The following is a 41,957-nucleotide window of genomic DNA, read 5'->3' as shown; positions in this document are numbered from 1 at the left end:
AGGCTATCCGAAAAGTATGAACTTCCTCTTATTATGTTATTGTTTTAAATTTTTACTTTAGTTCGACGCGGATAAAACAGATTTACTTCGTAAAAACGCGAATAAAAACAGATTTTTTAATGTATAGAATCCGTTTTGATCAGCGTCTTCGCAATAGCGAATCCGTAAAATCAGCGTTGAATTAAGACGTATAATTTTTGCCAACCCAATAAACTTCTTTTAGATTATAATTCAATCTAAATTATTATAAAAACAAGGCTGTCCTTACTTTTTGGACAGCCTCTTTTTTTTATCTTTATGAGCATGCCAAAGAATTTGTGTGCTATCGTTGTCTGTATCCTGGTCATCAGGTTGCAATTGAAAATATAGGTGACATTCTTAAAAAGCCTGCTTTACCGAAGCTTTAAAACATTCATAGACCTCGCAAACCGCGAGGTCTATTCTTTTTATGCTTTGTCGATTTACTTTATTGGTAGAAGTCGGAGACATTTGGGCAGCTTTACATAAGGAACTCTTTGCGGAGGAGAGGTATTTATAATCTCTCCTTATTTTAGTATTTCTGTGTTTTTGGAGAAACAACAATCCCAATTTTAAGAAAAAAAGTGATGTGATTGTACCAGTTCTTACACAGAAAAACCAATTATTACATCATACCTACCACTTCTTACAAACCAAAAATGTTGCGTTTTCTACATTATACCTTTGCACTTATAGTAATGAATAAAAATAAGTTAGTAATCGTGTACAGGTATTTTTTTAAACAAAAACAATGAAAAATAAATTGGGATTATAGAAAACATACCAAAATAGTAACCATAAAAACATATAACAAAATTTTTATGAAAAAAGAACCCAACAACAAAACGCCCAAAACAAAACAGAACCAAGGAATAGCGAAGGCCAAGCGAAAAACTCCGGTGACCTTCCTCAACGGCTTCTCATCACGTCGAGGTGCACTCGCCCTGTTGGCCGTGCCGCATGGTCTGAAACCCAGAACGGAATTCTGTCGGGCCTATACCTGCGTCGACGGCAACTGGGGCCGTGCCGATCTCTACTATGTAGGCAAATCGCTTACCAGTCTAATCGATCCCTTGCGCAACTACCGCGCCCTCTGGACGCTCGGGCGCAATGGCGAGGTTACAGAGCTCATAGGCGCCAACCGCCGCGACGAGCGCATTCCCAACGCCGGCCTGGGCATTGTCGGGGGACGTGGCTATGTCAACACGTTAAAGAATATCGCTGGGCAACTGTACGTTTGTGGCTATCAACGCCAGGTTTACGTGCGCCGCAATGAGCAGTGGCTGTCGCTGGCCGATGAAATCCTCAGCAACGAGAATGGCATCGGTTTTCTTGACATCGACGGCCTTGCCTATGACCAGATATACGCGGTGGGCTGGAAGGGGGAAATCTACTTCTACGACGGCAAGCACTGGCACTGTGGTGAGAGCCCGACTACCGCGATCCTCTCTAGCGTGCGTTGTCTGCCCGACGGCGAGGTTTGGATCTGTGGCTACCGAGGGCTGGTGATGCATGGCGCCTTCAACCGCTGGACCGTGCTGGAAGTTTCCGACCCGAGCGTCAACTGGTACTGTCTGGAGGAACATGAAGGCGAGATCTATCTGGCCGGTAACGGTGTGCTGGCGAAGGTAGATGGCGACAAACTGGTGGCCCTCGACCCCATTGGTCGCCCTATCACCACCCACCGCCTGCACAGCCGTGACGGCGTGCTCTGGTCCATCGGCGAGAGCGATATCCTCTTCCTCGAAGACGGTGCGTGGCATGAGGTGATACACCCTGACAATGCCTAATGCCATGCTGCCGAACGAATCCTTTGATGCAACGACAGGATAAGCCAACAGTATTATACCCAATATGTATTACTAAAAATGATAACAAAATTTTCATGAAAAAAGAACCCAACAACAAAACACCCAAAACAAAACAGAACCAAGGATCAGCGAAGGCCAAGCGAAAAACTCCGGTGACCTTCCTTAGCGGATTCTCACCACGCCGAGGCGCACTTGGTCTGTTGACGGTGCCACATGGCCTGAAACCCAGAACCGAGTTCTGCAGGGCCTTTACCTACATTGACGGCAACTGGGGCACCGCAGACCTTCACTATATCGGTAAATCGGTGACCAACTTGGTCGACCCGTCGCGCAACTACCGTGCCTTCTGGATGCTCGGGCGCAACGGCGAGGTCACGGAATTCATCGGCGCCAATCGTCGCGATGAGCGAATTCCCAATGCTGGTCTGGGCATTGTCGGGGGACGTGGCTATGTCAACACGTTAAAGAATATCGCCGGGCAACTGTACGTTTGTGGCTATCAACGCCAGGTTTACGTGCGCTGCGATGAGCAGTGGCCGTCGCTCTCCGATGAGATCCTCTGCAACGAGAACGGCATCGGTTTTCTTGACATCGACGGTCTTGCGCATGACCAGATCTACGCGGTGGGCTGGAAGGGGGAAATCTACTTCTACGACGGCAAGCGCTGGCACCGCGATGAGAGCCCGACTACCGCGATCCTTTCTAGCGTGCGTTGTCTGCCCGATGGCGAGGTGTGGATCTGTGGCTACCGAGGGCTGGTGATGCACGGTGCCTTCAACCGTTGGACCGTGCTGGAAGTTTCCGACCTGAGCACCAATTGGTATTGCGTGGAGGAACACGACGGTGAGATCTATCTGGCGGGTGACGGTGTACTTGCCAAGGTAAGCGGCGACAAGCTGGTGGCTCTCGACCCCATTGGTCGCCCCATCACCACTCATCGTCTGCACAGCCGTGACGGCGTGCTCTGGTCCATCGGTGAGGACGACATTCTCTTCCTCGAAGACGGTGTATGGCATGAAGTGATACACCCTGACAATGCGTAATGCTATGCTGGCTGTAGCGCCGGCTGGAGTTGGCTGCGTTGTCCGTATTCTTGACCAGCACGCCCAAGAAGCTAGCTTTCTCGAGATTAGACCTGATGTCGAAGGAATAACAGAAGAAGTTATCATTCAGAAACTGTTGTAATAGATTCAATAAAAAAGTAGAAACCCAAACTTGTAATGATTTCTAGTTTGGGTTTTTTATTTAATTTGATTTTGAGGTTTCGTTTATTAAAAAAATAGGTTGGCCATAAATCAATTTTATAAGTAAAACTTCAATAAGAGAGCTGTATTTTTTACCATTAGATTCGTACCACCAATACGATGTATAATTTTGGTTGTCTTTCTCCATTTTATTAAACCATATTTGTTCTTTGTTTACCAGGACTTTCTTCGATTCAATAATTTTGTACCCAGAGCCAGTCCAGCAAACCATCGGATTATGAGAGGGTGTTTTTATATAAGTCAATTTCTTAGGAGTTTCAATTTTAAAAACTTCCGTGTTTATCCAAGAGCCTTTTTTTGTATGATACTCAGAACTAACCTCCTGGCGAAAATTAGTTTCTGTTTCATTTTTGATTTTTATACTGGTCGCTAAAAGGGTTGCAAATGTTACCAATAGAATAAGGTTTTTTGGTTTGATTTTCTTTACATCACCGTTTTTATCATTGTTTTTATTTTTTGGTTTTATATACTTAATAATGAATTGCATTGGAATGATCTGGTATACAGTAAAACAGATTAAACCAATAGCGTGATGCAAAAAGTTTTCCTGAGTACAATTGAAAAAAATTAAGGTTACGATTCTAAAGTAATTAGATATAATATTGAGTGTTATTACAAGTAAGCAGAAAGAGAGTATCTGAAAAATGCCGTAATATTGTTTGAGTCTTTTTTCTTCCAGTGTCATTAAGATTGCGCCAAATAACAATCCTGTCTTAAACATAGATAATCCCATGCAGGCAGTGTCGATGGTGATTTTTGCATTATTGATGTGAAAATTGACCCCTTCGATTTTATTTATAGGTATAAAATTCTTTAGTGTCAGATAAACGATATAACAAAGGCTTTGTTTTATTTCTGAGGTTAAGTGTGCAAAAAAAGCACTAAAAAGAGTCGAAAATAAAACAAGGCAAATGAAAGCAATAAAGGAAAATTTCCCGGTGAAATAATGGAAAACCAAACATAAAAATAATAGTATAGAAAGAAAATGAACCGATTTTGTGTTTAAACGCCAGCTGATGAATTCTAACAATAGAATACTAAGAATTAAGAAATAATTAATTTTGAAATTTGTTTTTCTCCCGCCAACAATAAAAAGACAAAGGGAGCCGAGAATTCCAAGGAAATCATGGTGTACGTTTAAAAGCAATATCTTGCTGTTAATTGCAAAAAGGAGTAAGATTACAAAAACAGCAAGTATTGGTTTTTTCATTAGAATTAAATCCTTCATTAATTCGCTAATTTTTGTTTTCTGTAATAGAATAAAATGGCAGATAAAACGATAAATAATAGTGCCCATTCATGTGGTTCCGGTACGGCGCCGTCATTATTGACAGAAGCATTTCCAAGGGTATCAACGTTTTTTTCAATTCCGTTATTTTTGTAATCTTCATCAGTTTCCAGTACAATTAAGGAAGATATTGGGGTAACAATATTAGCATCTTTGGCCAAATCGACATATTGATTCTGAACTAAAGAATCGTTTTGAATTTTTACTTGTTCTTCGAGTACTTTTCCAAAAGCATACATTCTGTATATATGATCCGGCCCATTCTTTTTCGGCGTTTTGGTTTGGGGACTTTCTGTAATAGCAATGTTTGCAGGTTCAATATTTACGGTATTCGGTTCTGTTTTAAATAATACAAACTGTTTTTTATGAATCAGCTCTAAACTGTTCTTTAAACTGGTCTGAAAGTAATCGACATATTTTTGTTCTTTTACGGTTTGCCAAAACGGATTAATATCAGAAGAAATATTAATTACTTTTAAATTTCTCTGTTTTGTTTCGCTTCTTATCTTCTTTAAATAATCAGAATCTTCAAGCTCTTCAAAATTGGCAGAGAACGTTCCTGATTTTGTAATGATTAAACTGTTTTTAGTGATTTGATAAAGCGGTAATAAAGAATAATGCAGCTCTTCAAATTCTAATGCAATGGCTCTAAAATTGTCCTTATTGATTTCTTTCTTTTCTCCATTTGTAAAAACAAATAAGTTTGTTCGCTCTAAATTCACATAGGATTCTATTTGTTTGGTGGTCCAACTGCTGTTTAAGTCCAGTATAATTTCTGAAGGAGTAAAAGGAATAGCTGTTTTTTGAATGTTTTTAACTTCGTAAATTTTGTTTTTCCAAGCAAATGAGTTTGAGGTTTTGGTTAACGGCATAAAGGCTTCCCAACGATCTAATCCTTTCGATTGGTTAATGTAGTGACCTTTGTTCAGTTCAAAATCTTTACTGGTTTCAATTTTTGTGTTTCCAACGCTTTGAATTCGTGATATCGTTTCGGCAGTTGAAATGTTTGGGCCTTTAATATAAAGGCTTTGGTATTTCATTTGGTTGTCTTCAACTTTTAAAGGAGTTGTAAAACCGCATTTAAAAGTTCGGGGAGTGGTAGAGTTGATAGGGAAGACTCTAACCACGACCTTATTTCCTTCTTTCCATTGCATTAAAGACGGATCACGGCTTTCTACGCCTACAATTTGATTATAGGCTGCTTTAGCTTTTTCTTTCGTAGTCAAAACACCTTTTCTTTCAATTCCGTTTACCCATAGTGACAATGATGTTGCAACAGAACCTTCCGGCAGTTGAAAAGAATAAATAGCTTCCTGATTTCTCCATGTATTTTCGGGACAGGCAATCTTCATGGTAACTTCGGTATAAGCCAGATGTGCGTCAGGGTACAGTTTTACATCTTCTTTAATGGTTTTGGTAAATAAATTTTTGCCGCTCCACAGTTGTTCTTCGGCTTCTAATCGTTTATCGAAGTTTGATTTCAGAATATTGATTTTATCATCATGGCTAATATTAAGGTCCTTGCAGAACAGGTACGCAACAGATATAAATGGATTGTGTATTTTTTCCTCATTGAATTGTTTAGAACCGAAGGAACCGAAACTGTTAAAAGAGAATATGTCATGAAGCGGAATATAGACGATGTCTTTTTTTAGTAGTATCTCATTGAAAAAATTAGGTTTTAAATTTTGAGAAATCGAAATGTAACGGGGTAAATTATCGTCCTGATCAAAGGAACTGATAGCAGCTGATTGTACTATTTTATTGCTTTCGATACGCAATCCAATCGTAAAAGAAGTTAAGCTTAGAAGTATAACCAGGAAACCGGCGCTAAAAGAAAGGGTGTAATTTTTATTTCGGTTAAGATACCGAATAATTGTTGCGATATGGATGATGATAACCAATGCGGGAACCAAGCCATAAAAACCTAATCCTAAAACAATAATACCCATAAAGGAGAAAGGCATAATAGGAATCAGGTATATGGCAAAATACAAGATGATGCCAAAAGATAAACCATTTATAAAAAATGCAATAGATGTATTTCGACTTTCGTCTGATTTGCTGTAGATGAAAAAATTAGACAGGCAAAAAAACAGAGTAGCCAAATAAACCCATATTTGAAGATCATGAAAAATAGGAACAAGAATATTTAAAGAGAAACATCCAATAAACCAGTTCAGAATTAATAAAGGAGTCAGGTGAATATAAGTTTCTTTGTTTCTTAGGATCATAAACGAAAGAACAATTCCATATACAAATTCAAAAACGAGACTTGGTATAGCAATTGATTCAAAATCATGAAATCGAAATTCTTTAGAGATAAGGGCGCCAATCAGGAAAAGACTGCTGAAAAAGGTTACGATTAATCCAATTGTCACTCCGGTTTTTTGAGTGTAATGTTTTAAAAGGTCTAATTTGTATTTCATAGTTGTAGTTATTTAAAAGTACTTTGAAATACAAAGTTATTAAAGAATTTGAATTACAAGCTTTTTATGCTATTTTTTTTTAAATCATGAAAAAGCTTAATGATGAAAAAAATGATTTTCAAAAATGAAAAAAAGGGGAGGGGTAAAAGCGCAACTATAACGTTGTAATTGCTTATTTAGAAAGGTTCTTTGTTAAAGTAGAAGTAAAATCTCACTTCATTTGTAACAACGAATTTCGACTTTGTTAAAGAAAGGATTTTAAATTACCAATAATTCATTTTTTTAATATAAAATTGGAATTTCGGCAAAAATGAGCAATGAAAATTGTTTTTTAGCAATAATAATTTTTGAAAAGGCGAGTTCTATTATATTTTTTTTAATTCTCGGCTTTAATACCTAAATTTGCGAACAAAAAATAAAAATACCTACAAAATACTTCTATTATGAACATTTATAAGGATTATATTCAAGAGATCGAAGAAAGAAAAATTCAGGGGCTTAACCCAAAACCAATTGATGGTGCTGAATTACTAAGCGAAATCATTGAGCAAATTAAAGATTTAAACAACGAGTACAGAGGGGATTCTCTTAACTTTTTCATTTACAATGTTGTACCGGGGACTACTAGTGCTGCTGGTACAAAAGCTAAGTTTTTAAAAGAAATCATTCTTGGTGAAGTTGAAGTAAAAGAAATAACACCAGCTTTTGCTTTTGAATTATTATCACACATGAAGGGTGGACCTTCTATTGAAGTGTTATTAGACTTAGCGCTTGGTAATGATGCTGCTATTGCTAAAGAAGCAGGAAAAGTTCTAAAAACGCAGGTTTACCTTTATGAGGCAGATACAGATCGTTTAAAGGAGGCTTTTAAAAACGGTAACGCAATCGCTAAAGAGATAGTTGAAAGCTATGCGCAGGCAGAGTTTTTTACTACATTACCGGAAGTGGTTGAAGAAATTAAAGTAGTTACTTATATCGCTGGAGAAGGAGATATTTCTACTGATTTGTTATCTCCGGGGAACCAGGCTCACTCCCGTTCTGATCGTGAACTTCACGGTAAATGTATGATTACTCCTCAGGCTCAAGAAGAAATCAAAGCGCTACAGGCGAAACATCCTGATGCAAGCGTTATGTTGATTGCAGAGAAAGGTACAATGGGAGTAGGTTCATCAAGAATGTCAGGGGTAAACAACGTGGCGCTTTGGACTGGTAAACAAGCAAGTCCATATGTACCATTTATTAATATTGCTCCGATCGTTGCAGGTACAAATGGTATTTCTCCAATCTTCCTAACAACTGTTGATGTTACAGGTGGTATTGGTTTAGACCTTAAGAACTGGGTGAAAAAATTAGATGCAGAAGGTAATGTTATTCGCAATGAAAATAACGAACCTATTCTGGAAGAAGCATACTCTGTTGCTACAGGTACTGTACTTACAATAAATACAAAAACAAAGAAATTATACAACGGCGACAAAGAGTTAATTGACATTTCTAAGGCATTCACGCCTCAGAAAATGGAATTTATAAAAGCCGGAGGATCATACGCAATTGTATTTGGTAAAAAACTTCAAACATTAGCTGCGAAACTTCTTAATATTGAAGCTCCTCTTGTATTTGCTCCGTCAAAAGAGATTTCTCATGAAGGACAAGGGCTTACAGCAGTAGAGAAAATTTTCAATAAAAATGCAGTTGGAATTGCTCCGGGTAAAGTTTTACACGCCGGATCAGATGTTCGTGTAGAAGTTAATATCGTAGGTTCACAAGATACGACTGGTCTTATGACAGCTCAGGAGTTAGAATCTATGGCTGCTACAGTAATTTCACCAATTGTTGACGGTGCTTACCAGTCTGGTTGTCACACCGCTTCAGTATGGGATAAAAAAGCTCAGGCTAATATTCCAAAGTTGATGAAATTCATGAACGATTTTGGTTTGATTACTGCTCGTGACCCTAAAGGAGTTTACCATGCAATGACAGATGTAATTCATAAAGTTCTTAACGATATTACGATTGATGAGTGGGCGATCATTATTGGTGGTGACTCACATACAAGAATGTCTAAAGGAGTTGCTTTTGGTGCAGACTCGGGAACAGTTGCGCTAGCACTTGCTACAGGTGAGGCTTCAATGCCAATTCCTGAATCAGTGAAGGTAACGTTCAAAGGAGAAATGAAAGATTATATGGACTTCCGTGATGTCGTTCACGCTACACAAGCCCAAATGCTTAAAAAGTTTGGTGGTGAAAACGTATTCCAGGGTAGAATTATTGAGGTTCATATTGGAACTCTTACTGCTGACCAGGCATTCACGTTTACAGACTGGACTGCAGAAATGAAAGCAAAAGCTTCTATCTGTATTTCTGAGGATGATACTCTGATCGAATCTCTTGAGATTGCAAAAGGCAGAATCCAGATCATGATCAACAAAGGAATGGACAATGAAAAACAAGTTCTTCAGGGATTGATCAATAAAGCAGATAAGAGAATTGCAGAGATCAAATCAGCTGAAAAACCAGCATTGACTCCGGATGCAAATGCGAAGTATTATGCTGAGGTTGTTGTTGATTTGGATCAGATTATTGAGCCAATGATCGCAGATCCGGATGTAAATAATGCAGATGTTTCTAAGCGATACACACACGATACCATCAGACCTTTGTCTTTTTATGGAGGAGAGAAAAAAGTAGATCTTGGATTTATTGGTTCTTGTATGGTGCACAAAGGAGATATGAAGATTTTGGCTCAAATGCTAAAAAATATAGAAGAGCAACATGGTAAAGTTGAGTTTAAAGCACCTCTTGTAGTGGCTCCGCCAACTTACAATATTGTAGATGAGCTTAAAGCCGAAGGAGACTGGGAAGTTTTACAAAGATATTCTGGTTTCGAATTTAACGATAGTGCTCCTAAAGGTGCTGCACGTACTGAATACGAAAACATGTTGTATTTAGAGCGTCCGGGATGTAACCTTTGTATGGGGAACCAGGAAAAAGCGGCAAAAGGAGATACCGTAATGGCAACTTCTACTCGTTTATTCCAAGGAAGAGTTGTTGAAGATACTGAGGGTAAAAAAGGAGAGTCATTGCTTTCTTCTACACCTGTTGTAGTATTGTCTACAATTTTAGGAAGAACCCCAACACTTGATGAGTATACAGCGGCAGTAGATGGTATTAGCCTAACCAGGTTTGCGCCTTCTCATAAACTGTTAGTGATGTAATCATACGATTAGTTATAATCATTATATATAGAGAGCCCGAGTGATAAACTCGGGCTTTTTCTTTTACAACTCCTCTATTTTTTGTAACTTGGGATGTTCAAAAAAACAAACAAAAACAATTATACTTATGGCTTTTGATATTGAAATGATTAAAAAAGTGTATGAGAACATGCCAGGTCGTGTTGATAAAGCACGCGAAATTGTTGGTCGTCCACTTACCTTAACGGAGAAAATTTTGTACAATCACCTTTGGGATGGAAATCCAACAAAGGCGTTTGGAAGAGGAGTAGATTATGTTGATTTTGCACCGGATCGTGTAGCTTGCCAGGATGCAACAGCTCAAATGGCATTGTTGCAATTTATGCACGCTGGTAAGCCTAAGGTAGCAGTGCCTACAACAGTACATTGCGATCACCTGATTCAGGCAAAAGTAGATGCTGCAACCGATTTGGCCAGAGCAAAAACACAAAGTAATGAAGTTTTTGATTTCTTATCATCAGTTTCTAATAAATACGGAATTGGTTTCTGGAAACCGGGAGCCGGAATTATTCACCAAGTGGTACTTGAAAATTATGCATTCCCGGGAGGAATGATGATTGGTACCGATTCTCACACTGTAAATGCAGGTGGTTTAGGAATGGTTGCTATTGGTGTTGGTGGAGCGGATGCTGTAGACGTGATGTCGGGTATGGCTTGGGAGTTGAAATTTCCAAAATTAATTGGAGTAAAACTAACAGGTAAATTATCAGGTTGGACAGCTCCAAAAGATGTTATTCTTAAAGTGGCAGGTATTCTGACTGTAAAAGGGGGGACAGGTGCTATTGTTGAATATTTTGGCGAAGGAGCAACTTCTATGTCTTGTACCGGAAAAGGTACCATTTGTAACATGGGTGCTGAAATTGGAGCTACAACTTCAACTTTTGGTTACGATGCTTCTATGAGCCGTTACCTGCGTTCTACAAACAGAGCTGATGTTGCGGATGCTGCAGATAAAGTTGCTTCTTACTTAACAGGAGACCCGGAAGTATATGCTAATCCGGAAAAGTATTTTGATCAGGTGATCGAGATTAACTTATCTGAATTAGAGCCGCATTTAAACGGCCCTTTTACTCCGGATTTAGCCACTCCAATTTCTAAAATGAAAGAGGAAGCCATAAAAAATAATTGGCCTTTACAAATTCAGGTAGGTTTAATTGGTTCTTGTACCAATTCCTCTTACGAAGATATTTCCCGCGCGGCTTCTTTGGCCAGACAGGTAAGTGCCAAAAACTTAAAAACGAAATCTCAATTTACAATTACGCCGGGTTCTGAAGTGGTTCGCTATACCATCGAACGTGATGGTTTTATTGATACCTTCCATAAAATAGGAGCGACCGTTTTTGCGAATGCTTGCGGACCTTGTATTGGTATGTGGGACAGAGAAGGAGCGGAGAAAGAAGAAAGAAACACCATTGTTCACTCTTTCAATCGTAACTTCTCTAAACGTGCAGATGGTAACCCGAATACTTTGGCCTTCGTGGGTTCGCCGGAATTGGTGACTGCTATGGCGATTGCAGGAGATTTAAGTTTTAATCCATTAACAGATACTTTAATCAATGAAGATGGAGAAGAAGTAATGTTAGAGGAACCTACAGGAGACGAATTGCCTCCAAAAGGATTTGATGTTAAAGATCCGGGATTCCAGTCTCCTGCTGAAGACGGTTCCGGAGTTCAGGTTGTGGTAAGTCCAACGTCTGAACGTTTGCAATTATTGGCTCCGTTTGATGCCTGGGATGGTAAAAATATTACAGGTGCAAAATTATTAATCAAAGCATTCGGAAAATGTACTACCGATCACATTTCTATGGCAGGACCATGGTTGCGTTTTCGTGGACATCTGGATAATATTTCTAACAATATGCTGATTGGTGCTGTAAACGCATTTAACCAAAAAACAAACTCGGTTAAAAATCAATTAACCGGAGAGTACGATGCAGTTCCGGCTGTAGCTCGTGCATACAAAGCTGCGGGAGTTCCGTCTATTGTTGTGGGAGATCACAATTATGGTGAAGGTTCGTCACGTGAGCATGCCGCTATGGAGCCGCGTTTCTTAGGGGTTAAAGCGGTATTGGTAAAATCTTTTGCCCGTATTCACGAAACAAACCTTAAAAAACAAGGTCTTTTGGGATTGACTTTTGCGAATGAAACCGATTATGATAAAATTCAGGAGAACGATATAATCAATTTTACTGATTTAACTGAGTTTGCTCCCGGGAAACCATTAACATTAGAGTTCGTTCACGCAGATGGTTCTAAAGATATTATCTTAGCGAATCACACTTACAACGAAGGTCAGATTGGCTGGTTTGTTGCAGGTTCAGCGTTAAACTTAATTGCTGCAGGGAAAGCCTAATCGATACGATTTACTTATATTAAAAATGCTCTGTGAAAAAAACAGAGCATTTTTTTTGCATTTTATAATTAATTTCAATGTTGCTTAATGTCATCTCACACGGTTTTCTGGTTAAGATTGGTTATTTTGGTTTGAAAATAATGTGTTTTATAAAGAGCATTATTTCAAAGGGTTGGCTCAATTTTTATGCCGCGTTTGTTAAATTGAACAAAATTAGTTGTTAAAAAAGATGCTTTTTTTACTTTAAAAAGTTAAATTCGCTTATCGGGTAAAATAATTCCCTTTTTTTGAGTTTATAATTCAGAAAGTAATTCAATTTAGAGCGTGTAATAAAAGATAAAAATGTAATAGATAATGGTTTGCAGGTTAATAGTAATTTTGTTTTTTTTCAGTGTCGGAGCTTTTTCACAAGAAAAGTATATTAAACACAAAATCTCACAAGGAGAAAATCTTACTGTAATTGCTAAAAAATACGGAGTAAAACCAAAAGATATTGCAGCAGCAAACCCTAATGCACCCAAAGTTCTAAAACTAAATTCCGTTTTATTAATACCCAACCATAATAAAACAGTTGCTAAAAAAGTTACCGAACCAGTTGTAAATACTACTCCGGTTGTAACTCCGGGTTCTCATGAAGTACTTGCTAAAGAAACGCTTTGGGGAATTTCGAAAAAATACAATGTTTCAGTTGATGACTTAAAGAAAGCCAATCCGCTTTTAGAAAGCGAAGGTTTAAAAATTGGACAGCAAATTAGCATTCCATCCAATACCACTGTCGATACTAACACTGCTGTAGCTACGGCTGCTCCGGTAATCGAGAATATTAAGGAGCCTGCAAAGGTTGAAGTAACCAGAGAGGTTTTGTCGAAAGAAACAAAATATGCCATTGCAAAAGAGTTTGGGATAACCGTTAAGGAATTGGAAAAACAAAATCCAGCAATTAAAAAGAGGCTAAAAGTGGGTTACCTGCTTAAGATTAATGTTTCGCCTGAAAAGGCAGCAGCTTTGCAAGAAGTAAAGTCTGCCGAAACTACTACAGCTACACCGCCGATTCAGATTGCTGAAGATACGACCGTAAAAAAAGATTCTACATTTGTAAGATTGGGTAATAATTCTGATTTGATTGATCAATTGATTGGAAATGCGACTGAGAATATTGGAACGCGTTATCGGTCGGGCGGAACAACGAAAGCCGGTTTTGATTGCTCAGGACTAATGATTTGTACCTTTAATAATTTTGATATCAAGCTGCCAAGAAGTTCGATCGAACAATCCAGAATTGGATTTAGGGTTGAAAGCGAAGCGGCACAAAAAGGAGATTTGATTTTCTTTAAAACCAATGGAAGACGCCGTATCAATCATGTTGGGATGGTAGTTGAGGTAACAGAAGGAGAAATTAAGTTTGTACATTCTTCTACTCACGGAGGTGTAATGATCTCATCTACTAAGGAACCTTATTACCAAAGAAGTTTTTCTCAGGTAAACAGAGTTCTTCAATAGTCTTCAATAGTTAAACAGTAGTGTTTTAAATTCTTCTATTGGGAAAGGCTTGTTTAAAAAAGCACTTACATACCTGTTTCTATTGATTTTTGCAATTTCATCCGGATCTAAGGTGGATGAAAGCACATAAATTCGAATTCTTTTTTTTATCTCTTTTTTTAATTTGTGAAACTCCTCGAGAAATTCGAAACCATTCATTATAGGCATCTGAATATCCAATAAAATAATGAGCGGATGGTTGTTGTTAGTAACAAGCCACTGAATTCCTTCTCTACCATTATTTGCGATGAATATCTCGTCAATATCCAGCACTTTTTTAAGTAACTGTGTAATGACAAGCTGATCGATCAAATTGTCATCGACGATTAGAAACACAGGTTTAGTTTGCATGAGAAATAGGAATTGCTACAATAAATTTACTCCCGACAGTATTTTCAGAGAAAACCGAAATACTTCCTTTGATGTTTTCTACAGCTTCTTTTGCAATATAAAGACCTAATCCAGAACCTTTGTTTTTGTTTGTACCAAAATACATTTCAAAAATACTGTCTTTAAATTCGTCTTTAATTCCAATTCCGTTATCTGTTATCTCTATTTTATCACAACCCTCGTCCGTATAAGTTTTAATCGAAATAAACATTTCCGGCTTATTGACATCGGCATATTTGATGGCATTGGAGAGTAAATTCGAAATAATGATTCTTAAACGTAGGTCATCGCTTTGGATGATATCGACTAATAATTCCTTTTTAAATTTTATTTTGTTGGCATTTTCAATATGCATCAATTGTGAAATAATCTCGTCAAATAGTTCCTTTAAGCTTACAGGTTCTATTACAACTTGTTTTCGTTTGTTTTTTGAATAATCGATGATGTCAACTATAAACTGATCCTGCTTGGTGAGACTTTTGTGCATGAGCGTTAAATAGTCTCTGATCTGGTGAATGTCATCTTCGAGTTGGGTAATTTCGATGAGACCTTTTAAAGATGTTATAGGCGATCTCAGATCGTGAGATGCACTGTAAACAAATCTATCCAGCTCGTGATTGACAAGGATAAGGTTTTCGTTTTTTTCTTCAATTTCTTTCTTGGAAATCACTAAACGCTTTACCATAATCGCATAGTACGAACATACGCTTATCACGATTATCAGAATAAAAACGATATTGGTTATAATCAGAAGGCTTTTAATTTTTCGTGTTCCTTCTCCCAAAGTATTTAAGAAGTTACGTTCGTTAATAGTGAGTTTGTCGCTGATTATACTAATTTCATTAAGAAATTTTTGCTGACTGGCAGGGGTCAAAAGATCTTGTTTTATCTCGGTATCTACTTGCTGGCCCAGCGTAGCTAATTTGAATATTAATTCGTCGCCCTGACCCCATTCATGAATTGCTTTTGCCAGAAAGGAAACATCTTTGAAGTTTACAAACAGCCAGACAATATCGTCGAGGTCATCTTTGTGATTCCGCCCTGTGAGAAATCCTTGTCGGGCAATTTCGGTATCTCCTTCTTTTAAAAGAGTTCTTCTGGCAACGCCATCCCCTTGGGGAACTTTTAACTCCTGAGAAAAAAGCTTCCATTGGTATGGGTCTTTAGTAAAAAGATACATAATGAGATATCGTGCCGCATCTTTTTGACCTTTTGAATAATGTGATTCGCCATTAACGTAAGCTCTGTTGGCAGATAATATTTTGATCGTAAAAAAGTTGATGCAGATAAGCAATGCGCAGGAAATAATTACTATTATCAACGGAATGAAAACATTCGGGAAACGTATATTTTTAAAAAACGGACTCTTAGGCATAATTTTCAGATTTGGAGGTTAATACTGCTTTTTCTTTATCCGGTAAGAATGCTTATGGCTGAAGGTGTCTTTCTAAGAAAAGCAGGTTACTGAGAGTGTTGTTTTTTAACGGTTTTAAAATAAACAATTGTTAATAAAAACTTAATTTCCTAAGATTGGTTTACACCCTCATAAATTTAATAAAAAAAGGATATAGTTTTACAAACGAGTTATTTTTTCTTGTTAAATTTATTTTTCGAGATGTTTTTTTATGTAATTGGATGATATGAGGTGTTTTATTGTTGTTTTTCGGATTTTGATAAAGTATAGTATACTGTATTGCGTAAAGTTTAATTTAGAAATGAAAAAATAACACAAATAAAAAAAATGGAATAAGTTATTCTTTTGTTTAACAATTCTGGATGTGATTTAAAAAGGCGCTTTTCTTATAGGTTATTAAAAAAGCTACAACTTTTTGGTGAGTTGTAGCTTCTAAGTATTTAAAGATAGGACTGTGTGTTTTATTCAAATTCATGCCAAAAATGTCCACAGCCATTTTTACATTCCATATTTCTTCGCTCAGTGTCTGTTGCTTTAAAAATCCAGAGTAATGAAATTAAAACTTTTTTATTTTCGTTTTCAGGAAGTTCCGCGAGTTTATAAAAAGCAATTCGTGTTGGGAAATTTTTTAAAAGTATAATAGGAGTATAGGTCGATTTTAATGGAATTGTATTAATGGCATTTTGATAAGTTTCTGTATCGTAATGAGTTTTTTCAGGAATAGCGTTGAATATATAATTTTTTAAAGTTATAAACAGCCTTTCAAAATCATAATCGGGATCTTCTAATAAAAGCTGTACTCCGAGATTAAAGTCTATTTTATCTTGGGCAACCTTATTGATTATTTCTTCTTCTTTAGACATTTGATACATAAAGATATTTTTGATTCTATTTTTATAAATTATTGCCTTGCAATATTGAGCTTTAATAAGAGCTAAAATATAAAATATCTCTTTCAATTGTTTAGATGGTATCGTTCTTATTGGCCCTTTTTATAATATTGAATGTCCTGGGAACCATCGCTAAAAGTTTGAATTATAGAAAGTTTATTATTCTTTTTACTAAAACTAATTTTTTCGTCATATTGAGAATTTCTCCATCTACCATCGATATTTGACCAGATAATTTTAGTGCCATCAAATTTTATTTTATACTCGAATTTCTTTCTATCTGATTTTCTAATATAGGATACATAGTATAAGTTTCCTTTTTTGATTGCAGTAATTATTTTAGGTTGCTGCCCCATAATAGACGCCATAGTATATCTGGCAATATCTTCATAAGTAAAAGTTTTTAATGTAGTTTTTTCTACTTTATTAGTTTCTTTAATGGCAATCTCTTTTTCTTGTTTATAACTAAGAGTAAGGATGAGAATTAGAAGGGGGATAATTAATTTCATGTTTTTTTATTTAGATAATTTGAGAAGTGTTTTGACTTATCTTCTTCTTGGAGCACTTCGCGTATGTGGAGCAACATAAGTTCCATTTTTTCTTGTATAACCTTTTACCTGAACGGATCCTCCCGATGAAGATCTTGTTGAGGATTTAGTGTAGCTATTACCTGAGGAATTGTTATTGTCTGAATAGTTACTGTTTGAATTGCTGGAAAAACTTGAATTGTTATATATTGGATTTATAGCCCATCCTTTAAAATTTTGCCATTTTATTTTTCGTGCTTTTTTATCACTTCTATTGATGTATGCGCCAGATCCTTTTGGAATTATGGTAACTGATTCTTTTCCATTTTCAGAAGTGAAAATCGGAGTATCTTCATCGATGTTGACAAAATAATAATTGGTAGAACAAGAATTAAGGACAAATAATAATAAGAGTAAGGAGATTTTTTTCATGGTTATTTGATTAAAGTAGATTATTAAGTTAGGTAATTTCTTTTCTAAGGTTAAGAGAATATATTCATTAGAAATGCGATCAAGAGAATAATTCTGATTGTGACAATTCTATCAGGTTCGATTACTATTCTATTAGGATGTCAAATGTAAACAGATGAAAAAGTATTATTTTATGGAAATCCGTAAAGTCAATAGTTATTTAAAAAGATCTGACAAGACGAGATTTGCGTGAGGGATAGAGGCGGTATCCTTTTGTAAAGTGAAACGAAACAAAAGATATAGCCGAAAGCCCGACCCGTAGGGACACGCCCAATTTACTTTAGATTTTTAGAATTTGGAATTTGATTTTTTAGGGTTTAGATTTTTGGATTTGAATTTTGAAATCTAAAATTTAAGAAAAAAGTATATCTTTAACCAACCCAAAAACTAAAATTATGCAAGAAAACGACCAGGGAGATTTTAAAAGAGAACTCGGATTATTAGATGGAACCATGCTTGTGGTAGGTTCTATGATTGGATCAGGAATATTTATTGTGAGCGCCGATATCACCAGGCAGGTAGGCTCGGCAGGATGGTTAACGTTAATTTGGCTCCTTTCGGGATTGATTACTGTAATAGCTGCTGTGAGTTACGGTGAGCTTAGCGCAATGTTCCCAAAAGCAGGAGGACAATATGTGTACCTAAAGGAAGCTTACAATAAACTAATTGCCTTTTTGTATGGCTGGAGTTTTTTTGCCGTAATCCAGACGGGAACGATTGCTGCGGTTGGAGTGGCTTTCTCAAAGTTTGCCGCTTATTTGTACGAGCCACTGAGTGACGAAAATATACTTTATGAATTGGGGGCTTTTAAGCTCAACGCGGCTCAGCTGGTTTCGATTTTTACAATTGTTGTATTAACGTTGATTAATAGCCGTGGTGTGAAGAATGGAAAAATTCTGCAAACTGTTCTTACTATTATCAAAATTTTATCCTTACTGGGATTAATTGTTTTTGGATTAACATTAGGCGCAAAAGCTTCGATTTGGGATGCCAATTGGGGAGAAAATGCTTGGGCAACACGTACCTATAATGCAGAAAGCGGCTCATGGCTGCCTATTAGCGGAACAGCTTTAATTAGTGGAATTTCGGCTGCGATGGTGGGCTCGTTATTTTCAAGTGATGCCTGGAATGGCGTTACCTTTATTGCTGGTGAAATTAAAAACCCAAAGCGTAATGTCGGTTTCAGTTTGTTTTTAGGAACTTTTATTGTGACGATTATTTATGTTTTGACAAATTTGATGTATTTAGCGGTAGTTCCGTTAGACGAGATTGCCACAGCTAAATCAGATCGTGTAGCAGTAGTGGCTTCGCATTATATTTTTGGTAATATTGGTACGCTGATTATTGCGATCATGATTATGATTTCGACTTTTGCGTGCAACAACGGATTAATTATGGCGGGTGCGAGAGTATACTATACCATGGCCAAGGACGGTCTTTTCTTTAAAAAAGCGGCCGTTTTGAATGAATCAAGTGTTCCGGGCTGGGCTTTATGGGCACAGTGTTTCTGGGCTTCGGCTTTGTGTCTGACAGGGAAGTATGGTGATTTGTTAGATTTTGTAATTATCATTGTATTGATTTTTTACATTTTAACTATTTATGGAATCTTCATTTTGAGAAAAAAGATGCCGGAAGCTGAACGACCATATAAAGCTTTTGGATATCCATTTTTACCAATGCTGTACATTGTGATTGCGACTGCAATTTGTATTTCGTTGTTGCTTACAAAATTCTCAACCTGCGGATGGGGAGTTTTGATCATGTTAACGGGAATTCCGGTGTATTACTTGACGAAACCGAAAGAAGTTTAAAAGGAGGTACTAAGGTGCTGAGATACTAAGGTTCTAAGTTTAAATGCGGTGTGAATTTGCCCGCGGGTTCTACGGATCAAGCGGATTAACGCAGGTTTTCTTTTTTTACTTTGATTTTATTTCAAAATATAAATGCCTTGCTTTTAAGCAAGGCATTTTTTTATGGTTTCTTTCGAGTAATAAAAAATCGGTACAAACCCGTTTCATCCGTAAAATCTGTGGGCCAAAAAAAACACTACTAATTTGCAAAAAGCAAAAAAACGTAGTGTTTTTAATTGAAATGATCTAATGTATTGAAAATGGAAATTATACCATTTCAGTTTCAACAGAAGATTTTATAGATGAATTAATAATAGACAAAGTAAGAGGATCTTTTTCTCCTGAGAAAAAAGCATCTAAGATTTCCTGAAATACAGGATTTGTATTTTCTACCAAAGAGAAAAGTGTCATAGACGAACGTAATTTACGCGCATCTAAATCACCTAAAATTCCATCGGCTGATTTTCTTTTAAAAGTCAAAAATAGCTCTGAAATTTCGATAAGGTGTTTTCCTAAAATAGGGTGTTCTAAAAACTCGGTTGCTTCTTTTAGATCGTTAATGGCATAATAATTTGCAGTATCGCTCTTACCCAATCCTTTAATTTGAGGAAAAATGAACCACATCCAGTGTGTCTCCTTTTTTCCTTTTTTTATTTCAGAAAGAGCAGTAAGATAAAGTTTGTTTTGCGCATCTAAAAAACGCATTAAATCATTGTTTGAATAAGCCATTGTGGTAATGTATATGTAAAAAAAGGTTGCAAAAGTAGTAAAAAAGATAGGGTTTGCCTAATAAAAGGTTCATACACTGAGTATTTTAACTTTTTGAGGAGGAATTTTCTACACTATTTTACAGTAGAAATAACGCCTTTTGAGTTATTATATTTCAGGACAAGTTTTACAAAATCAACTTTTTCTGTCCGTTCTTCTAAAGGTCAGGTTGATCCTTGGTAAAACATCACGAGCAGTTTTTGGAACCTGATGTTGCCAAAAACTATTGGTCGTTCCGGACATTAATAGAAAAGAACCATGATGTAGCGGAATTTCTACTTGTGGAATTTCTTTTCGGAATTTATGTCGTAATCGGAACATTCGGGTTTCTCCAAAAGTAACCGAAGCTATAATTGGGTTTGGTCCGGAGTTATGTTCTTTGTCGCTATGCCAGGAAACACCATCATTACCATTTCGATATAAATTAAGTAACAGACTATTAAAATCAAGCTGGGTTTCTTTTTCAACACGGCCTCTAATCGTTAACAATTCATAAGTCCAGTCAGGGCCATTTTGATCTGCTCCCGCATTATCTTTATCTTCGTACCAGGAAATCATTCGAGGGGCTGTAACAATTTTATCATACATTTCCATTTCATATTCTCTCCATTTAGTTTGATGAAGTAATTTTTCGTAAAAACGATCAGATTCTTCTTTGGTAAAAAAGTTATCGATCAAAATAAGTTCTGCATCAGGCAGGTCAAATATTTTTTTTCCTTTCAAACCTGTGGCAAATAATTCGGTATCGCTAAATAGTGTCATAAGTCAATACTTTAAGTTTATAGCTCTATTTTAAAAATTAGATTCGTTTTATATCCTTGATGTTAGCAAGTTTTTGTTGAAAAAAACTTTTCGGGGATTTTTCTCTGCATAAGCAAAAATCAATTGCACAATGTATTGATTGCTTTTATAAGGCGTGGTATAATTTTTTACTTCCGAAGGATCAGTAATCGCAACATCCAACGGAATATATCCCATGCCATAAAAATGGCCGTTTTCTATCCAAATGCAACTGCGTTCGTGCGCTGTTCTTCCTTTTTCTATAATGGCAAAAGTGGGTCTGTTGCTTAATAAAAAATCAATAGCCTTGTCGACTTGCTCATTATGGAGGAAGGCATCCGGCAAATCTTTTGCATCATTATTTTGAAATAGTTCTCCTTCTTCAGGTTTTGAATATTTACAAAATCGATAATCAATTTCAAATCGTTCTGCTAAGCCCCGTAGTATATTTGTTGCTTCGTATAAACTACTGAAATGCTCAATACACGATTGAAATTTATTGAGTTTTCCGATAGCCAGATATTTATATCCGTTGCGGGCTTCATATTGGTACAAGCCAAATTTTGGTTCAAATCGTTTTAAAGCCCTGTTGTACGTTGGCCAAAGGTGTTTGATTTCGGTACATTCTAATAGCAGCGCCATTAACTCGTTGCCACAAACTTCATAGGAAATGGAATAAATATCCCGTAAGAAGTTTTGTCTTTGCGGATTAATTTTGTGACCGCTAAAATGAGAGGCAACACGTTTTTTTATATTAACCGCTTTTCCCACGTAGATTACTTTTTTTACCTCATTATAAAAATAATATACACCCGGTTTTTCCGGTAAATTATTAAAATCTTCTGGCGGAAGGTTAGGAGGTAAACGCTGATCTTGTGCCGTGTTTTTGATCATTTGTTCCATATGACCTTCATCGTCCCATTCGAGTAATCGCGAAAACAATATGGCAGTAGCGGCTGCATCTCCGCCGGCACGATGCTGGTTTTCTAAAGGGATGTCGAGTGAATTGCAAAGTTTTCCTAAACTATAGGAAGGGAAACCCGGTCTGATTTTTCTGGCTGCGCGAACGGTACATAACTTTCTTGCTGTCCATTTAAAGCCTGCTTGTTCAAGTTGATGACGAACAAATGAATAATCAAAATTGACATTATGAGCGACGAAGATTCGATCCGTAAGCATCTCTAGCACTTTCTCTGAAATATCATCGAAGATTGGCGCATTAGCGACCATTTCATTGTTAATACCCGTTAAAGCAAAAATAGCAGGAGGTATTTCCTGTTGTGGGTTCACAAGCGTTTCAAAGCGGTCTATTACTTTTTCACCATCGTGAATAATAATGGCAATTTCTGTAATGCAGCTGCCACTGGCATTTCCGCCTGTGGTTTCGATATCGACTATGGCATATTCTGTTTTTTTCATCTCATTTATATAACGTAGATTCATTTCTTTTTAGTTTCCAGTCTCAGTTTCAGTGTGCATTTTTTAATGACTATTTATCTGGCTGGAAACTGTGACGGCTGTTATTGAAAACTAAAATTTCATTCGGTGCCGGGGCAAATTAATCTCATGTCCTTGCGGATAAGGGTCCCGATGCGTTGGACTAACATCTTCTTTAATTTGGCGTTGTGTTTTAAACTGATCTTTAGCATCCATATAGCGCGGATCCGGAATAAAAGGCATTTTGGCCATTTTGGTTATTGTAATGGTTGGAAAATGATAATCGACTTCGACATTTCCTAATAAAAGATAGCAGCCGCCACCCTGAAAAGGATAGTTTGCGAGACTATCAGGAAAATGTGCAGTATCAAAATAAGTGCCTTCATGATCGATCCAGGTACCAAAATACATCGTTCCTTTCTTAGTAGGAACTTGTTTTCTTGAGATGAGGTAAGCGAGCATGCGGACTTGTTTTTTATGATGGGCTACTAAATCTTTGGCCATAATATCACCACGGTGTTTGGTTTGTAAAAGATCAAAAACGGTACAGGATACAGGAAAGCTTAATAGTTCAATTTCATCAAAAGCATCTTCATATAAAGAACGTTCCAGAGTAGGAAGTTTGTATTCCTTTACCGGTTCCTGTATCAGCCTCAGGTTTGTGTTTTCGGGTTTGAAATTATTAAGAAGTAAACTTGCGACGACCAAAAGCTGATTTTTGGTTTTTCCTGTAAAACGAAAAGCATCTATAAAAATTAGAATTTTCATGCTCTCAATGCCAATAGGAATTCGGTTGATAAAATCCTCCAAAGAAAGAAAAGCCCCGTTTTTCTCCCGATCCGATTCGATTAAGTGAGCCGTTTTAGACTCCAGGCTTTGCAGATGCATAAAGCCAAGATAAATGTCTGTACCATATAAAGTAGTCTGATATTCGCTTTTATTCACACAGGGGTTGTGTATGTTGCCGCCTGACATACGCGCTTCGTGTACGTAAACTTCGGTTCTGTAAAATCCGCCCTGATTATTAATTACTGCGGTCATAAACTCTACAGGGTAATAAACTTTCAGGAACAAACTCTGATAACTTTCTACGGCATAAGAAGCCGAGTGCGCTTTGCAAAAAGAGTATCCGGCAAAAGATTCAATTTGACGGTAAATTTCCTGACTCAGCATTTCCGGATGTCCTTTTTGAGCACAGCTCGCATAGAAATTATCTTTTACTTTTTGCAAAGCTTCCAGAGATCTTCCTTTTCCGGACATGGCACGACGTAGAATATCGCCGTCAGCAGCGGGAAGTCCGCCGTAATGCTGCGCGATTTTAATCACATCTTCCTGATAGACCATAATACCATACGTTTCACCGAGGTGCTCCCTGAAGACCTCGTGAAAATACTCAAACTGGGTTGGATTATTATGGCGAAAAATATACTCTTTCATCATTCCGGATTGTGCTACACCGGGCCGAATGATAGAGGAAGCCGCCACCAGAATTTTATAATTATCACAATTCAGTCGGCGTAATAAACCACGCATGGCTGGGCTTTCGATATAAAAGCAGCCAATCGTTTTTCCCTGAGCCAAATAGATATTGCATAAAGCTTCGTCTTTAGAAATGGAAGTATTGCGAATGTCAACTTTTATACCCCGGTTTTTGGCAATGAGTTTTACGCTGTCGTCAATATGACCAATACCTCGCTGACTCAGGATGTCGAATTTTTCAAAACCAATCTCTTCTGCAATATGCATGTCGAACAATACAATCGGAAATCCTTTTGGAGGCATTTCTAAAGGAGTATAATTCGTAATAGGTTCTTCGGAAATTAAAATGCCACAGGCGTGCATGCTGCGCTGGTTTGGATATTTGCCGAGCATACGACCATAATACTGAACCTGTTTTACGATCTTATTGGTTTCGTGAAGCTCTTCGGGATTTTTAGCCAGCATATCCAGTTCTTCTTTTGGAAGCCCGAAAACTTTTCCAACTTCTCTAAAAATAGATCGGTACTTGAATTCGACATTCGTACCGCAAAAAGCAACATGATTTTTACCGTATTTTCCGAAGATATATTCCAGAATTATATTTCGTTCCTGCCAGCTCCAGTCAATATCAAAATCGGGAGGAGTTTTGCGGTTGAGGTTTAAAAAACGTTCAAAATACAAATCCAGTTCAATAGGGCAGATGTCTGTAATTCCGAGACAATAGGCGATAATGCTGTTTGCACCGCTTCCGCGACCAATATGCATAAAACCCTGACGGTTGCTGTATTGAATAATGTCCCAGGTGATTAAGAAATATCCGCTGAATTCTAATTCATCGATAACTTTCAGTTCTTTTTCGACACGTTTTTTTGCTTCCTGGTTCTCGTCTTCATAACGGTTTTTGAATCCTTCCCAAGCCAGGGCGGTCAGTTTTTCTAAATCTTCCTGACGACTATTAGTATAGAATTTTTTGTTTTTTGGAACTCCAAAATCATATTCAAAATTACAGGAATCAATAATTTTCTGAGTATTGGTTATGATTTCAGGATATTTTTCATAAAAAGGCAAAAGAGATTCCAAAGGTTGCAGCATTTCAGAAGCTTTGCAGTAATCAGATTCTGTTAGTTTAGATAAAATAATATTGGTGTCAATTGCCCGAAGAATTTTATGCAGATTGTGTTCTGTTTTAGTTCTAAAAGTGACAGGCTGCAAAACAACCATCTGATTCATTTTATTTTTGTGTTCAGATGTAAAAAGCTTTGAAACTTCTTCAGGACGAATACCGATAAATTCATTTTTGCGAAGAACTTTAGGAGCATTTTCTAAGGTATAAATCACGAAAACGGATTTAAATTCGGGAGCAATTAAAGGCAATGGTTCTCCGCTGAAATTATGTTCTGTTAAGAAGCGGTTCATTTCGGCTAAACCTTCTGCATTTTGAGCTAACCCAATATATCGAAATTCATGATTGGATCGAAATTCCATCCCAACTAAAGGTTTAATTCCTTTTTCCTGACATGCTTTTATAAAATCATAAATTCCGGTAACGGTATTAATATCTGTAAGCGCCATTGTTTTTATACCACAGGAAACGGCCTGATCAACCAATTCCTTAAGCGGAATTGTGCCGTAACGTAATGAATGGTATGAATGACAATTAAGATGCATTATTTGGTTCGTTTTAAAATATCGTCTTTAGTATTAGGTTTAAAAGAAGCTCCGGCACAGCGCATTACGGCGTCAAAACCATAACGTTTTTTCATTTTATCCATCGCTTCATAAAGTGATAACATTTCCTGAGTGTCTTCAAAAAGATCAATTTGGTAGGTTCCGCGCACCAATCCGCTAAAGCGAATGCCAATCAGGCGAAGTCGCATTCGGCGCTGGTAGACTTTTTCAAAAAGTTCCGTCACATTTTTGGTCAGGATATGATCGGCTGAGGTATAAGCCACTCTGCACTGTTTGGTTTCGGTATCAAAATTAGCGTAGCGTATTTTAACCGTAACCGTTGAGGTTAGCCATTGCTCGGCCCGAAGCTGGAAAGCCAGTTTTTCGACCATTCCTAAAAGTATTCTTTTCAGTTTTGCAATGTCGATTGTATCCTGAGAAAAAGTGGTTTCGGTAGATATTGATTTTCTTTCGGTATAGGGTTCAACGGGAGTGTGGTCAATTCCGTGTGCTTTTTTCCAGAGTTCCAGACCATTTTTACCAATCATTTGTTGTAAAATCTCGGCAGGCATTTCGGCTAGAGTCTGAATTTTACGAACGCCAATTCTGGACAAAAGCTGAAAAGTAACCGCTCCAACCATTGGGATTTTCTGAATCGATAAAGGATTTAAAAAGTCTTGCACCTCTTGTTCCGGAATTTCGAGCTTTCCTACTGGTTTGCCTTCTCCGGTTGCAATTTTAGAAACCGTTTTATTAATAGACAATGAAAAGCTAATGGGTAATCCGGTTTCTTTAATTACAGATTGTGCCAATTCGTTGGTCCATTTATAACTGCCGTGAAATTTATCCATCCCGGTAATGTCGAGATAAAACTCATCGATACTGGCTTTTTCTAAAACGGGTGCTTTTTCCTGAAGGATTTGTGTAACATCATGTGATAATTGCGAATACAATTCCATATCACCTTTCATGACTTTTGCGTCTGGACAAAGTTTTAATGCCATACGAATCGGCATGGCAGAACGGACTCCAAATTTACGGGCTTCATAGGAACATGAGGCCACAACACCACGGTCTCCACCGCCTATAATAAGCGGAATTCCGTTTAGTTCAGAGTTGGTGCGTCTTTCACAGGATACAAAAAAGGTATCCAGATCCATGTGTACAATTGCCCTTGCCATTTTCTTGTTTTTGTAGTAAACAAAATTAGTACAGATGATAACATTTTTTTGTATATTTGTTGTTCCAAATTATAACAAATTAATTATGTCCTTATTTTCAGATAACATCAGAGCATTGAGGGTTAAGCATAAAATATCGCAGGAGAAATTAGCTGAGAACCTAAAGATTACCCGAGGAAGATATGTTAAATACGAGGACGGAACCTCTGAGGCGCCGTACGATATCTTGAAACAAATTGCTTTATATTTTCATACGAGTATTGACTTACTATTGTCTGTCGATATACGAAAGATTGATATAGAAAATTTGATAAAACTGGAAGGCAACCGACTTATTCTACCCATACAAGTAGACCGTTTTGGGGAGAATTATATCGAAATTGTATCTCAACGAGCAAAAGCAGGTTACTTAAACGGATATGCCGATCCGGAGTATATTGAAAGTTTACAACAAGTCTCTCTTCCGTTTTTAGGTCCGGGTAAACATCGCGGATTTCCTGTAGAAGGCGATTCGATGCCACCACATGAAGACGGATCTATTATTATTGGCCGTTATGTAGAAAGGCTGGGAGAGGTGATGGATGGTAAGACGTATATCCTGATTACCAAAAATGAAGGAATGGTTTACAAACGTCTGAATAAAAACAAAAAGAATACTTTGGTTTTAGAATCTGATAATCGTTTTTATCCAAATTATGAAGTGAAAGCCTCAGATATCTTAGAAATCTGGGAATACGAATGTAATATTGGAAGAAGTGATAAACGCCATGAACAGACAGAATCTCAAAGTATGAAAGATTTACTTCTGGAGGTAAAAAGAGAGGTAATGGAGATTAAGAATAATACGGCGAATACGTAATTTTTTGCCACAGATTGTACAGATTAGAAGGAATTTTGAATAGCTTTTTCTAGTTTTTTGTCACGAATTACACAAATTATCACAAATTTCTATTCAAACTACAATCAATACAATTCGCGAAAATTTGTGTAATTCGTGGCAAAAAAAACTTTTATTCTGCCGCTCTAAATAAATTTTACGTCTTAGCGTCTTTGTGGAAAAAAAACTAAAAAACCTTCACAAACCCCAATCCGTATTGTTTACCATTATAAAACGGCATTACCATAGAAGTTGATTTATTTTCAGAAGATGATTTAAATAATTTTTTGGTAATGTAGGGATTAATCCAGTAGGCAATTTTGGTACTCAAAATTCCGATTCCGGCTCCGGCAGCAACATCCGTTAACCAATGACGGTTGTTGTAAATTCTGAAAAGCCCTGTTCCGGTTGCTACAGCATAACCGGCAATTCCGTACCAAATCGATTTGTCTTTGTATTCCTGCCATAAAAACTCCGCTCCGGCGAAAGCAGTCGCCGTATGTCCGGAAGGGAACGAGTTTTTTGAGCTTCCATCAGGTCTTTCTACATGTGAAATCGATTTTAAACCCAAAACTGTCGAAGCCATGATAACGTATGAAGTTACAAAAATGACAGACCGATCCCGTATATTATTCTTTCCTTTCACACCAAAAGCATTCAGGGCATAAACGGAAGCAGCCGGTGCATATTGAGAGAAATCATCAATAGTGATTTTGTTGTCAATATCTTCAGTAACTTCATTTTTGATTTGATGATTAAAACTTAAAAGTTGGTCGCTTTCAAGTCCAATTACTCCATAACCAATTAAAACGCCCGGAATGATTAGTTGCTTGTAATTGAATTTTAATTGTCGTGAAGTACTGTCAATTTTTGTTATAGAATCATTTTGCTGTGCATTGGCACCAAAAAAAACAAATAAAAATACCAGAGAAATCGCTTTGTAAAACATCTTCGTTATTGTTAAAAGTTGCAATAATAACGTATGTCTGACCTAAGTATTTTTGGTTTAACTGAACCTTAAGCGAATATTAACCCGGTAGCTTTAAAATAGAGAATTGAATTAAGATTGACTAAATATTATACCGCTTTGTGTGATCACTTTGGGTTAAGTCGAAGGGCTTTACAGTGGAAAAGGTCTTCGACTCCATTAGAGGCGTATAAATTGTACGCGGATTAGGCAGATTCGCTAATGCGAAAACACGGATCTACACGGATTTCTTTTTATTCATATTATTTTATAAAAGAGAGCCCTAATTAAGCTCCGGAGGAGCGTTATCTTTATGATTTATCGCTCTCTATGTCTTTCTGGATTAGACCTTCAGCGAAAACCAAAACGTACTTCCTAATCCCAAATTACTCTCAACACCAATAGTTCCGTTTTGAGCTTCAATAAATTCTTTACTTATGGCAAGACCCAATCCGGTTCCTGATTTCTGACTTCCCGGAATTTGAAAATATTTATCGAAGACTTTGTCTTTATAGCGGGCATCAATTCCTTTTCCGGTATCGATAACCTCAAATGTAATTTGATCGTTTTCCTCTTTTAACCGGATGATAATCGTACTCTTTTCAGACGAATAGGTAATCGCATTCGATAAATAATTAATCAAAACCCATCCTGTTTTTTCACTGTCGGCTTTTACATCTTGCAGGTGTTCATTGGCTTCAACAATGAGTTTGATTTGTTTTTGCTCGGCCTGAATTTTTACGGCTTCGGTTGCATAATTTACAATCGAATAAGGATTGCTTTTCTCAATGTTTAACTGAATATTCCCGGTTTCTAATTGTGATAAATTAAGTAATTCGCCTGTAATCTTCAATAAACGCTGACTGTCTTCTTTAATACTTTCTACAAGTTGTTTCTGATCGTCGTTCATTTCGCCTGTTTTGTTGTTTTGAAGCAATTGAAGGCTTAGTTTTATAGAAGCAATTGGCGTTTTTAATTCGTGTGAAACGGTTGCAATAAAATTAGTCTTTGCAAAATCAAGTTCTTTAAATAAGGTAATATTTCGCAGGATGATTACGTCTCCAATATTAATTTCTTTTTCTTCGCCTGTTGGAGTTATGGTGATGTTGATGGTTTCTTTATCAAAATAACTTTCTTTTCCGTGGGCAAAAATCTTCATTGGATGTTTTTTCTGAGAATCGGCTGCAGGTTCTTTCAGAATCAAAGAGCGAATTAAATCATTGGAGACAGCCAAAGTTGAAGCGGATTGACCAATAACATCTTCCAGTTTCATTCCGATAATTTTCAGAGCTTCATCATTCACAAACAAAATCACACCTTCATGGTCTAAACCAATAATAGGGTCGTGCATGTTATTGATGAGGGTTTCGAGTCGTTTTTTCTCGAAGAATAATTTGTACAAATTACTATTGTTGTATTCCTGGAGTTTTTGCGCCATTGTATTAAAGGATTTTGCCAGGTCACCGTATTCGTTGTGATTGGTAAAATGTACCCGTTCGGAATAATTTTTATTGGCAATTTCTTTAATACTCTGGGTTAATTCCTTAATTGGATTGGCAATATTATTGGGCAAATTAACCAGCAGGTTAAAGGCGATTAAAAAGCAGAGTGTTCCCACAATGGCAATCCATAAATTGGCATTTTCGGCAGTATGTTTGGCAATATCACCCTTTTGCTTGATGGCATCCAGATTGAGTTTCATAATCGAAAAAATATCCTGCCTGATTTGTGCTTTCACGGTTTCATTAGAACCATTTTTTTCTAAAAGGGCAAAGTCATTTTCCAGTTTAGCAGTGGCTTCTTTTTCTCCGGGTTCTGTAACGTTTCGGGTTTGTTTTTCAAGATATTCCTTAAAAGTATGAATCGTACTATCAGTATTCACTTTGATTTCGTCCAAAGATAAAATCATATTTCTGGAATATTCCAGCGTATTGTAATTCGCTTTCAGAATATTCTCGGTATCTGCTTTTATCAAAAAAACAGCATATCCGCTCACTAAAGAGAGTATAATAATCATTAAAAATAACAATCCGACTCCCAGATTCAATTTGGTTTTAATTCTCATTTTTTGCTTTTTCTAGTAAAAAGTTCGTTGTGAAATGTAAAATGTATTTCACAAAAACATCTCACATTTTACATAAAACATTTCGCATTTTAGGATAATATAACAAGATCAACATTTGATAAAGACAGGCTATTCAATAAACGTCTGAAAATTGTTGTAGACAAAATTACTTTAAATAAATTTAAATGCGGTTTTCCGATACAGACAGTTGTAATATGTTTTTCTTCGACCGTCATTAAAATAGCGTCGGCAATATTTTGGTTCTCTGTTTTAATTACTTCGGCACCCAGCTGAACAGCCAGTTTAAAATTATTAATCAAATGCCGTTGTTTGTCCAATGCAATTTTGGTACTGCTTTCTTTCGGAGTTTCTACATACAAAACATACCAGGATCCGTTATAATAACTTGCCAGACGCGCTGCTTTTCTGATTACAATTTTTGCTGTTTTATCGTTGCTGCTAATGCAGGCCAGTAATTTTTCGTGTCTTAAAGCATGTAGCTGAGGTACTTCGTTTTCTACTTTTCGAACTACCTGGCTGGCTACTTCTTTCAAAGCCAATTCACGCAATTGTAAAATTTGTTCTGATTTGAAAAAATTAGCCAAAGCGGTCTGAATCTTATCTGCCGTATAAATTTTTCCTTCTTTTAGGCGTGCAATCAAATCTTCAGAAGTCAAATCGATGTTTACGACTTCGTCGGCCAATCGTAAAACATTATCCGGAATACGTTCCTGTACATCAATACTTGTGATGCGTTTAACGTCTTCATTTAAACTTTCAATATGCTGAATATTTACTGCCGATATTACGTTGATTCCAGCTTCCAGAATCTCCAGAACATCCTGCCAGCGTTTTTCGTTTTTGCTTCCTTCAACGTTGGTATGTGCGAGTTCATCGACAATGACAACTTCGGGTCTAAGGTTAATTATCGCCTGTACATCGAGTTCTTCGAGCTCTTTCCCTTTATAGAAAATGGTTCGCCGTGGAATCACAGGCAAACCAGATAAAAGCTCATGCGTTTCTTTTCGCATGTGCGTTTCGATGTAACCAATTTTTACATCGATTCCGTTTTTTAATAACGAATGTGCTTCCTGCAGCATCCGATAGGTTTTACCCACACCGGCACTCATTCCAATGTAGATTTTAAACTTTCCCTTTCGTGATTTCTGAATTAAATCGAGAAAGTGCTGTGCATTATTTTCTTTTTCCATATTTTTTGCTTTAAGCAATAAGCTGTAGGCTTTAAGCAGTAAGACGAAAGCTTACTGCTTAAAGCTTATTGCCTAAGGCTAAAAAGAAATCGCCAGCGAAGTCGTTACAAACGCGTTCGTATTCGTTGGAAGATTGTTTTTTGTAAATATTTGATCTTTACTGGAAAGATTTCTTGCTTCTAATCTAAACATTACATTATCAGTTACTAAGTAATCAAAGTTAGCTGAAAATCCGTAAGTTTTAAAACCATTTGGAGTTTCTGTTGCAATAATTACTCCTTTTTCATCACTATAATATTCGCCACGGGCTGCAAGCTGAATTTTATCAGTTGGTTTGTATTGTAAAATCAAAATTGGAGAAAACCAGGCGTCGTATTTAGTACTATTTTTAACCGATTGTTGTGTTCCAACATCAAAACCGGCAGTAATATTTGTTTTATCAGTTACTTTAAATTGCCCGTAAAAATTATTAAAATAACGCCATTTTTTGTCAATATCCGGTTGCTCATTTCCAACATAAGTGCTCCAGTTCAGTACCACTTTGTCTGATGGTTTGTAAGTAACCTGAGTTCCAAAAGCAGGAGTTTGATTGCCTTTTACTTTTTGGATACGCTGCCAGCCATTCAGATACATCCCGGCCAGATACCATTCTCCGGATTCAGACGTGTAGCCAATTTTAACTCCCGTTTCATAATAAGGAGAGTTTTCAGCCAGAATACCTCGGGTTAGATTTTGACAATCTTTTCCAATCGCGCTTTCAAAACCAAGATGCGATGGCATAATTCCCGCATCAACCCATAAATTATGAGAAGAAGAAATCTTCACTCCCACATTTGCTTCATATACATTTTTTAACAAACCCTGTTCGGCGGCCAGATTGTACTCGGCGTAAGTTCCGGCCATCAGAGCAAAATTTCCGCGAACATTGCCTTTACTGTAGTTCACTTTTGCCAATCCTAAATTGATGTTCATTTCATTACTTCTATTGTAGTTGTAAATAAATCCCGGACGGGTATGATTATCCGGTTTTCCGAAATCATAGCTGTAATAAACGTCTACGTATCCTGAAAATGTAAACGGACTTTTTGATTCTTCCTGAGCATGTAAGTTGCTATAACCAAAAGCGATTAAAGCGGTAAGTATAATTTTTTTCATTTTGTGGTATTCAATTATTTATTTAGTAGATTTTTTAGGAGCTAATCCCGCTATCCGTTTCAATCTTTTGTGTCCGCCGCGGCGGACACAAAAGGATTTCCACTACTATCGGGGCTAGATTATTTGGGGCAAAAAGGGGTTTTGTATTATAATTGACTCTATATTCTAACAGGTTTCTAAAATCTGTTAGAAGAAAAAAAACTTAGTGCCTTAGCACCTTAGTATCTCAGATCCTTAGAACCTCAGAACCTTAGCACCTCAGTGCCTCTATTTCAATTGATCAAGAGCAATATTCAGTTCCAGTACATTAACTGTTTCCGGACCTACAACGGCAGTATTGATTTTAGATTCTACCAAAGTTTTTACTTTAGCCTCATCTAATTTTCTTTCTTTGGCAATTCGTTTCACCTGAATCAAAGCACCTTGTGGCGAAATATTCGGATCTAAACCGCTTCCTGAAGCTGTAACCATATCTGCAGGAATCTCAGATTTTTTCAGGTAGGGATGAACGATTAAAAACGTATCCACTCTTTTTTGAACCAAAGCCAGATATTCGGCATTACTTGGTCCTTTATTGCTTCCGGCACTTCCGGCAGCATTATAATCTACAGCCGAAGGTCGTCCCCAGAAATAATTGGATTTATCGAATTTCTGACCAATTTTTTGGTATCCAACCACTTTTCCGTTAACCGAAATCGTTTCTCCTTTTCCTTGATTTGGAGCAAATTGTGCGATTCCATAGATTGCAAGAGGATAAATAACTGCAAACAGAATTACGGTTAGCAGCGTCAGCTTGAATAGTGAAAATATATTTTTCATTTTATTTTTATTTTTAAGGTTCTGAGTTGCTAAGTTTCTAAGATGCTAAGGAAAAAAACTTACAACCTTAGCAACTTAGTTTCTTAGTAACTTTTATTTACATGAAGAGAGCAACAACGATATCAATTAACTTAATTCCGATAAAAGGGACAAGCAAACCGCCTAAACCATAAATCAACAGGTTTCTTTTTAAGATGGCACTTGCTCCGATTGGTTTATAATCGACACCTCTTAACGCTAGAGGGATTAATATTGGGATAATTACCGCATTAAAAATTACGGCCGATAAAATGGCGCTTTCCGGACTGTGCAGACGCATGATATTTAAACCTTCCAAAGCTGGAATTGCCGTGATGAAAAGGGCAGGAACAATAGCAAAATACTTTGCTACGTCATTGGCAATGGAGAAAGTAGTCAGCGTACCACGAGTCATTAATAACTGTTTTCCAATTTCGATGATCTCGATTAACTTCGTTGGATCATTGTCAAGATCCACCATGTTTCCGGCTTCTTTAGCGGCCTGTGTTCCGCTGTTCATGGCAACACCCACGTTAGCTTGTGCAAGAGCAGGAGCATCGTTGGTTCCGTCACCCATCATGGCAACTAGTTTACCCAGATTCTGCTCGTTTTTAATGTAATTCATTTTATCCTCAGGTTTCGCTTCGGCAATAAAATCATCAACACCGGCAGCTTCGGCGATAAACTTCGCAGTAAGCGGATTATCTCCGGTCACCATTACCGTTTTAACTCCCATTTTTCTCAAACGGTCAAAACGTTCTTTCATTCCCGTTTTAATAATATCCTGTAATTCGATAACCCCTTGAACTTGATTGTCTTTAATAACTACCAGTGGCGTTCCTCCTTTAGATGAAATATCAATTACCTTTTGAGCAATATCTTCAGGGAAAGAGTTTCCGGCTTGAAGTGCGATGTTTTTTGCTGCATCCTGAGCTCCTTTTCTAATATTGGTTCCGTCTTTTAAAACAACTCCGGAAGTCCTGGTTTCTGCGGTAAATTTAATTAAAGTAGCACCTTCAATAGATAATTTATTGGCAAGTTCGGCTCCAGCCAATTCCACGATACTCTTTCCTTCCGGAGTGTCATCTGCCAATGAACTTAGCACGGCAGATTTTATAAAATCTTCTTCTGAAACACCTTTAGCAGGATAAAAATTTGTTGCTTTTCTGTTTCCAATTGTTATGGTTCCGGTTTTATCCAAAAGTAAAACGTCAATATCTCCGGCAGTCTCAACCGCTTTTCCTGATTTTGTAATTACATTGGCACGTAAAGCTCTGTCCATTCCCGCGATTCCAATGGCAGAAAGTAAACCACCAATTGTAGTTGGAATTAAACAGACAAACAAAGAAATGAAAGCCGCAATCGTGATGGGTGCATTTGCATAGTCGGCAAACGGTTTTAGCGTAACGCACACAATCACGAAGATTAAAGTAAATGCGGCTAATAAAATGGTTAATGCAATTTCGTTTGGCGTTTTCTGACGGCTTGCACCTTCCACCAGAGCAATCATTTTGTCCAAAAAGCTTTCGCCAGGTTCCGACGTTACAATTACTTTTATTTTGTCTGATAATACTTTTGTTCCACCGGTTACAGATGATTTGTCACCTCCGGCTTCCCGAATCACAGGAGCACTTTCTCCTGTAATGGCACTTTCATCTATAGTGGCCAATCCTTCGATAATTTCACCATCAGTTGCAATTAAATCACCTGATTCACAAACGAAGATATCACCTTTTTTCAGTTCAGAAGAACTGATGTTTCTGATGTCTCCGTTAGCTAAAATCTGTCTGGCCGGAGTTTCTTCCCTTGTTTTTCTTAAACTGTCGGCTTGTGCTTTTCCTCTCGCTTCAGCAATGGCTTCGGCAAAATTGGCAAACAAAAGCGTAGCCAGTAAAATTAAAAATACAATCAGGTTGTAAATGAAACTACCCTGATCCTGAGCTCCCATTAAGATGGAAACACAAACAGCAAACATAATGGCGGTTCCTATTTCTACGGTAAACATTACCGGATTTTTGATCATCATTTTTGGATTAAGCTTTACAAAAGATTGCACTAAAGCTTCTTTTACCTGCTTACTTTCAAACAATGATGTGGATTTATTGTGAGTCATTTTTTTTATATTATTTATTAGTTGACTGTTTCTTTTAACACATAGAAACATAGATTCTTTCTTTTGAGATTAAGGACGTTTTACTTTCATACATTCACAGAGCTATGTGAAAAAATGAGTTTTCTTTAATTTTCTTTTGAATTCATTTTATCTATGTTTCTATGTGTTTAAAAAACATCGTTTAGCATTGAGAAACGAATTATTTTAGTGTGAAATATTCTGCTAAAGGTCCAAGTGCCAACGCCGGGAAGAATGATAAAGCAGCGATAATTGCGATTACGGCAAAAACCATTATTCCAAAGATTGTAGTATCTGTTTTTAAAGTTCCTGCACTTTCCGGGATGTATTTTTTACCTGCCAGTAAACCTGCGATAGCCAGTGGCCCAACGATTGGAATAAAACGGCTTAACAATAAAACAATTCCTGTAGTGATATTCCAGAACGGATTGTTATCTCCCAAACCTTCAAAACCAGAACCATTGTTAGCTGCACTTGAAGTATATTCGTATAACATTTCTGAGAATCCGTGATGTCCCGGATTGTTGAGCCAGCCTGTCGCGTTTCCGCTAAACCACCATCCCATAGCTGTATCATTTGCAGCAAAATAAGAGGCTAAAGCTGTTCCTGATAATATTAATAAAGGATGAAGAATTGCGATGAAAGCGGCAATCTTAACTTCCCGTGCTTCAATTTTTTTTCCTAAAAATTCAGGTGTTCGTCCTACCATTAATCCGGAAATAAATACCGCGAGAATAATGAAGATGTAAAAGTTTAGAATACCAACACCGCAACCGCCATAAAACGCATTCACCATCATGGCAAGCAATTCCATAGCACCAGAAACCGGCATTGAACTATCGTGCATACTATCTACAGAACCTGTAGAAATTACAGTTGTGGCAATACTCCAGAAACCTGAAATGGCTGGCCCTAAACGAACCTCTTTTCCTTCCATTGCCCCGGTTGTTTGAGCGATTCCCATTTTTTCAATAGCAGGGTTTCCGTTGATTTCACTCATTACCGTTGGGATAACCAGTAACAGGAATCCAACCGTCATAACACCAAAAATGACATAAGATAATTTTCTTTTTTTCAGATAAAAACCTAAGGCAAAAATCATGGCAAACGGAACAATTAATTGTGCCCATAACTCAACAGCATTACTAAAGTAAGTTGGGTTTTCTAAGGGATGTGCTGAATTGGCTCCAAAAAAACCACCACCATTGGTACCGATATGTTTAATTGCAATAAATGCTGCGGCAGGTCCGCGGGAAACTTCTACGGTATCACCTTGTAAAGTTGTAATCGCATCTTTTCCTTCAAACGTCATAGGAGTTCCGCTAAACAATAGAGCAACTGCTACGATAGCCGAAAGAGGCAATAAAATACGCGTACAGCTTTTGATAAAATAATTGTAAAAGTTACCTAGTTTTTCGGTTGTTCTTTCCTTCATTGCAGTGAAAACCATCGCAGCGGCGGCCAGTCCTACACCGGCAGAAACAAATTGAAGGAACATTAGGAACATTTGTGACAGATAAGAAACACCGCTTTCGCCAGAGTAATGCTGTAAATTACAATTGACAACAAATGAAATGGCTGTATTAAAGGCCAAATCCGGACTCATTGACGGGTTGTTATCGGGATTTAAAAACAACGATCCCTGGAATAATAAGATAAAGAAGCAAAGAAAGAACCAAATCATATTGATACTTAAAAGGGCTTTTAAGTGTTGTTTCCAGTTCATTTCTTCAGTGGAATTGATACCGCTGATTTTAAAGATAATTTTTTCAATTGGATTGAAAATTGGGTCAAAAAGCGTTTTATCACCTAAATAAACTTTAGCAATATATTTTCCTAAGGGAATGGCTAAAACTATCGTGAGGATAAAAATACCAATGACACCTAATAATTCTGTATTCATAATTTTTTTTAATTTTAGTGAAATGTCAGATGTGATTTGTAAAAGGAGATCGATGTATAACATCCAACATCTCACTTATAACTTGTAACATCATTAAAATTTTTCAGGTTTAATTAATACATAAACCAAATAGCCAAAAACGGCAATCGAAACAATAAATAGTGCAGTCATGATTTATATTTTTTCAAAAAATTCAACTGATTTAAAACAGATGGCAAAGAGTAGGGCGCCCAGTCCGAGCAAAAGAAATGTGATTAACATAGATTATTAGATTTTAGATTTGTGAAATATTATTTGTGAGATGTTAGTTGTGGATATGGTTTCATTTTACATTTCACCTTTTACCTTTTACAGTGTACATTTTACTAAAATTAGACTCCTGAAGTATTAACTTGTCGGATATATTCTGCTTTAAGCGTTTGTGGAAAAAGATGTGAGATATTACAGTGACGCATTTCCATAAAAGAAGAAACCGAGAAAACATACACATTCGAAATGGCATTTTTAGTTTCGATACTTCCGTTGATGAATAGGCGTTCAGCAAGTGCCAGGCATTTTTTTGCGCGAACAATATTGCCGGATATTATTGATTTTTTAGTTATCTCAGCAAAGCGATCAGCTTGTTTGTAGATTGAAGTGACTTGATTTTTCATGAGAATGAATTTTTGTGTTCTTCCCTCTTATGCCAAAAGTTAGACCTAAACTACAGGATAATAGCTAAAGTGTTGCTGGTAAGTAAATTATGGTTTTGTGCCAAAAATAAGGCACAAAAAAAGCCTATCATAATGATAAGCTTTTATTGAAATGATAAGGTGATTTGTTATTTGTAAGATGTGAAATGTTGTTTGTGAAAAGTGAAAAGCGATTTGAAAAAACTCAAAATTTCGCATCTAACATTTCACAAACAACATCTCACATTGCCACATTACTACTGAATTCCATATTCGTCTAATTTTCTATACAGAGTTGCAATCCCGATTTCGAGTAAGCGTGCCGTTTCGGCCTTGTTGCCTTTTGAGTAATTTAAAACCTTCTGAATGTGTAGTTTTTCAACACTCTGCATTGAAAAAGCCGACATTTGTTTGGTGTTTTTTTCTTTTTCATGTTGCATTTCGTAAGGTAAAACATCTGAAGTCAGCGTATCGTTGCTGCTCAAAATAACCGATCTTTCAATGATGTTTTTAAGCTCACGAATATTTCCCGGCCACGAATAATGTTCTAATTTTTGAATGAAATCATCGGTTACCTGCAATGTTTTTTTATTGGTTTTCTCAGAAAATTGCTTGACAAAAGAGTGTGTCAAAAGCGCAATGTCTTTTACTCTTTCTCGTAATGGCGGTAGTGTAATCTCAAAAATATTGAGTCGGAAATACAAATCGGAACGAAAACGGTGTTCTTCGCTTTCTATTTTTAAATCTCGGTTTGTTGCGGCAATCAACCTGAAATTTGATTTTTTTGGAGTGGTATCACCAAGCGGAATGTATTCGCTGGTTTCTAAAACGCGCAACAATTTAGCTTGTAGCTCAATGGGCATTTCTCCAATTTCATCCAGAAATAAAGTACCACCATTGGCTTCTTCGATAAAACCTTTTTTGTCTTTTAAAGCTCCGGTAAAAGCACCTTGTTTGTGTCCGAAGAGTTCGCTTTCCAGGATTTCTTTGCTGAAAGTACTGCAGTTTAAGGCCACAAAAGATTTACCGACACGGTTACTGTTTTCGTGAATGGCTTGCGCAAAAACCTCTTTTCCGGTTCCGGTTTCGCCTGTTAGTAAAACAGTTGAATCGGTTTTGGCTACTTTTTTAGCTAAATCAATAATCTGCTCGATGCCTTTCGATTTTCCAATAATTGTATTAAAAGAATATTTGTCACCAATGCGTTTTTCAAGTTGTTTTACCTTTTTTTGCAAATGTACTTTTTCGACAGCCTTGTAAAGTAGCGGAATGATTTTATCATTATCGTCGCCTTTTACGATATAATCGAAAGCACCATTTTTCATAGCCTGAACACCATCCGGAATATTTCCGAAAGCTGTTAGTAAAATAACTTCAATCAAAGGAAAACTTGCTTTTATATGCTGTAGAAAGTCAACACCATTTCCGTCGGGTAATTTTACATCACATAAAACGACATCAATATCGGTTTGTTCGAGTTTCTTAAAACCGGATTTTAAATCTTTGGCTTCAATCACTTCAAATCCTTCCGATTTGATAATGCGTGCGAGCAGACTTCTTAGTTTTTCTTCGTCGTCTATAATTAAAATTTTATGTGTCATTTGGGGATATTGTTAAATCGAGTAGTGCATTTCGAAATACAAATTTAGTCTTTAAATCTTTTGACTTACGAATTGTGGGATAAATTTGAAGAAAAAAAGGAGGGGGGAATTCAGGTTTAAAAAAGTAAAGCTTCCTGTTTTTTCTGAAATTGCTCCAGTGGAGTAAAATGTTTCTGGTAAATGTAAATTTCAGGTATCAAAAAGCTCCAGAGGAGCAAATATAAATCTTTTGTGACGTTCTTGAATGAAGTGAAATATTTTTATAAATATAGAATCTATGTCTCTATTAGTTAAAGGCAATTATGCTAATAGATTATTGAAAAATGTATTTTCTAGTCGAAAGAAATATTATAAATCTATTAACAACAGAAAACGAAAGGTATCCATGTAAATGAAGTAGTTTTGTATTCTAGCATTTTTTTATATGAAAAAACCAATTTCAGTCTCATTATTAGAGCTCGCTATCATTACTCAGGATAGTAATGCCAAAGAAACATTTCAAAAAACAAAAGACATAGCGCAATTAGCAGATAATTTAGGATACAAGCGATTTTGGCTTGCAGAACATCACAATATGGCACATGTTGCCAGTTCGGCTACAGTTGTATTGATTGGTTACATTGCGAGTCAAACACAAAACATTAGAGTAGGTTCTGGTGGAATCATGTTACCCAATCATTCTCCTTTAATAGTAGCAGAGCAATTTGGAACTTTAGAAACACTTTATCCGGGTAGAATTGATTTAGGTTTAGGAAGAGCTCCCGGAACAGATCAGCCAACGGCCGAAGCTATCCGAAAAGACTTTTTTGAACAAGCACAGCGATTTCCGCAAAACGTAACGAAGCTTCAGGATTACTTCTCGACCGAAAATGCGACAGCAAAAGTAAGAGCATTTCCAGCAGAAGGAACAGGTGTTCCAATCTGGATTTTAGGTTCAAGTATGGACAGCGCTGCTCTTGCTGCAGCCTATGGATTACCGTATGCATTCGCCGGACATTTTGCTCCGCGACAAATGATACAGGCATTTGAGTTTTATCGCGAAAATTTCCAGGCGTCAAATACTTTAGATAAACCAAAAACCATGGCGTGTGTCAATATTGTTGCGGCAGATACAAACGAAGAAGCCGAAAGGTTATCTACGAGTTTGTATCAAATGTTTTTGAATTTAATTCGAAACGATAGAAAAGGCCTGCAGCCGCCTGTAGATTCTCTAGATGATATTATGGGCGAAGAAGAACGCTTTCATGTCAACCAAATGACCGCATGTACTTTTACAGGAAACAAAGCACAATTAGCAACAGATCTTAAAAAGTTCATCGATTACGCCAGAATCGACGAACTAATGGTAACCAGCCCAATCTTCGATCATCAAGCCAAGTTAAAAAGCATCGAAATTACTAAACAAGTAATTGATAGTTTAAATTAGTGTACCCATATAAGTAGAAATTCACACTACCTAATATATAAGGAAGAATTCCGTTCCACAACCCGACAGGTTTTTTCAACCTGTCGGGTTTGTTGTTTCTGTTCCTATATATAAGGAGTGATTTTGTCCAGCTGATCGAAGTCGAAGCTTTGAGGTTTGGAATTTGGAATTTGGCATATTTAGTAGCTTTCTCCCGCTATTGGTTTCAATCTTTTGCTTTTTAAAGGAAAAAGCAAAAGGATTTCCACTTCTATCGGGGCTAGGGGGTGGGTTTTCAAAAGAAAATAAGGCAAAAAAGCAA

30 protein-coding genes are annotated in these 41,957 nt (G+C 36.9%); 8 read left to right on the top strand and 22 right to left on the bottom strand.

What is annotated here, in order from left to right:
• Positions 1 to 839 precede the first annotated feature (839 nt).
• On the top strand, positions 840 to 1,808 hold the full coding sequence (locus FLA105534_RS01605; RefSeq protein ID WP_173964303.1) for a hypothetical protein: 969 nt from the start codon (positions 840 to 842) through the stop codon (positions 1,806 to 1,808).
• A gap of 95 nt (positions 1,809 to 1,903) precedes the next feature.
• Positions 1,904 to 2,872 carry a hypothetical protein gene (locus tag FLA105534_RS01600; RefSeq protein ID WP_173964302.1) on the top strand — a complete coding sequence of 323 codons (969 nt, stop codon included), beginning with the start codon at positions 1,904 to 1,906 and terminating at the stop codon, positions 2,870 to 2,872.
• A 202-nt stretch (positions 2,873 to 3,074) separates the two neighbouring features.
• Here FLA105534_RS01600 and xrtN read toward each other — a convergent pair whose 3' ends face one another.
• Together xrtN and FLA105534_RS01590 are read right to left on the bottom strand one after the other, a co-directional pair.
• A complete protein-coding gene (gene xrtN, locus FLA105534_RS01595) occupies positions 3,075 to 4,322 on the bottom strand; it encodes an exosortase N (protein WP_173964301.1) in 1,248 nt (415 codons plus the stop codon).
• A complete protein-coding gene (locus FLA105534_RS01590) occupies positions 4,322 to 6,811 on the bottom strand; it encodes an XrtN system VIT domain-containing protein (RefSeq protein ID WP_173964300.1) in 2,490 nt (829 codons plus the stop codon). Before FLA105534_RS01590 ends, xrtN begins: the two co-directional genes overlap by 1 nt.
• 443 nt (positions 6,812 to 7,254) lie before the next feature.
• On the opposite strand from FLA105534_RS01590, the gene FLA105534_RS01585 reads away from it, so the two are divergent.
• From FLA105534_RS01585 to FLA105534_RS01575, 3 genes are all read left to right on the top strand, one after another.
• A complete protein-coding gene (locus FLA105534_RS01585; RefSeq protein ID WP_173964299.1) occupies positions 7,255 to 10,026 on the top strand; it encodes a bifunctional aconitate hydratase 2/2-methylisocitrate dehydratase in 2,772 nt (923 codons plus the stop codon).
• 127 nt (positions 10,027 to 10,153) lie between these two features.
• Positions 10,154 to 12,418 carry an aconitate hydratase gene (locus FLA105534_RS01580; RefSeq protein WP_173964298.1) on the top strand — a complete coding sequence of 755 codons (2,265 nt, stop codon included), beginning with the start codon at positions 10,154 to 10,156 and terminating at the stop codon, positions 12,416 to 12,418.
• A 354-nt stretch (positions 12,419 to 12,772) separates the two neighbouring features.
• Positions 12,773 to 13,918 (top strand): C40 family peptidase, encoded by a 1,146-nt coding sequence (locus FLA105534_RS01575; protein ID WP_173964297.1) that lies wholly within the window; start codon positions 12,773 to 12,775, stop codon positions 13,916 to 13,918.
• Between the two features lie 3 nt (positions 13,919 to 13,921).
• On the opposite strand, the gene FLA105534_RS01570 is transcribed toward FLA105534_RS01575, so the two are convergent.
• The 5 genes from FLA105534_RS01570 to FLA105534_RS01550 all read right to left on the bottom strand — a co-directional run bounded on the left by FLA105534_RS01570 (position 13,922) and on the right by FLA105534_RS01550 (position 17,610).
• A complete protein-coding gene (locus tag FLA105534_RS01570) occupies positions 13,922 to 14,308 on the bottom strand; it encodes a response regulator (RefSeq protein ID WP_173964296.1) in 387 nt (128 codons plus the stop codon).
• Positions 14,298 to 15,722 carry a sensor histidine kinase gene (locus FLA105534_RS01565; RefSeq protein WP_173964295.1) on the bottom strand — a complete coding sequence of 475 codons (1,425 nt, stop codon included), beginning with the start codon at positions 15,720 to 15,722 and terminating at the stop codon, positions 14,298 to 14,300. Before FLA105534_RS01565 ends, FLA105534_RS01570 begins: the two co-directional genes overlap by 11 nt.
• 500 nt (positions 15,723 to 16,222) lie before the next feature.
• The gene (locus tag FLA105534_RS01560) at positions 16,223 to 16,720 is read right to left on the bottom strand and encodes a DUF5958 family protein (RefSeq protein ID WP_173964294.1); all 498 of its coding nucleotides are present in this window, start codon (positions 16,718 to 16,720) and stop codon (positions 16,223 to 16,225) included.
• Between the two features lie 20 nt (positions 16,721 to 16,740).
• On the bottom strand, positions 16,741 to 17,160 hold the full coding sequence (locus FLA105534_RS01555) for a hypothetical protein (RefSeq protein WP_173964293.1): 420 nt from the start codon (positions 17,158 to 17,160) through the stop codon (positions 16,741 to 16,743).
• Between the two features lie 36 nt (positions 17,161 to 17,196).
• Entirely contained in the window at positions 17,197 to 17,610 is a 414-nt protein-coding gene (locus FLA105534_RS01550; protein WP_173964292.1) for a hypothetical protein, read from the bottom strand.
• A gap of 434 nt (positions 17,611 to 18,044) precedes the next feature.
• On the opposite strand from FLA105534_RS01550, the gene FLA105534_RS01545 reads away from it, so the two are divergent.
• Positions 18,045 to 19,460, top strand: a complete 1,416-nt coding sequence (locus FLA105534_RS01545; RefSeq protein ID WP_173964291.1) for an APC family permease — start codon at positions 18,045 to 18,047, stop codon at positions 19,458 to 19,460.
• Positions 19,461 to 19,766: 306 nt separating this feature from the next.
• Here the strand turns inward: FLA105534_RS01545 and FLA105534_RS01540 are convergent, their stop codons facing one another.
• The 5 genes from FLA105534_RS01540 to dinB form a co-directional block, all read right to left on the bottom strand.
• The gene (locus tag FLA105534_RS01540) at positions 19,767 to 20,228 is read right to left on the bottom strand and encodes a DUF1810 domain-containing protein (RefSeq protein WP_173964290.1); all 462 of its coding nucleotides are present in this window, start codon (positions 20,226 to 20,228) and stop codon (positions 19,767 to 19,769) included.
• Positions 20,229 to 20,402: 174 nt separating this feature from the next.
• Entirely contained in the window at positions 20,403 to 21,029 is a 627-nt protein-coding gene (locus tag FLA105534_RS01535; protein ID WP_173964289.1) for an alpha-ketoglutarate-dependent dioxygenase AlkB family protein, read from the bottom strand.
• Between the two features lie 48 nt (positions 21,030 to 21,077).
• Positions 21,078 to 22,466, bottom strand: coding sequence for an exonuclease domain-containing protein (locus tag FLA105534_RS01530; protein WP_173964304.1), 1,389 nt, complete (start codon positions 22,464 to 22,466; stop codon positions 21,078 to 21,080).
• A 111-nt stretch (positions 22,467 to 22,577) separates the two neighbouring features.
• Positions 22,578 to 25,631 (bottom strand): DNA polymerase III subunit alpha, encoded by a 3,054-nt coding sequence (locus FLA105534_RS01525; RefSeq protein ID WP_173964288.1) that lies wholly within the window; start codon positions 25,629 to 25,631, stop codon positions 22,578 to 22,580.
• The gene (dinB, locus tag FLA105534_RS01520) at positions 25,631 to 26,812 is read right to left on the bottom strand and encodes a DNA polymerase IV (protein WP_173964287.1); all 1,182 of its coding nucleotides are present in this window, start codon (positions 26,810 to 26,812) and stop codon (positions 25,631 to 25,633) included. The genes FLA105534_RS01525 and dinB overlap by 1 nt, the downstream gene beginning before the upstream one ends.
• Before the next feature lie 85 nt (positions 26,813 to 26,897).
• On the opposite strand from dinB, the gene FLA105534_RS01515 reads away from it, so the two are divergent.
• Positions 26,898 to 27,671, top strand: coding sequence for an XRE family transcriptional regulator (locus tag FLA105534_RS01515; RefSeq protein WP_173964286.1), 774 nt, complete (start codon positions 26,898 to 26,900; stop codon positions 27,669 to 27,671).
• A 205-nt stretch (positions 27,672 to 27,876) separates the two neighbouring features.
• Here FLA105534_RS01515 and FLA105534_RS01510 read toward each other — a convergent pair whose 3' ends face one another.
• From FLA105534_RS01510 to FLA105534_RS01465, 10 genes are all read right to left on the bottom strand, one after another.
• The gene (locus tag FLA105534_RS01510; protein ID WP_173964285.1) at positions 27,877 to 28,638 is read right to left on the bottom strand and encodes a phosphatase PAP2 family protein; all 762 of its coding nucleotides are present in this window, start codon (positions 28,636 to 28,638) and stop codon (positions 27,877 to 27,879) included.
• Positions 28,639 to 28,999: 361 nt separating this feature from the next.
• Complete coding sequence (locus FLA105534_RS01505) at positions 29,000 to 30,721, bottom strand: sensor histidine kinase (protein ID WP_173964284.1); 1,722 nt, start codon at positions 30,719 to 30,721, stop codon at positions 29,000 to 29,002.
• 89 nt (positions 30,722 to 30,810) lie between these two features.
• Complete coding sequence (locus FLA105534_RS01500; protein WP_173964283.1) at positions 30,811 to 31,932, bottom strand: sensor protein KdpD; 1,122 nt, start codon at positions 31,930 to 31,932, stop codon at positions 30,811 to 30,813.
• A gap of 78 nt (positions 31,933 to 32,010) precedes the next feature.
• Positions 32,011 to 33,087 (bottom strand): porin, encoded by a 1,077-nt coding sequence (locus FLA105534_RS01495; RefSeq protein WP_173964282.1) that lies wholly within the window; start codon positions 33,085 to 33,087, stop codon positions 32,011 to 32,013.
• A 267-nt stretch (positions 33,088 to 33,354) separates the two neighbouring features.
• Positions 33,355 to 33,906 carry a K(+)-transporting ATPase subunit C gene (locus tag FLA105534_RS01490; protein ID WP_173964281.1) on the bottom strand — a complete coding sequence of 184 codons (552 nt, stop codon included), beginning with the start codon at positions 33,904 to 33,906 and terminating at the stop codon, positions 33,355 to 33,357.
• 97 nt (positions 33,907 to 34,003) lie between these two features.
• The gene (gene kdpB / locus FLA105534_RS01485) at positions 34,004 to 36,037 is read right to left on the bottom strand and encodes a potassium-transporting ATPase subunit KdpB (RefSeq protein ID WP_173964280.1); all 2,034 of its coding nucleotides are present in this window, start codon (positions 36,035 to 36,037) and stop codon (positions 34,004 to 34,006) included.
• A 199-nt stretch (positions 36,038 to 36,236) separates the two neighbouring features.
• Entirely contained in the window at positions 36,237 to 37,958 is a 1,722-nt protein-coding gene (gene kdpA, locus FLA105534_RS01480) for a potassium-transporting ATPase subunit KdpA (RefSeq protein ID WP_173964279.1), read from the bottom strand.
• A gap of 93 nt (positions 37,959 to 38,051) precedes the next feature.
• The gene (kdpF, locus tag FLA105534_RS01475; RefSeq protein ID WP_073075461.1) at positions 38,052 to 38,129 is read right to left on the bottom strand and encodes a K(+)-transporting ATPase subunit F; all 78 of its coding nucleotides are present in this window, start codon (positions 38,127 to 38,129) and stop codon (positions 38,052 to 38,054) included.
• Between the two features lie 200 nt (positions 38,130 to 38,329).
• Positions 38,330 to 38,611, bottom strand: a complete 282-nt coding sequence (locus tag FLA105534_RS01470) for a DUF7674 family protein (RefSeq protein WP_173964278.1) — start codon at positions 38,609 to 38,611, stop codon at positions 38,330 to 38,332.
• A gap of 275 nt (positions 38,612 to 38,886) precedes the next feature.
• A complete protein-coding gene (locus FLA105534_RS01465) occupies positions 38,887 to 40,230 on the bottom strand; it encodes a sigma-54-dependent transcriptional regulator (RefSeq protein ID WP_173964277.1) in 1,344 nt (447 codons plus the stop codon).
• A 424-nt stretch (positions 40,231 to 40,654) separates the two neighbouring features.
• Here FLA105534_RS01465 and FLA105534_RS01460 point away from each other — a divergent pair, with 424 nt between their 5' ends.
• Positions 40,655 to 41,656 carry an LLM class flavin-dependent oxidoreductase gene (locus tag FLA105534_RS01460; RefSeq protein ID WP_173964276.1) on the top strand — a complete coding sequence of 334 codons (1,002 nt, stop codon included), beginning with the start codon at positions 40,655 to 40,657 and terminating at the stop codon, positions 41,654 to 41,656.
• Positions 41,657 to 41,957: the final 301 nt, after the last annotated feature.

It is taken from the genome of Flavobacterium collinsii (assembly GCF_902804485.1).
GTDB lineage: Bacteria > Bacteroidota > Bacteroidia > Flavobacteriales > Flavobacteriaceae > Flavobacterium > Flavobacterium collinsii.
The sequence above is the reverse complement of the archived record's forward strand: the minus strand, read 5'-3'. Positions and strand labels throughout refer to the sequence as shown.

What these genes read in the sequence shown, in the direction of transcription:
- FLA105534_RS01605 (WP_173964303.1), top strand. Translation starts at nt 840, where the DNA reads ATGAAAAAAGAACCCAACAACAAAACGCCCAAAACAAAACAGAACCAA.
- FLA105534_RS01600 (WP_173964302.1), top strand. Translation starts at nt 1,904, where the DNA reads ATGAAAAAAGAACCCAACAACAAAACACCCAAAACAAAACAGAACCAA.
- xrtN (WP_173964301.1), bottom strand. Translation starts at nt 4,322, where the DNA reads ATGAAGGATTTAATTCTAATGAAAAAACCAATACTTGCTGTTTTTGTA.
- FLA105534_RS01590 (WP_173964300.1), bottom strand. Translation starts at nt 6,811, where the DNA reads ATGAAATACAAATTAGACCTTTTAAAACATTACACTCAAAAAACCGGA.
- FLA105534_RS01585 (WP_173964299.1), top strand. Translation starts at nt 7,255, where the DNA reads ATGAACATTTATAAGGATTATATTCAAGAGATCGAAGAAAGAAAAATT.
- FLA105534_RS01580 (WP_173964298.1), top strand. Translation starts at nt 10,154, where the DNA reads ATGGCTTTTGATATTGAAATGATTAAAAAAGTGTATGAGAACATGCCA.
- FLA105534_RS01575 (WP_173964297.1), top strand. Translation starts at nt 12,773, where the DNA reads ATGGTTTGCAGGTTAATAGTAATTTTGTTTTTTTTCAGTGTCGGAGCT.
- FLA105534_RS01570 (WP_173964296.1), bottom strand. Translation starts at nt 14,308, where the DNA reads ATGCAAACTAAACCTGTGTTTCTAATCGTCGATGACAATTTGATCGAT.
- FLA105534_RS01565 (WP_173964295.1), bottom strand. Translation starts at nt 15,722, where the DNA reads ATGCCTAAGAGTCCGTTTTTTAAAAATATACGTTTCCCGAATGTTTTC.
- FLA105534_RS01555 (WP_173964293.1), bottom strand. Translation starts at nt 17,160, where the DNA reads ATGAAATTAATTATCCCCCTTCTAATTCTCATCCTTACTCTTAGTTAT.
- FLA105534_RS01550 (WP_173964292.1), bottom strand. Translation starts at nt 17,610, where the DNA reads ATGAAAAAAATCTCCTTACTCTTATTATTATTTGTCCTTAATTCTTGT.
- FLA105534_RS01545 (WP_173964291.1), top strand. Translation starts at nt 18,045, where the DNA reads ATGCAAGAAAACGACCAGGGAGATTTTAAAAGAGAACTCGGATTATTA.
- FLA105534_RS01540 (WP_173964290.1), bottom strand. Translation starts at nt 20,228, where the DNA reads ATGGCTTATTCAAACAATGATTTAATGCGTTTTTTAGATGCGCAAAAC.
- FLA105534_RS01535 (WP_173964289.1), bottom strand. Translation starts at nt 21,029, where the DNA reads ATGACACTATTTAGCGATACCGAATTATTTGCCACAGGTTTGAAAGGA.
- FLA105534_RS01530 (WP_173964304.1), bottom strand. Translation starts at nt 22,466, where the DNA reads ATGAAAAAAACAGAATATGCCATAGTCGATATCGAAACCACAGGCGGA.
- FLA105534_RS01525 (WP_173964288.1), bottom strand. Translation starts at nt 25,631, where the DNA reads ATGCATCTTAATTGTCATTCATACCATTCATTACGTTACGGCACAATT.
- dinB (WP_173964287.1), bottom strand. Translation starts at nt 26,812, where the DNA reads ATGGCAAGGGCAATTGTACACATGGATCTGGATACCTTTTTTGTATCC.
- FLA105534_RS01515 (WP_173964286.1), top strand. Translation starts at nt 26,898, where the DNA reads ATGTCCTTATTTTCAGATAACATCAGAGCATTGAGGGTTAAGCATAAA.
- FLA105534_RS01510 (WP_173964285.1), bottom strand. Translation starts at nt 28,638, where the DNA reads ATGTTTTACAAAGCGATTTCTCTGGTATTTTTATTTGTTTTTTTTGGT.
- FLA105534_RS01505 (WP_173964284.1), bottom strand. Translation starts at nt 30,721, where the DNA reads ATGAGAATTAAAACCAAATTGAATCTGGGAGTCGGATTGTTATTTTTA.
- FLA105534_RS01500 (WP_173964283.1), bottom strand. Translation starts at nt 31,932, where the DNA reads ATGGAAAAAGAAAATAATGCACAGCACTTTCTCGATTTAATTCAGAAA.
- FLA105534_RS01495 (WP_173964282.1), bottom strand. Translation starts at nt 33,087, where the DNA reads ATGAAAAAAATTATACTTACCGCTTTAATCGCTTTTGGTTATAGCAAC.
- FLA105534_RS01490 (WP_173964281.1), bottom strand. Translation starts at nt 33,906, where the DNA reads ATGAAAAATATATTTTCACTATTCAAGCTGACGCTGCTAACCGTAATT.
- kdpB (WP_173964280.1), bottom strand. Translation starts at nt 36,037, where the DNA reads ATGACTCACAATAAATCCACATCATTGTTTGAAAGTAAGCAGGTAAAA.
- kdpA (WP_173964279.1), bottom strand. Translation starts at nt 37,958, where the DNA reads ATGAATACAGAATTATTAGGTGTCATTGGTATTTTTATCCTCACGATA.
- kdpF (WP_073075461.1), bottom strand. Translation starts at nt 38,129, where the DNA reads ATGACTGCACTATTTATTGTTTCGATTGCCGTTTTTGGCTATTTGGTT.
- FLA105534_RS01470 (WP_173964278.1), bottom strand. Translation starts at nt 38,611, where the DNA reads ATGAAAAATCAAGTCACTTCAATCTACAAACAAGCTGATCGCTTTGCT.
- FLA105534_RS01465 (WP_173964277.1), bottom strand. Translation starts at nt 40,230, where the DNA reads ATGACACATAAAATTTTAATTATAGACGACGAAGAAAAACTAAGAAGT.
- FLA105534_RS01460 (WP_173964276.1), top strand. Translation starts at nt 40,655, where the DNA reads ATGAAAAAACCAATTTCAGTCTCATTATTAGAGCTCGCTATCATTACT.